Source organism: Nostoc sp., from assembly GCF_036917675.1.
Lineage (GTDB): Bacteria > Cyanobacteriota > Cyanobacteriia > Cyanobacteriales > Nostocaceae > Nostoc.
The window spans coordinates 1-57671 of record NZ_JBALCT010000058.1 but is presented as its reverse complement, the minus strand read 5'-3'; the positions used below and the strand labels follow the sequence as shown (position 1 = coordinate 57671).

The 57671-nt window shown below is 42.1% G+C and carries 49 protein-coding genes and 3 pseudogenes (1 of these 52 running past the window's edge); 20 read left to right on the top strand and 32 right to left on the bottom strand.

Annotated elements, in window-relative coordinates; translation table 11 throughout:
• Nucleotides 1–317: the 5' portion of a Dethiobiotin synthetase gene (locus V7K31_RS22060; RefSeq protein WP_334827551.1), read on the bottom strand. The gene continues 52 nt to the left of window position 1, outside the view; the window shows 317 of its 369 coding nt (coding positions 1–317); its start codon is at nt 315–317; its stop codon lies beyond the left edge, outside the window.
• Between the two features lie 209 nt (nt 318–526).
• Here V7K31_RS22060 and V7K31_RS22055 point away from each other — a divergent pair, with 209 nt between their 5' ends.
• From V7K31_RS22055 to V7K31_RS22035, 5 genes are all read left to right on the top strand, one after another.
• A complete protein-coding gene (locus tag V7K31_RS22055; RefSeq protein WP_335096842.1) occupies nt 527–766 on the top strand; it encodes a hypothetical protein in 240 nt (79 codons plus the stop codon).
• 12 nt (nt 767–778) lie between these two features.
• Nucleotides 779–979 (top strand): hypothetical protein, encoded by a 201-nt coding sequence (locus V7K31_RS22050; RefSeq protein ID WP_335096841.1) that lies wholly within the window; start codon nt 779–781, stop codon nt 977–979.
• 318 nt (nt 980–1297) lie between these two features.
• Entirely contained in the window at nt 1298–1543 is a 246-nt protein-coding gene (gene psaC, locus V7K31_RS22045; RefSeq protein ID WP_334827542.1) for a photosystem I iron-sulfur center protein PsaC, read from the top strand.
• 435 nt (nt 1544–1978) lie between these two features.
• Nucleotides 1979–3862 (top strand): glutamine--fructose-6-phosphate transaminase (isomerizing), encoded by a 1884-nt coding sequence (gene glmS / locus V7K31_RS22040; protein WP_335096840.1) that lies wholly within the window; start codon nt 1979–1981, stop codon nt 3860–3862.
• 101 nt (nt 3863–3963) lie between these two features.
• On the top strand, nt 3964–4539 hold the full coding sequence (locus tag V7K31_RS22035) for a Uma2 family endonuclease (protein ID WP_335096839.1): 576 nt from the start codon (nt 3964–3966) through the stop codon (nt 4537–4539).
• 67 nt (nt 4540–4606) lie between these two features.
• Here V7K31_RS22035 and V7K31_RS22030 read toward each other — a convergent pair whose 3' ends face one another.
• The 3 genes from V7K31_RS22030 to murG all read right to left on the bottom strand — a co-directional run bounded on the left by V7K31_RS22030 (nt 4607) and on the right by murG (nt 8602).
• Nucleotides 4607–5776, bottom strand: coding sequence for a PD-(D/E)XK nuclease family protein (locus V7K31_RS22030; protein WP_335096838.1), 1170 nt, complete (start codon nt 5774–5776; stop codon nt 4607–4609).
• A gap of 383 nt (nt 5777–6159) precedes the next feature.
• Nucleotides 6160–7476, bottom strand: a complete 1317-nt coding sequence (locus tag V7K31_RS22025) for a hypothetical protein (RefSeq protein WP_335096837.1) — start codon at nt 7474–7476, stop codon at nt 6160–6162.
• 52 nt (nt 7477–7528) lie between these two features.
• Nucleotides 7529–8602 (bottom strand): undecaprenyldiphospho-muramoylpentapeptide beta-N-acetylglucosaminyltransferase, encoded by a 1074-nt coding sequence (murG, locus tag V7K31_RS22020; RefSeq protein ID WP_335096836.1) that lies wholly within the window; start codon nt 8600–8602, stop codon nt 7529–7531.
• Nucleotides 8603–8686: 84 nt separating this feature from the next.
• Between murG and V7K31_RS22015 the strand changes: the two genes are divergently transcribed.
• From V7K31_RS22015 to V7K31_RS22000, 4 genes are all read left to right on the top strand, one after another.
• Nucleotides 8687–9526 carry a nuclear transport factor 2 family protein gene (locus V7K31_RS22015; protein WP_335096835.1) on the top strand — a complete coding sequence of 280 codons (840 nt, stop codon included), beginning with the start codon at nt 8687–8689 and terminating at the stop codon, nt 9524–9526.
• 245 nt (nt 9527–9771) lie between these two features.
• Nucleotides 9772–10725, top strand: coding sequence for a DUF1822 family protein (locus V7K31_RS22010; protein WP_335096834.1), 954 nt, complete (start codon nt 9772–9774; stop codon nt 10723–10725).
• A gap of 180 nt (nt 10726–10905) precedes the next feature.
• Nucleotides 10906–13242 carry a CHASE2 domain-containing protein gene (locus V7K31_RS22005; RefSeq protein WP_335096833.1) on the top strand — a complete coding sequence of 779 codons (2337 nt, stop codon included), beginning with the start codon at nt 10906–10908 and terminating at the stop codon, nt 13240–13242.
• 123 nt (nt 13243–13365) lie between these two features.
• The gene (locus V7K31_RS22000; RefSeq protein WP_335096832.1) at nt 13366–14199 is read left to right on the top strand and encodes a DUF928 domain-containing protein; all 834 of its coding nucleotides are present in this window, start codon (nt 13366–13368) and stop codon (nt 14197–14199) included.
• A gap of 463 nt (nt 14200–14662) precedes the next feature.
• Here the strand turns inward: V7K31_RS22000 and V7K31_RS21995 are convergent, their stop codons facing one another.
• The 8 genes from V7K31_RS21995 to V7K31_RS21960 all read right to left on the bottom strand — a co-directional run bounded on the left by V7K31_RS21995 (nt 14663) and on the right by V7K31_RS21960 (nt 22857).
• The gene (locus V7K31_RS21995; protein WP_335096849.1) at nt 14663–15811 is read right to left on the bottom strand and encodes an AI-2E family transporter; all 1149 of its coding nucleotides are present in this window, start codon (nt 15809–15811) and stop codon (nt 14663–14665) included.
• Nucleotides 15812–15900: 89 nt separating this feature from the next.
• A complete protein-coding gene (locus tag V7K31_RS21990) occupies nt 15901–16092 on the bottom strand; it encodes a hypothetical protein (protein WP_334829452.1) in 192 nt (63 codons plus the stop codon).
• 106 nt (nt 16093–16198) lie between these two features.
• Complete coding sequence (locus tag V7K31_RS21985; protein ID WP_442941349.1) at nt 16199–16717, bottom strand: RNA-guided endonuclease InsQ/TnpB family protein; 519 nt, start codon at nt 16715–16717, stop codon at nt 16199–16201.
• 22 nt (nt 16718–16739) lie between these two features.
• A complete protein-coding gene (locus tag V7K31_RS21980; RefSeq protein ID WP_335096831.1) occupies nt 16740–17732 on the bottom strand; it encodes a hypothetical protein in 993 nt (330 codons plus the stop codon).
• A gap of 472 nt (nt 17733–18204) precedes the next feature.
• On the bottom strand, nt 18205–18426 hold the full coding sequence (locus tag V7K31_RS21975) for a hypothetical protein (protein ID WP_335096830.1): 222 nt from the start codon (nt 18424–18426) through the stop codon (nt 18205–18207).
• A 479-nt stretch (nt 18427–18905) separates the two neighbouring features.
• Nucleotides 18906–19334 carry a hypothetical protein gene (locus tag V7K31_RS21970; RefSeq protein WP_335096829.1) on the bottom strand — a complete coding sequence of 143 codons (429 nt, stop codon included), beginning with the start codon at nt 19332–19334 and terminating at the stop codon, nt 18906–18908.
• 933 nt (nt 19335–20267) lie between these two features.
• On the bottom strand, nt 20268–22058 hold the full coding sequence (locus V7K31_RS21965; RefSeq protein ID WP_335096828.1) for a WD40 repeat domain-containing protein: 1791 nt from the start codon (nt 22056–22058) through the stop codon (nt 20268–20270).
• 403 nt (nt 22059–22461) lie between these two features.
• A complete protein-coding gene (locus V7K31_RS21960; RefSeq protein WP_335096827.1) occupies nt 22462–22857 on the bottom strand; it encodes a hypothetical protein in 396 nt (131 codons plus the stop codon).
• 313 nt (nt 22858–23170) lie between these two features.
• Between V7K31_RS21960 and V7K31_RS21955 the strand changes: the two genes are divergently transcribed.
• Both V7K31_RS21955 and V7K31_RS21950 read left to right on the top strand, forming a co-directional pair.
• A complete protein-coding gene (locus V7K31_RS21955) occupies nt 23171–24157 on the top strand; it encodes an alpha/beta hydrolase family protein (protein ID WP_335096826.1) in 987 nt (328 codons plus the stop codon).
• 11 nt (nt 24158–24168) lie between these two features.
• Nucleotides 24169–24846 (top strand): SDR family oxidoreductase, encoded by a 678-nt coding sequence (locus tag V7K31_RS21950; RefSeq protein ID WP_335096825.1) that lies wholly within the window; start codon nt 24169–24171, stop codon nt 24844–24846.
• Nucleotide 24847: 1 nt separating this feature from the next.
• On the opposite strand, the gene V7K31_RS21945 is transcribed toward V7K31_RS21950, so the two are convergent.
• The 8 genes and pseudogenes from V7K31_RS21945 to V7K31_RS21910 all read right to left on the bottom strand — a co-directional run bounded on the left by V7K31_RS21945 (nt 24848) and on the right by V7K31_RS21910 (nt 31901).
• A complete protein-coding gene (locus V7K31_RS21945) occupies nt 24848–25921 on the bottom strand; it encodes an aromatic ring-hydroxylating dioxygenase subunit alpha (protein ID WP_335096824.1) in 1074 nt (357 codons plus the stop codon).
• Between the two features lie 183 nt (nt 25922–26104).
• Entirely contained in the window at nt 26105–26542 is a 438-nt protein-coding gene (locus tag V7K31_RS21940; protein ID WP_335096823.1) for a secondary thiamine-phosphate synthase enzyme YjbQ, read from the bottom strand.
• A gap of 101 nt (nt 26543–26643) precedes the next feature.
• Nucleotides 26644–27813: a pyridoxal phosphate-dependent aminotransferase gene (locus tag V7K31_RS21935; protein WP_335096822.1), complete on the bottom strand. Its 1170-nt coding sequence runs from the start codon at nt 27811–27813 to the stop codon at nt 26644–26646.
• 117 nt (nt 27814–27930) lie between these two features.
• Entirely contained in the window at nt 27931–28149 is a 219-nt protein-coding gene (locus V7K31_RS21930; RefSeq protein WP_335096821.1) for a hypothetical protein, read from the bottom strand.
• A gap of 179 nt (nt 28150–28328) precedes the next feature.
• Nucleotides 28329–29006 (bottom strand): annotated as a pseudogene (locus V7K31_RS21925) (tetratricopeptide repeat protein); the annotation flags it as partial.
• 398 nt (nt 29007–29404) lie between these two features.
• A pseudogene (locus V7K31_RS21920) lies at nt 29405–29746 on the bottom strand (tetratricopeptide repeat protein); the annotation flags it as partial.
• A gap of 546 nt (nt 29747–30292) precedes the next feature.
• Nucleotides 30293–30823: pseudogene (locus tag V7K31_RS21915) on the bottom strand (GNAT family N-acetyltransferase).
• A 64-nt stretch (nt 30824–30887) separates the two neighbouring features.
• Nucleotides 30888–31901, bottom strand: a complete 1014-nt coding sequence (locus V7K31_RS21910; protein ID WP_335096820.1) for an Npun_R2821/Npun_R2822 family protein — start codon at nt 31899–31901, stop codon at nt 30888–30890.
• A gap of 613 nt (nt 31902–32514) precedes the next feature.
• Here V7K31_RS21910 and V7K31_RS21905 point away from each other — a divergent pair.
• Both V7K31_RS21905 and V7K31_RS21900 read left to right on the top strand, forming a co-directional pair.
• On the top strand, nt 32515–34398 hold the full coding sequence (locus V7K31_RS21905; protein WP_335096819.1) for an ABC transporter ATP-binding protein: 1884 nt from the start codon (nt 32515–32517) through the stop codon (nt 34396–34398).
• Nucleotides 34399–34565: 167 nt separating this feature from the next.
• Nucleotides 34566–35207, top strand: coding sequence for a Uma2 family endonuclease (locus V7K31_RS21900; protein WP_335096818.1), 642 nt, complete (start codon nt 34566–34568; stop codon nt 35205–35207).
• Between the two features lie 280 nt (nt 35208–35487).
• Here V7K31_RS21900 and dnaK read toward each other — a convergent pair whose 3' ends face one another.
• On the bottom strand, nt 35488–37392 hold the full coding sequence (dnaK, locus tag V7K31_RS21895; RefSeq protein ID WP_335096817.1) for a molecular chaperone DnaK: 1905 nt from the start codon (nt 37390–37392) through the stop codon (nt 35488–35490).
• A gap of 335 nt (nt 37393–37727) precedes the next feature.
• Between dnaK and V7K31_RS21890 the strand changes: the two genes are divergently transcribed.
• Nucleotides 37728–37916: a hypothetical protein gene (locus V7K31_RS21890; protein WP_335096816.1), complete on the top strand. Its 189-nt coding sequence runs from the start codon at nt 37728–37730 to the stop codon at nt 37914–37916.
• Between the two features lie 237 nt (nt 37917–38153).
• Here V7K31_RS21890 and V7K31_RS21885 read toward each other — a convergent pair whose 3' ends face one another.
• Complete coding sequence (locus V7K31_RS21885) at nt 38154–39389, bottom strand: FIST signal transduction protein (RefSeq protein WP_335096815.1); 1236 nt, start codon at nt 39387–39389, stop codon at nt 38154–38156.
• A gap of 372 nt (nt 39390–39761) precedes the next feature.
• Between V7K31_RS21885 and V7K31_RS21880 the strand changes: the two genes are divergently transcribed.
• From V7K31_RS21880 to V7K31_RS21870, 3 genes are all read left to right on the top strand, one after another.
• The gene (locus V7K31_RS21880) at nt 39762–40007 is read left to right on the top strand and encodes a Calvin cycle protein CP12 (protein WP_292769998.1); all 246 of its coding nucleotides are present in this window, start codon (nt 39762–39764) and stop codon (nt 40005–40007) included.
• A 612-nt stretch (nt 40008–40619) separates the two neighbouring features.
• Nucleotides 40620–41216: a DUF3177 family protein gene (locus V7K31_RS21875; RefSeq protein WP_335096814.1), complete on the top strand. Its 597-nt coding sequence runs from the start codon at nt 40620–40622 to the stop codon at nt 41214–41216.
• Nucleotides 41217–41253: 37 nt separating this feature from the next.
• Nucleotides 41254–41550: a DUF7734 family protein gene (locus V7K31_RS21870; protein ID WP_335096813.1), complete on the top strand. Its 297-nt coding sequence runs from the start codon at nt 41254–41256 to the stop codon at nt 41548–41550.
• A gap of 84 nt (nt 41551–41634) precedes the next feature.
• Here V7K31_RS21870 and V7K31_RS21865 read toward each other — a convergent pair whose 3' ends face one another.
• The 4 genes from V7K31_RS21865 to V7K31_RS21850 form a co-directional block, all read right to left on the bottom strand.
• Nucleotides 41635–41931 (bottom strand): chaperone modulator CbpM, encoded by a 297-nt coding sequence (locus V7K31_RS21865; protein WP_335096812.1) that lies wholly within the window; start codon nt 41929–41931, stop codon nt 41635–41637.
• On the bottom strand, nt 41928–42947 hold the full coding sequence (locus V7K31_RS21860) for a DnaJ C-terminal domain-containing protein (protein ID WP_335096811.1): 1020 nt from the start codon (nt 42945–42947) through the stop codon (nt 41928–41930). The genes V7K31_RS21865 and V7K31_RS21860 overlap by 4 nt, the downstream gene beginning before the upstream one ends.
• Nucleotides 42948–43529: 582 nt before the next feature.
• Nucleotides 43530–43979 carry a pyridoxamine 5'-phosphate oxidase family protein gene (locus tag V7K31_RS21855; RefSeq protein ID WP_335096810.1) on the bottom strand — a complete coding sequence of 150 codons (450 nt, stop codon included), beginning with the start codon at nt 43977–43979 and terminating at the stop codon, nt 43530–43532.
• A gap of 851 nt (nt 43980–44830) precedes the next feature.
• Nucleotides 44831–47041 (bottom strand): EAL domain-containing protein, encoded by a 2211-nt coding sequence (locus tag V7K31_RS21850; RefSeq protein ID WP_335096809.1) that lies wholly within the window; start codon nt 47039–47041, stop codon nt 44831–44833.
• A 779-nt stretch (nt 47042–47820) separates the two neighbouring features.
• Here V7K31_RS21850 and V7K31_RS21845 point away from each other — a divergent pair.
• A complete protein-coding gene (locus tag V7K31_RS21845) occupies nt 47821–48180 on the top strand; it encodes a hypothetical protein (protein ID WP_335096808.1) in 360 nt (119 codons plus the stop codon).
• Between the two features lie 180 nt (nt 48181–48360).
• On the opposite strand, the gene V7K31_RS21840 is transcribed toward V7K31_RS21845, so the two are convergent.
• The 3 genes from V7K31_RS21840 to V7K31_RS21830 all read right to left on the bottom strand — a co-directional run bounded on the left by V7K31_RS21840 (nt 48361) and on the right by V7K31_RS21830 (nt 52618).
• A complete protein-coding gene (locus tag V7K31_RS21840; RefSeq protein WP_335096807.1) occupies nt 48361–49287 on the bottom strand; it encodes a phosphodiester glycosidase family protein in 927 nt (308 codons plus the stop codon).
• An 85-nt stretch (nt 49288–49372) separates the two neighbouring features.
• On the bottom strand, nt 49373–50626 hold the full coding sequence (locus V7K31_RS21835; protein ID WP_335096806.1) for a DUF4912 domain-containing protein: 1254 nt from the start codon (nt 50624–50626) through the stop codon (nt 49373–49375).
• 951 nt (nt 50627–51577) lie between these two features.
• Nucleotides 51578–52618: a threonine aldolase family protein gene (locus tag V7K31_RS21830; protein WP_335096847.1), complete on the bottom strand. Its 1041-nt coding sequence runs from the start codon at nt 52616–52618 to the stop codon at nt 51578–51580.
• A gap of 528 nt (nt 52619–53146) precedes the next feature.
• Between V7K31_RS21830 and V7K31_RS21825 the strand changes: the two genes are divergently transcribed.
• Entirely contained in the window at nt 53147–53929 is a 783-nt protein-coding gene (locus V7K31_RS21825; RefSeq protein WP_335096804.1) for an ABC transporter ATP-binding protein, read from the top strand.
• 154 nt (nt 53930–54083) lie between these two features.
• A complete protein-coding gene (locus V7K31_RS21820; protein WP_335096803.1) occupies nt 54084–55523 on the top strand; it encodes an MlaD family protein in 1440 nt (479 codons plus the stop codon).
• Between the two features lie 183 nt (nt 55524–55706).
• On the opposite strand, the gene V7K31_RS21815 is transcribed toward V7K31_RS21820, so the two are convergent.
• The 3 genes from V7K31_RS21815 to V7K31_RS21805 all read right to left on the bottom strand — a co-directional run bounded on the left by V7K31_RS21815 (nt 55707) and on the right by V7K31_RS21805 (nt 57541).
• A complete protein-coding gene (locus V7K31_RS21815) occupies nt 55707–55964 on the bottom strand; it encodes a hypothetical protein (protein ID WP_335096802.1) in 258 nt (85 codons plus the stop codon).
• A 183-nt stretch (nt 55965–56147) separates the two neighbouring features.
• Nucleotides 56148–57242, bottom strand: a complete 1095-nt coding sequence (locus tag V7K31_RS21810; protein WP_335096800.1) for an alkaline phosphatase family protein — start codon at nt 57240–57242, stop codon at nt 56148–56150.
• A 122-nt stretch (nt 57243–57364) separates the two neighbouring features.
• Nucleotides 57365–57541: a hypothetical protein gene (locus tag V7K31_RS21805; RefSeq protein ID WP_335096799.1), complete on the bottom strand. Its 177-nt coding sequence runs from the start codon at nt 57539–57541 to the stop codon at nt 57365–57367.
• Nucleotides 57542–57671: the final 130 nt, after the last annotated feature.

The following is a 57671-nucleotide window of genomic DNA, read 5'->3' as shown; positions in this document are numbered from 1 at the left end:
ATACTTTCAGATGCTAAGGAAATTCGTAGCAAATCTTCTTGCAGTAGTGGCGGCCAATCAACCCCGGCTTTACGCCCTGCCGCAAATAGCTGTTGCGCCTTAATGCTTAACTGATAAAGGGTTAAAGCCAGTTCTCGGTCTAGGTTATTTGCATCTTTGAGGGCTTCAAACACCACTTTCAATGCCAACAAAATCGAGGTGATCTGACCGGGTACCGGCGGTTTCCCCTGTTTCATACGCGTTAACAGCGCATCTGGGTTTTCCTCGGTTATGATTGTCTGATCTATGAGGAGTTTGCGAGCTGTTTCGTAATTCATGTAGTCAGTTTAGCGTAGATTTTGCTTCAGCACGAATACCTAATTAAAAACTCATCAAACTGGCTTTTGATTATTTATAGCAATCTCATTTGATTTATAAAAAGATAGGTGTGGGGAAAATGATGGGGAATTTGCGATGCTCTAGGTTAACCAGATAGACTGAAATATAATATCTTTGAAAATATACCTTCCTGGGAATCAGAAGCAAAATGATATCACCAAATTTACTAGAAATTGAGCGCTCCGTCCGTGCCTTGTCTGTGGAAGAACAACTTTGGCTGCTAGAAAGTATTGCTCGACAAATCCGAGAAAGTGAGTATACAAAAGATAAATTGGCTGATGCCAAAAATCCCGAAGAACAACTGGAAGTGATGGTTAGTGAGCCAAAGATTGCTACAGAAATTGCTGCTATAAGAAATGATGAATTTGCGATTTCTGAAATCCTCTGAAATGTAAAAATTATGAGATTGCCAGACTTAAAAAGTCAAATATACAAGTTATTGGTGAGCGATCGCTTAAAATTGCTGACTGCGATCGCCCATTCATTACAAAATGATCTCAGATCCCGCCCACCAGTACCAGAAGATATAGTAGATCGGATGACCGGGCTACTGAAAACAGACACAACACCACCAACAGAATTACTGAAGAGTCGCTCTTAAAAATAGGCATTAGGGATTAGGGGCTGGGAACTAGGGAATAGATAACTTTCCCATCTAATCTTTTGGATTGACTTTTGTTTCATTTATCTTTACGATTTAACCTCATTATGGTATATCAGTGGGGTAAATACGCTCCAATGATGTTGCTAATTAATAAGTCAATCGGGACAATCTCGCAAAAATAAATATCAAGGGTGTTCATTACATTGTTTGAAGTTATGTAGCCTTTTGATTACGGCCTATCAACCACTGCGGTAAACTGTGCGTTGATTATGATTCTTTCGCAGAGAAGAACACTCGGAAGGAGCGGCTTTTTCAATGTCTCATAACGTAAAAATCTACGATACCTGCATTGGCTGCACCCAATGCGTCCGCGCTTGCCCTACTGATGTACTGGAGATGGTTCCTTGGGATGGCTGCAAAGCTGCTCAAATTGCCTCTTCACCCCGTACAGAAGACTGCGTGGGCTGTAAGCGCTGCGAAACCGCTTGTCCCACCGACTTTTTGAGCATCCGGGTTTACCTGGGCGCTGAAACAACTCGCAGTATGGGTCTGGCTTACTAAAAAGCTCAGTGCTGAGTCACTGAACTTCTGATCGCGATGCGGGTCTACTGCTCAACCGTTCCTTCTAGAACGGTTGCCTTGTCTCCTTTGGGTATAAGGGAGAGGCGCAAGCCTTTGCGCCTCTCGGCACTGATATAGACCATCAAAAAAAGCCTCCGATCAGAGTTCTCGCTGAGTCCTGAGTTCTAAGGCAAAAGAAGTAAATCAAAAAAACAATTTCTTGATTCTTCACTCAGCACGGGCTAAACCCTAGCTATCCGCTAACGGAACTCAGAACTCAGCGCTCAAGAATTTTAAAGTTTCTTAATAGAAAGCATTTTTAGTAATACTTAGTGGCAGAGGGAGTAATTTACTCCCTTTTTTCTTTGCAAAATGTCGAATTTGTGCTAGGAACTATACTGGATTTAATCATCCTGAAAAAAAGCGGTGTGAACAATGTGCGGAATCGTTGGATATATAGGCACTCAAGCGGCGACAGACATCTTATTGGCTGGGCTGGAAAAACTAGAGTACAGGGGCTACGATTCTGCTGGAATCGCCACTATTTGGGAAGGTGAGGTTAATTGTGTGCGGGCAAAGGGCAAACTGCTTAACCTGCGTTCTAAACTGGAACAAATACAAACCCCTAGCCAAATTGGTATTGGTCACACACGTTGGGCAACTCATGGTAAACCAGAAGAGTACAACGCCCATCCCCACATGGATACGGCAAAGCGAGTGGCGGTGGTGCAAAATGGCATTATCGAAAACTACCGCGAGTTACGCGAGGAACTCAAAGGAAAAGGACACCAGTTTCTTTCTGAAACCGATACAGAAGTAATTCCCCATCTCATAGCCGAATTTTTAAAGAATCTTCCCCCCTCATCTACCTCATCTCCCTTCCTAGAGGCAATTCGCCAAGCTGTTAACCACTTACATGGGGCATTTGCGATCGCAGTTATTTCTGCTGACTACCCCGACGAATTGATTGTTGTCCGCCAACAAGCACCGTTGGTAATTGGTTTTGGGCAAGGGGAATTCTTTTGTGCGTCTGACACGCTAGCGATCGCTTCCTACACCCGTGCAGTGCTACCTTTGGAAAATGGCGAAATTGCCCGCCTCACACCTTTGGGCGTTGAGATTTACAATTTTGCTGGCGACAGGTTGAAAAAACAACCCCGGCTGCTCAACTTCAATCCTGGAATGGTAGAAAAGCAGGGATTTAAACACTTCATGCTCAAAGAAATCCATGAGCAACCAGGGGTAGTAAGAGCTAGTTTAGAAGCATACTTTAATAATCTTGGAGAATCTAGCGAATCGCCAATCAATCTTGGTTTACCTGCGGATTTATACAACGATTTAGAACAAATTCAGATCGTCGCCTGTGGTACCAGTTGGCACGCAGCATTAATCGGAAAATATTTACTTGAACAACTAGCAGGAATTTCAACTCAGGTACATTATGCTTCTGAGTATCGTTATGCACCGTCACCCGTGACGGCTAACACGTTGATTATTGGCGTTACCCAATCGGGTGAAACCGCCGATACCCTAGCAGCTTTGGCGATGGAAAAAGAACGTCGCCAGGGGAAAGAACCCAAATATCAAGCGCGACTACTAGGTATTACCAATCGCCCTGAAAGCAGCCTTGGTCATCTAGTATCGCATATCATCAGTACTCTAGCGGGAATTGAAATTGGGGTAGCGGCGACGAAAACTTTTACTGCCCAACTGATGGCGTTTTATGCTTTGGCATTGGATTTAGCAGCTCGTCGTCAGACAGTTTCAAAAGATATTTTAGAGAAAATTATTAACGGGTTACGGCAGATTCCCAAAGAAATTGAGGCAACTTTGGAAACTCAGGAACGTTTAACTGAACAGTTAGCCCACGAATTCGCCGAAACCCAAGATTTTATTTTTTTAGGAAGGGGAATTAACTTTCCAATTGCTTTAGAAGGGGCGTTGAAATTAAAAGAAATCAGCTATATTCACGCCGAAGGCTATCCGGCTGGAGAGATGAAACATGGACCGATCGCTCTATTAGATGCGAAAGTACCAGTAGTTGCGATCGCAATCCCTGGTAGTGTTTACGAAAAAGTTATTTCTAATGCCCAAGAAGCCAAAGCCAGAGATTCTCGATTAATTGGCGTGACTCCCGTCAACGATGGCGAAGTTGCGGAAATCTTTAACGATTTACTTCCTATCTCCCATGTAGACGAGTTACTTTCTCCCCTCCTCACAGTAGTTCCTTTACAATTGTTCGCTTATCATATTGCCGCCCGTCGCGGTTTGGATGTCGATCAGCCCCGGAATTTGGCCAAATCTGTAACGGTGGAATAGTCTATTGATAGAGGTAGTAGCGTCTGGGCGCTACTACAAGCCAATGGTTCATGATTTTTTGAGGACTACCTCAAAAAAACCCTTTATTTAAAAGTAGCGCGATGACACAGACAACTACAGAGCGTTTATACTCTTTTGAAGAATATCTTACTTATGACGATGGTACTGATAGCCGCTATGAACTGGTGGATGGGAAACTAGAACTCATGAATCCACCAACTTTTAGACATTTACTAATTTCTGACTTTATTCAGGATAACTTTAAGGCAGAAATCAATCGCTTGAGTTTACCTTGGCTATGCTTTAGAGAGGCTGGGGTAAGAACGGGATGGCGAAAGTCAAGATTGCCTGATGTTTATGTTGTCAGGGCTGAACAGGTGATAGAATTCCTTGATGAGTCTGCTGTTTCTCAGTCTGCGCCGATATTAGTAGTGGAAGTTGTCAGTCCTGATTCAGTGAAACGCGATTATCGGTATAAACGTTCTGAATATGCAGCGTTAGAGATTCCTGAATATTGGATTGTAGATCCAATAGAGTCAAAAATTACGATTTTATTGTTGTCAGAAGGATTATACGAGGAAAAAGAGTTTAGCGGGAGTCAGCAAATTGTGTCTGCAACTTTCCCGGAAATTGCGCTTACAGTTGAACAAGTTTTAGCTGCGGGTAATGTTGGTTAGAAAATAGCGGTGCTTAGGTTGGGCTGCGCCTACGCAGTTCCTGGTAGTGTATATGAAAAGGTGCTTTCTAATGCTCAAGAAGCCTAAGCCAGAGATTTTTGCTTAATTGCAAACTACGCTTCACAAATATCAGTATTGGATTAAATCTAACTAACTTAGAATAAACAGGAATAAAAGACAGCTTTTGCTTGTTAAATCTAACTGCTAATGTCCTTGCTGAAGTAAAAATTTCGGCTTCATACGCTTCTAGTGTTTCTTGGCTGGGTTGTTTATTAGAAAGCTTTTTGCCCTTGGTTACAGAGTAATAATAAGCTTCATGTACTGTTTCCCCAGGAAACAAAGTTGTACTAGCAAAGTGAATATATAGAGGGAGTTGAATATCTATATTAGCTTTACCAGATGCATCTTTGATACCCGGTGGTACTTGGGAACTAGTTTTGTAATCTAATAAAACTAAAACTTGAGGAGTGCGGTCTATTCTATCAATTATACCTTTAATATTTAAGCCATACCATTCTCCAGTAAACTTTTGCTCTACATGGAAAAACTCTGCCTCTGGTTGACGAAAATCAGGTTGCACACAGGCACGTTCTAAAACTGGTAAAACATCATCGTCTGGTAAAGTCTCACGTCGGAGATAAATTTGTCGTGCCTCTTCCAAACTAGCAATCGGTAAAGGTAGCGGTTGCACAACTTCCAGTTTTAATCGTGACAGGTAAGGACTGGGTAAAGTGACTTCTTTGCCAATCATCTGCGGGTAAGAAAAAGTCAAGCTTAGGGTAGGAGTTTGTAGTAAAGCGTAGAATGAAATTACCTCTCTTCGCGCTGCTTGTGCCGCATCCTCAAACTCTCTCAGCAAACTTATGTATGTTTGAGTTAAAAGAGCTAGTTGTTGAGTACGATTACTGCTAGCAGCAGCCAGTGATTCTAGATTGATTCCGGCACGCAATATAGCTTTGACAGCAGAGGATTGAGCGCGTGTAGTTCCTTCAACATCAGATGTTTGGATAACTGTACTTACTGCTGTATGCAGCAAGCGTAATGCGATTAGTATTGGTGCAACTCGAATACCTGCTTCTACTAGACTTCGTTTCGCCAGAGTTTCTAAGCTTTGGTGTGGTAATTTTAATGCTCGTGCTGCTTGTAGTGTTGGGGTAATTACCTTAAGAGAGGGATACTTAACTAACTGCTGGATTAAGTACTTATGAGGTAGGTTGAAGTAAACAAGTCGCTTCATTTAATTGTGGTTGCCAATTTTTGAGGTTTAGTTTTGGCTTCCCTATGATGAAAGTCCATCTTCCTTGAGTTATAACCTCAGTACTCATAACTGTCTATACATCTCATACTGGATGCTGAAGATAGATTTTGACTCTACCGATTTGAAAAAAGAATGCGACAAATACATTAGGTAGAGGCACAAAGCTTTGTTTGCGTCCCTATAATTGATGTGTTACAAAGATTTTTTGAAGTGGTATAACCTATACAAGATTAGCGGGTATAGTCATGAGTTTCAGCCAACGTTTCCAACTTTATCAAACAGAATTCAGGAGTCAGGAGTCAGAATTCAGCTATTCTGAATTCTTCTTCAATTCCAACTTTATTATTCGTCTACAGAAAGCATTACTTCTTTACTAAAAAATATGCTGTAGCATAGTCTGGCAATTGCGTGATATTCTGCCCAAATTCTTTTTTATTCTGAAAAATACCTGCCAAAAAATCGAGTTGATAAAGATTGGGTAAAAATGCTCCGCCTGTATCGGCGATGACTCCCATTTGCAGATGTTTGCGACCTCCTTGAGTATGCTCAATCACAATCACTTTACCTAAACCGACATTCAAAACATCTCCAGCAAAAGTGACTCCGGGTTTGATAGAAATTTTTGCATCTATTTTGTATCCATAGCCTTTAATAGCATCAACTTCTCTAAAATACCAATAACGCTTTTGTGCTGTTGCCTTCAATCCGCGAATATAAGACATTCCATTATTTCTATCTACATTAAAAAATGCCTTATAACCATCTTTAAAATTAATCAGTATTGTTCCTTCCATAATTGCTTCTTCTAAGCCATTTCTGGTTAGATAAGCCAGAGTTGTAACTTTTCCAAATTCTCTACCACCTGGTTCATAAATACCCGATAAAACATCCTGCTTTGTATATCTGGTGTAGAATTTATCGTTATTAGAGTTTTCTTTTAAGCTATAAATTGGTGTGTTAAAAGTAGAGGTTTTCTGGCGAGAACCGGGGTGAGTAAAAACAGCATATTCGGTAATTCGTAATTGTTTTTGCTCTTTATTATTTGGGTTGTAGGCAGACCATTTAATGACTCGAAAATTGGTATTGATAAATTTAGGGTCTTCTAAACGAGTAGCTCGATTATTAGCAATATCCTCTTTTAAGACAGCAATCATGAAATCCAAAGTTTTGAGAACATCTGGTAGAGTAACCCCTTGAGTGGCAAGTATTCCTGTACGCAGAATATCTGGGTCTTCTGAAGAGTAATCTTGGAAATATTTTCTAGTATTAATCAGAACGGTTAATAAATCTCCTTGATTGAAATTAACCTTACTAGTTGGCAGTTTTACTGGGGTAAGAACCTGGCTGCCATTAAGACTAAATTTATATTTTTTGAACTCATCGACAACTGGATAGGGTGCAGATGCTGCTAACAAATCCTGCCGAGATGAAAAGGCGTTTTGCTTTTCGATAATCTGATCAGATATTTTTTGAGCAACAAAAGGATTTTGAAATGTTGAGGTAAGGGAAATCTGTGATTGAAGTGGGGAAAAATTTTCTTGCTGAGTAAAGGACTGATCTTTTTGAGCTAACTGTTTAGTTTTTGACTGACTATATAGATGGCTACTAGCTAAACTGACAAGTAATAAACCACCACAACTTACTGTAATGCGAAATTTTTGGTTAAACAAGATATTCATAACTTGGAAAATAAATTCCTGTTGTCTTTTACTATTTTGAGTTTTGAATTGTTTAAGTTTCGATCACCTCACGTACTAATTGCGCCAACTTTTCGGCGCTATCGGGAACTGCGATCGCATGAGCTTTTTCTCCCATCTTTACTAACTCTGCCGGTGACTGCAATAAATTCAACACAATACTTTGCAATCTTTCAGTCGTCAACTCTGATTGCTTTAAGGTTAACGCCGCACCAGATGAAGTAAATACGTCTGCATTATAAGATTGATGGTCTTCGGCGGCAAAGGGGTAAGGAATCAAAATTGCTGGTGTTCCACACACTGCCAATTCTGTCAAGCTACCTGCGCCAGAACGACTAATAGCAAGAGTTGCCCGTTTCAACAACGCCGCCATATTGTTGTAAAAAGGTAAGGCTATGTACTGTGGATGTTTGAGACTATCTGCCTCTGAATCGCGATCGCCAGTTAAATGTACTATATAAGCACCAGCATCAAACCAAGCGTTTGCAGATTGGCGCACCAATTTATTGATGGCAATTGCACCTTGGCTACCACCAAAGACAACAATTAAAGGAACACCATCAGGAATCGCTAAATCTAGTGGTGTATTAATTGCCCCATCCAGAAATTGCGCTCTGACAGGAGTGCCAACGTAGACATTTTGGGCACTAGATAAATACTTAGCAGCGACTTCAAATCCCAAGGCAATCGCACTACACCAAGGGCCAAAAAAGCGAGTTACTTTACCAGGTATTGCGTTAGATTCATGGAAAACCACGGGTAAACCGAGGGAACGCGCCGCAATGACGGCTGGGCCGGCAATGTAACCCCCTGTAGTAAACACCCCTTGAAAATTTCCCTGTTTGAGAATTCGTCTAACTTCCAGAATCGAAAGGGCGAGTTTACCCAAGATGCGAATCGAGGAGATTCCAAACCCTTGCTGAAACCCTTCAACTGCAATAGTATTCAAGGGATACTGTTTGGGAACAAGTTGAGTTTCTAGCCGATTGGGTACTCCCAGCCATTCTATTTGATAATCTGGAAGTTTCTCTGCCAGTGCGATCGCTGGAAATAAGTGTCCACCAGTCCCACTGGCAGCGATTAATAATCGTATCGGTGCGTTTGCCATCAAACCTTTACCGTTTAGCGCCTAGCTTAACTAAGATAAAACAATTTCCTTACTTTCTCTAATCAAATCAGTAAATTATTACCAATGACTAAGATTATTACCGCCTTAGTGAGACGCCAACTCAGATTTCCAGCAAGTATCGGGTTGATTGCCTTCCTGCTGACACTTGGTTTAACAAGTGGTTGGCAACGCACTCAAGCGACGATACCACAGCAATTAGTCCAAACTGGTACACCCCAAAATGCACCAGCACAACTGACAAATCTGTTGACGCAAGTTGATGCTGCCGCCAGTCGCGGGGATGTCAAAGGGGTGTTGCAATTCTATAGCCCCAATTTCACTCATGGAGATGGATTAAATCTCCAAACTATGGAAAAGTCTTTGATTTCACTTTGGCAACGATATCCCAAGTTGCAATATAGTACAAAAATACTGTCTTCAAAACCTGAAGGCAATGGGATTATTGCCGAAACAGAAACGCAGATAACTGGCTTACCCTCTGGTGGCGCTAATAATTTGACTCTCAATGCCACGATTAAATCGCGTCAGCACATTGAAAGCGGCAAAATCGTCCGCCAAGACATTTTGTCAGAACGTACCCTACTTACCTCTGGCAGCAAGCCGCCCCAAGTTGAGATTAAATTACCACAGCAGGTACAAGTTGGTCAGAAGTATAATTTTGATGCGATCGTCAAAGAGCCACTTGGTGATGATTTTCTACTAGGAACCGCGCTAGAGGAATCTATCCAACCAGATAAATTTCTCAATCCCACATCTGTGGATTTGGAATTACTGACATCTGGCGGACTGTTTAAAGTCGGACAAGCACCATCTACCCCTGGTAGTCAATGGGTTTCTGCTGTCATTCTGCGCGGTAATGGGATGACGATGATAACTCAGCGCCTGCAAGTGGTGAAGAAGTAGAGACGCGATTAATCGGCGTCTGTACAAGAGGTAGAGACGCGATTAATCGCGTCTGTGCGCTACGCTACCGCTAGCGTACTAAAAATCTGGATAGTGCGTTACCTTGTTGGGAGTACTGGAAGTGGTAGTCCCCAATCCCCAATCCCTAATTCTGTTTTTCCAATAATCATTCTCTATTTTGTGGCATAAATTTAGTGAATGCGGGTGATATGTATATACCAGCATTGATCACTAGGGATTGATTTATGAATAACTCCACCTATCTGCTAGACGATTTTGCTTTAAAATTGCCAATTTCCCAATCGGCTCGCATAACTGCCCAGCAATTTGCTAACCAACAGCCAAATCCTGAAAAAGCAGAGCAAGTCCGGCTGAATACGCTAGCTGTATGGGTGGTGAATGACTACTTGAAAATGATGGATATTCCTACTGACCTCCAAGCTAGTGACAGCTGGAACCCCATCATGCGCCTTTGTGGGAATGTAGCTGACTTAAAGATACCCTCAGTTGGTCGTCTGGAGTGTCGCCCCGTCCATCTGCATCAGCAGATATGTTCCATTCCTCCAGAAACTTGGGAAGAACGCGTGGGTTATTTAGTAGTTCAATTTGATCAATCGCTCCAAGAAGCTCGGCTGCTTGGTTTTATCCCTACTATCGCAACCGAAACACTGCCTTTAGAACAACTGCAACCATTGGAAGCGTTTATCGACCACCTGTGGCAACTGCGCCAATTGGTGAATTTGAGTCAGTGGTTTGCTGGTATATTTGAGAAAGGTTGGCAGACTATTGAATCCCTGTGGAACGTGCCCGAACTCAGACCAGCTTATGCCTTTCGCAGTGCTGAAACTTTGCAATTAAATGCCCTGAACCAATCAGAATCAATCACTAAACGTGCAAAACTGATTGATTTGGGTATCCAAATTCTCAACCAACCAGTCATGTTGATTGTGCAAATCAGCCCCGAAAAGGATCAACAAACCAGTATTCATCTGCAATTGCACGCCACTGGGAATCATATCTACTTGCCGCCCGGAGTTCATCTTACGGTTCTAGATAGTTCGGGAACAGTGTTTCTAGACGCTCAATCTAGAAAATCAGACAACTACATTCAGTTGCAGTTTCGCGGGGAACCTACAGAGCAATTTAGCGTTAGAGTCGCCATAAATGATACTAGCATTACCGAACATTTTAGAATTTGAAACATCTAGCTATCTTCCCTCTTTGTCAGTAATTTATAACTGGTAATTGGTTAATTAAAAATTCATAATTAAAAATTAAAGCTGGCTTTTAGGGATTTGCAAAGAAGTCTATAAACGCTTCTGGAGCTTGGGAGCAGACATTAAAATCGGGCATGATTTTGCACAGGGAGATAGCGACAGATGGGTAAGTTAGTGGTTCTGAAATTCGGAGAGGGGAGTTTTGAGCAGGGGTTTGCTATCACCCTCCAAATTGGTGAAGAACGCGAACATGCTACAACCGAAATCACGGGGAAGCTACCTTCATTCCCTGAAATGCCGCTCTATTATAGTCATTGGCAGTCTAGTTATCGGCAGATCGGCAATCGTTTTCGCCTCCATGCTGACCAAATGCAGGTGACGAATGTATCGATGATTCAAGACTGCGAAAACACTTCCCATATTTTACGGGCACGTTTTAATACCTGGCTGCGAGCAGAGGAGTTTCGCCCTTTGAGGGAAAAATGGTTACAAAGATTGTCGTCCACGGAAGAACTGCGGGTGATTCTGCAAACAGAAAATAGCCAATTGCAACTATTACCCTGGCATCTGTGGGACTTGTTAGAACACTACCCCAAGGCTGAAATCGCCCTTTGTTCACCATCCTACGATCGCATTCACAAGCCACGCACAAAAAATCCATTAGTCAACATTTTAGCAATTGTGGGCAATAGTCAGGGGATTGACACCCAAGCTGATCAAGCTTTACTGCAACAGTGTCGTAATGCAGATGTTAGCTTTTTGGTAGAACCACAACGTAAGGAATTGACTGACCATCTTTGGGGAAAAAACTGGGATATTCTTTTCTTTGCTGGCCACAGTTCCAGTAATGGAAATGGAGAAAGCGGACGAATTTACCTGAATAAAACTGATAGCCTCAGCATTGGCGAGTTAAAGTACGCTCTGAAGAAAGCGATTGAAAACGGCTTGCAACTAGCTATATTCAACTCCTGTGATGGATTGGGATTGGCGCGAGAACTGGCTGATTTGCAAATCCCTCAAATAATTGTGATGCGCGAACCAGTCCCAGACCAGGTTGCCAAGGAGTTCTTAAAGTATTTTCTCCAAGGTTTTGCCGGTGGCAAGTCTTTATATGAGTCGGTACGCCAAGCGCGAGAACGGTTGCAAGGACTTGAGGATCGATTTCCCTGTGCGACTTGGCTACCAGTGATTTGCCAAAATCCAGCACAAATACCACCCACTTGGGATGAATTAAGCTCTATAAAAACTGAAGAGCCACCGAATTTAGGTTTGTCTACTAGAGGCAAATTTCAGAGAACCTTGTTATCCAGTTTGGCAATTACAGCCTTAGTTTGTGGGGTAAGATTGCTGGGATTTGTGGAAAATCCAGAGATTCAAGCCTTTGACCTGATGATGCGATCGCGCTCTGCGGAGAGACTTGATCCCCGACTGCTAGTAATTACAATTGACGATGATGATTTGGCAATTCAAAGACAAAATGGCGAGTCTTTGATCGGAGCTTCAATTTCCGAAAAATCTCTCAACAAACTACTGGCAAAACTGAATCAATACCAACCCCGCGCCATCGGCTTGGATATCTACCGTGATTTTAAAGCCACACAACCAGATTTAATTACTCGTTTTCAACAAACTCAGAATTTGGTTGGTATATGTAAGGGGAGTGATAGCACAGCAAATATCAAAGGCATTAAACCGCCACCAGAAATCCCCACAACAAAGCTGGGATTCAGTGACTTTATTCATGATCGTGATGGAGTTATCCGTCGGCATCTCCTGTTCATGAACCAGGAGGCGACATCGTTGTGTCCTGCTCCCTTTGCATTCAGTCTACAACTGGCCTCTCTCTATCTTCGCCCTTCAGGAATTCAACCAAAGTTCACCCCTGAAGGAAATTTGCAGCTGGGTAAAACTATTTTTCCAAATCTGAAATCTCATAGTAGCGGCTATCACAATATTGATGCCAATGGCGGTCAAATCTTACTTAACTACCGTTCTTCAAAACAAATAGCCGAACAGGTGAAGCTAACTCAATTTTTATCTAGTCAGGTTAACCCCAATGCCATCAAAGACAAGATTGTTTTAATTGGTGTGGTGGCAAAGGGGGATTCTCCAGATACCTGGCCTACACCTTATGGCGCTGCTTTAGATGATCAAATGCCAGGAGTGTTAGTACAAGCGCAGATGATCAGCCAGATCCTCAGTGCTGTCCAGGATGGGCGGCCATTGCTGCGGGTTTGGTCACTGTGGGTTGAGGTGGTCTGGATTTGGGGCTGGTCTTTGGTAGGGGGAATCTTGGCTTGGCGAAAGCTTTCGTTCCCCTGGTTAGCATTGGCAGTCAGTATTACCTCTAGTGTTCTCTATATAGTTTGCTTTGGTCTGTTAATTTGGGGTGCTTGGGTGCCCTTTGTACCATCAGCTTTGTCGTTGATAGTCACGGTTAGCTTGATGTCAATTTATAATAATTCAAAAACAAAACTTCGGGTGGCGAGTGGGGAATAGGGGACTTCCAATTCAAAATTGTTCGCGTAGCGTTTTGTAGAGAAGATAGTTACAACATAATGGGATTTAAACCCTTGAATTTACGATAAATTTAGAAGGTTTACATACTAAGTGAAGGTTTTTATGAAGTCAAATTCACAACCGATAAAACTGTTTTTAGTAGTAGCTTTTAGCTGCACCAGTTTACTAGTTAGCCTGATTCCAGTACTGGCGAAATCGACTGATGATTCTTCAGTTAGCGATGCCTACGGCGGGCTACGCCTACGCTCTGCTCCGAAAACGGCGCTTGCTCAAGCTACAACCTTTAATCAACCTTCACTTCCGCCTGGTCCCCCTCCTGGAGGTCGCGTTCGTGGTGGAGCAAAGCGCGGTCCTGCATGTAAACTTACTAAACCTGATCTGACTGCTTTAGTACCTTTTACTGAGGAAGCTAACTCAGTAATTAATGTCTGGGGACAGACAACGGAAGAACGCCCAAGTTGGTTTTTCTATGTGCCATATACCAAAGATTTGCCCTATGCAGTTGAATTTGTGCTGCAAGATCAGAACTCTAACGAGATTTACCAAAAAGCGATCGCTCTACCAGATAAACCAGGAGTCATCCGCGTTTCTCTGCCTACCACTGTTCCTGCTTTGGCACTGAACAAACAATATAACTGGTTTTTGACGATTAACTGTGACCAGCAAAAGAATTCTCCCCCGACTTTCGTCCAAGGGGTAATAAAACGAGTCGAACTGAATCCAGCCACAGTCAAAGAGCTACAAACCACAGAACCTCTAAAGCGCTATGCTATCTATGCCCAAAACGGGATATGGTACGAGGCACTGACGATACTGGCTCAACTACGTCAGAAAAATCCTCAAGATGCAGCACTGCAAGGACAGTGGCGGAATTTGTTAAGCAGTATCCACTTAGATGATATTGCCGCAGAACCGATTCTCTCGGACAAACCTTAGGAATGTGGATTAAATAAAATGCAAAACTTCATCCTGTCTCTGGCTTCCCTCTCCAATATATCGGAGGGGGATTGAGGGTGAGGTAAGGCAGGGACATAAATTGTATGTTATTTAATTCTTATTCCTTAGATAAAAAAACACTAGACCTCTTGCAAAAGTCCCTAACACCCCACCCCTAACCCCTAAGAGCTTGCGGGGCTACGGTGTACACACAAGTCTTTGGTGACGCAATTTATGGTTAAGTCTTATAGCCTCTGAGAAACCTCACCCTGGTTTTCCTATGTAAAACCTGTCCCTCTCCTTAGTAAGGAGAGGGATTAAAGATAGGACTCTTTGAGGTTTTAGAGAACTTTTAGGTAATCGAATAACTTGTGTGTATACCATAGGCTTGTGGGAAGGGGAGCGTTTGCTTTACTCAAATGCGGGGTGGGGTTCTTAATTTATGATTTATGCAAGAAGTCTACTAATCTTTTTTTGGCAAGGTATCATCAATCGGTCGTTCATGCTTAATATCAGGACTTTCTGCTGTCCAATTATCATCTGCTTCAGGAGATTCAGAAAGGATCACAAACTCAGTCTCTTGTGTATGATTATTTCCCCATTGATCCAAAACATCTTTAATTAACACCTCTTGCAACCAAATCTTAGCGACAACGGTCAAGGGTAGCGCCAGAAATAATCCTAAAAAGCCAAAGAAAGTAACGAAAAATAGTTGGGCAATTAAGGTTAGAGCTGGCAGCAATGAGACTTGATGCGCCATCACAACGGGCGTGATAAAATTACTTTCAGTCTGCTGAATGATAAAGTAGAGAATCAAGACAGCGACAGCTTTCCAAGGTTCATCCAAGAAGGCGATCGCCATTGCTGGTATTACGCTCATCGTTGGCCCCAGGTTGGGAATTAAGTTAAAAAATCCTGCCAAAACCGCTAAAGCTAGTGCTGCCTTTACACCCAAAATTGATAAGCCAATCAGACTCATCAGCCCGACTACACAGATGGCAATGAAAGCACCTGTAATCCATCCCTCCAAAGAGACTTCACATTTATCTAAAATCCCATCTACCCGCCGCCGATAAAATGAGGGGAAAAGCTGCACAAATACTTGGCGGTAAGCCACGGGGTTGGCTAATATCATTCCTGTTAAAACCAACACTAGCAAAATCTTGAGGACGACTTCCAAAGAGCCAGATACAAAGGCGAAGGAGTTTCCCAGTAGCCGATTGACAAAGGGCTGTACTTGTTGGATGAGGCTATTGATATCTGGGATGTAGGGAATCAACTGGGAAGGAATACGAGTTCTCAGGGCATCAAGCCAACTATTAAAGCGCCCAAACCCTTTAGGAACCTGATAGGTTAGTTCTTGAAACTGCTGTGCAAATGGTGGCACAATCAGCCAGAAAAAACCCGCGATACCTGCAAAAAAGATAGCTACTGTGAGGAGGACGGCGAATCCACGCTTCATCCCAAGGCTTTGGAAGCGTTTTGCTAGCCGATTTAAGGTGGTGGCTAACACAACTGCGGCAAACATTAGCAAAAGCACTTCCCGAATTTGCCACAGGATGTATAAAGAAAGAACTATGGCGATTAAGCCGATCGATTGACCGAGGTTCACAGGCTGACTCCCAACAGTTGGGGAGATGCAATTTTCTGGTAATTCAGCTAGGTTAGCCGATTTTGGGAAGTTGTGCGTAATACTTTGAGTTAATTTTGCTTCTGTGCTTGGAATCGCCACAGTAGTGCGATCGCTATAATCACAATCGGCAACAAGATTATAATCAACGCGTTGGTTGCTGTCGCCGGAATTGATAGATTTGGCGCTGCATACTTAATTAATAGCGATAACAAGGCCGAGAGTAAAAGCAGTTTCAGAACCAATCCTAGTTGATTTTCCATAAAAGTACGGCAATACAAATTTTTCTGGTACACACGATTTTGCGCTGTACCGCCCAGTTTCTACAGTGACATTACCCCGACCACTAGGATACGGGGCTTCCAAGAATTACTTCAAAGATTTCCTAGTTGCTCCCTTACGGGTTTTCGACTTTGACTGAGATATCTCAACCCCTGGCAAACCGTCTGCATAGGCGTTTTGGATTCCCGACTGTCCATCGGTACTAATTAGTTCTATTCCTCTATTTCTAATTACTTGTCCACTAGCAACATCGCGGTCTGTTAAGTATCCACAGTTCTCACAATGATGCACTCTAACACTCAAGTCTTTTTTAACGGTTGCACCATACTCAGGACACTCTTGAGAAGTCCCCCTAGCACTGACTTCGCCAAAGAACTTACCACGCTGACAACACACATACTTGGTGATAGTTCGGAATTGCCCAAAACCAGCATCAAGCATCTCTTTACCAAGCATCGCCTTGGCAAGAGTCCGGTAATCCAGGTCTTCCATGAAGACCATATCACCAGCGTCACAAAGGGCATGAGCTTGCTTGAAATGGAAATCCTTGCGAGTATTGTCAATTGTGTGGTGGATTCTGGCAACTTTAATTCGTTGTTTCTGGATGCAGAGTTTTAGCCAATTTTATTTATTTGCTACGAATTAACTCAATTCTATATTTACTTTTAATCAACTCAGGCAATTGCATCAAAAGTTTTTTCACTCTAGCTTGAATATATTTAGGGTTTTTAGGTACACGTTTAGCTATATACCTTAATAAAGCAATCTGATAGCCAAACCTATATTCAATTGCGGAAGATATATTAGACTTTTTCTGTTTAGCTGAACCTTTGTCTAGGTTTTTTAACTTTGATATTTCACGATGATATATGGGATGCTCTCCCCAAACGCAGGCAAAGTGTACAAGAGCAGGAGATACCACCTGATTGTATTTTTGAAAAGTAGATTCACCTGTAATAGCATCTATATTAAAAGAACCACGAAGACCGATAGGTGTTCGCATCATCTGACCATTATCTTCAAACATAGTTTGATTGTGTAGCATCATAGCTAGACCAAAAATACGTTCATCATTAGGTCCATCACCACGAAATTCACTAATGCCTAGCTTTTTCCAGTCCCTCGAAAATTCTAGTGCTGTTTCAAAAAATGCCTTAGTAGTATCGTTTTTCTCAAAATAATAGAGACCTCCATTAAATTTAGGTAATTTTGTCAGATTAAATCGTTTAAGTGTGTCATCTACATCAATGAATGTATCTTTATCACCTGCTTGAAGATATACATTACCTGCCGCACTAAAATTTCTACCTTTAAAAGCATCAAAAATAAAGTTAATATCCCTCACTGCTATGCAATCACTATCAATACAAAGTGTATATTCAAATGGAGAATAATCATAGATATGAAGCTTTTGTTTCACGTTAGAACCGTATTCATCTCTAAGATTTATAACGTAATCAAAAAGTTCTCGTAACTCTTGATCATTGGGAGCGTCAGTAATAATAGCACGCGGAACTTTTGGTGAATGAAGACGCAAAGAACGCGCCAATGACTTTGCCATTTCGAGATAGTAAGATGCTCCATAAGCATAGGAGATAATACCAGATTGTGAAATAACCATTGTTTTTTCTTAATTAACAGTATGCGAACTTTGGTTTTCTACTCGCAGTATAACTTACACACAGAATGAAATCTAATGATATACAGTCAAACTTAAATTCTATGTCAAATGTTCCGTAGGCTGAGGTATAAATTTTATTTTATTATCTTTAAATATACCTGATTTGTTGCCTTTAGAAGGTTGTTTGAAAAGTAGTTGAGTGTGATTTTAGACACTTATTAATCCCCACTCCTAAAAAAGGAAGAACCGGAATCAAAGTTCCCCTTTTTCAGTAACGCCACTGCGTTGGGCATCTCTGCCAACTTAAAACAAGTGTGTGGATTTACGGGAATATGGAACGTTATGCTACTGAAAATAGGGCTTTTCAAACATCCTCTTAGAGAATGTTTGAAAAGTATTATTGCTAACATCAAAACCTCAGAAACCTAACCCCCTTAGCTCCCCTTCCCGACAAGGGAATGGCAGGGTATTTTTATACGAAGAAATAAAAATACATAAGTCTTAATTCTCGTTTTTTGACATGGCTTTTTACCCCACTTCCAAACCTCTCCGCTTCGGGGAGAGATGCTTTGAAACTCAGTTTTGTTTTTTCTCTGCTTGTATGAAACCACCCTGCTTCCCGACAAGGGAATGGCAGGGTATTTTTATACGAAGAAATAAAAATACATAAGTCTTGATTCTCGTTTTTTGACATGGCTTTTTACGCTGCTTCCATTCCTTTCGACCCTTGCCTAACGGCAGGCTAACGCCAACGAGGAGAGGAATGGAAGCGGGCTTTTTGGTATACTCTACGACTTTTAAAACATCCTCTAAGAGCAGCAATGTAATCATCACCAGTTTTGATTATCAATTCACAAGTTTTCTTGGATATTATATGGCATCAAAAGCCAAGAATACCTCTTAAAGAGCTAATTTTTGAATAAAAATCAGTAGAGCTTTGATTTTATTTGTTTTAGCTTAATCCGCTATTCATCTCACATCCTAGCCGGAGGGAGGTGTGGGATGAATAGCGGCACAAAAACAAGGTACACCCCCAACCTATGTTAAACGTCGTTTAATGCGGGAAAGGGGTAGGGGTGCACATCTGTGCGCCCCTATGAAAAACCTAACTTAGATTCTGACTTGGGAAGGCTCGGCTATTGCTGCTTTCGCTTTAAGTTACGATCCTCTTGATCAAAAAACACGGTAATACACATCATATGTAGAGCCACTTCCAGATACACGCGCTATTGCCGTACCATTTGTTGGTCCATTGACAGTAAAACCACCTAGATAATCGTCATCGCCGTTAAAACCGCCGTCTTCATCGAAAAGAGCGATGCTTGCAGGGAAATCAACGCCTAAACCTCTGTTAACTCCAGATGTCTGTCCGGTAGAAAAACCACCAGGTCCCCAAAGCTTACTGCCATTGACTGTGATATAGGTATCATCATCGCCGAATGTATCTGCACCAGCATTGATAGCCTGAAGTTGATCTATAAAAAGAATCCCTCCGCCTCCTTCTATAACAGCCCCTTCTTCAAAAGTTAATTGAGTGAATAGTTGTTCGTCATCGATACCAGAAAGGTCAGAATTAAGAGTCTTTTTGTTGATGCCTAGCATGGGTTTTCTCCTTTTTTAATTAAGTGCGTACAGAGATAATTAGGTAAGTTTTAATTCACTCAATTTGCATTACATATTTGCGAGATGAATCGGCAACTGTAATCATCAAAACTTCCTTCCCTATTGGAAAAATCATTTTATGATTCACCAACACCCCGAATTTGCACCTTTTTTGTGATACTTACTAGGTGAACCTCTGTACTATGATTTTTTACGATGGCTTTTAGTTTTTATGCAGTGAGAGCAGAAAATTGGTTCAAAATCTGTAGAATGCTTATAAAGCAAGGAGTTGACCTTCTGCTAGTGGCTGTATGGCTTTATACAACAGATTGCAACTAGTGAAGTGAAGTACAGAGCTTAGGGAGCAAAGCCAGATATCAAGCCTGTTTTACTTCTGTATTCAGACTCCTAAATTATACTAGAGTAATGCGATCGCCCTTAGTGGGCAAGCGATCGCTCGTTTGTATGCAATAGACTTTGACCTCACTTCCATTCCTCTCTCTTTTTAGGAGAGAGGCTTTGAAATTTACTCCCCAACCCTAGTAGGGAAGGGGCTGGGGGTTAGGTCTATATTGGACTCAACTGAGAACCGCTATATTACTTAACTCATAGTCCTATAGCTAAAAACTTGTTTAACTGTCAGTTTTAACTCGGTATCATTGAGTATAAGTAACTGATAACCTATTGTATATAATTTCACTCCCTACTTGGAAACGCTGTTAGTAGGGTGTTAAGTTTCACGCAAAGGCACAGAGGCGCAGAGAGTAGTATCAAAGACTCATTAATGAGTATAAAAGGTGGATGAACGAGTATCAAAGGTGGATGAATCCAGTTCAAAGACTCATTAACGAGTATCAAAGGTGGATGAACGGAGCTTTTTAACTCCTAACTCCTAACTCCTAACTCCTAACTCCTAACTCCTAACTCCTAACTTCAACTCCGTTGCCAAATTTTAATTGTCTTATCCAAGCTCCCGCTAACCAACATCTCACCGGAAGCTGTAAAAGCTAATGCTGTGACTATATTCCCATGACCTGTAAAAGTACCCAGCAATTCCCCGGTTTCTAGATGCCATAATTTGATGGTTTTATCAGCACTACCACTAGCGATAATTTGTCCATCGGGACTTAAAGCGATCGCATATACTCTATCTCTATGTCCTTTAAGAGTATGAAGTAATTTCCCAGTCTCCAATTGCCAAATTTTAATCGTTTGATCCCAGCTACCACTCACCAGCAGTTTACCATCTGCACTGATTGCTAAGGAACCAACGATGTGAGAATGACCCATAAGGGTATGCAGTGGTTGTGTGTCCTTTAAACTTTTGACTCCCATCAAAAGTGAGGTATGCCAAACTTTGATTTTGCGGTAGCTACCTGTCACCAGAGTTTCCCCGTCTTGGCTCAAAACCAGGGAATGAGCTGCTGTATCATCTAAAGAGAGTGCGATCGCAACCTGACGTTGCATCAAATCCCAAAACAGAATTTTTCTATCATCTCCCCCAGTCGCTAACATTCTACCATCTGGGGTGAAGGCAGCGCACCGCACTACCCCATTATGTTTGTGCAAAATATCTATCAAGTCTAGTGCGCCCACGTGCCAAAGCTTGATTGTGGAATCTGCACCGCAACTCACTAAAGTCTGTCCATCTGAACTAAAGGCGAGGGAATTCACTTCATCCACCAGCCCAGATATCACCCAAGGATACTCTGATAATGTATCTATTAATTCACCCTTACTTAAATCCCAGAGCTTTGTTTCTCCACGACTACCACTTGCCAATATGGGTAAGGCTTTGCCATTCTTACACCCGGAGTTGAAAGCTAGGCAATTAATGCCTCTGTTATGCCCTTTTAACGTCTGCCAGCATTCCCAGTCACCTACTATATCCTTAAGGCAATGCTCTGATGGTAGAGTTTGTATTGTATCTGCGATCGCGCTCTCATTAATTACTGGCGACGCGTCTTTTTTGCCAATAAGTGATTCTAAATACCAACTCAATCCCCCCGCATACAATAATTTACTTGGAGTGATGTAGAGTTTTGGCTCAGGAAATTCAATTTGATTTGCAGGTAAAAAACCTGTAATTATGCTTTGTTTTTCGTATCCTAAATTACCTGTAGATGGATAAAACAAACACAGAAAAATTAATACTTGGTGATTTTTTAAATCTTCTTGAGTAACTGACCACCTAATTTTGTCTTTCTTAATACCATTAAAACTTTCTCCATCAGCAACGTAAACTTGAACACTTAGCTGAGGATTATCTTTGAGTACATAAGAGAATTTGCTTTCGCCACACAAATTTCCCTCATCATCTAAAATCATGTTTTCCAAGGTATCTTGTGATATCTTTTTTACCAACTTACCTAAGCGTTCAGTTATCACCCAGTCAACAATATGCTCCCGAAAAAGATAATCTTGGGCTTGCTGTTGGAAGTATTTAGGAAAAGGTATCGTCCAGTCGGGAGGCTCAGGATATTCAGGCGGCGTCGGCGGTGGATTTTTGGCGAGAACTTCTGCTTGTTGGCGAGAAAGCTCTTGGAGTTTTGCCAAAGGCTCGCCCCAAAATCCCATAATTTCAGTGTGGCAACCTTTGACTTGACTTTCCAGCAAAGATAAGTCATAAGTTTTAGGTTTTTTCACACGTTGAAGGAAGTCAGTTTGTTGAGCTTTGAGTAAGCTAATCCAATCCATCTGCATTCCTGCGGCAAACTGTTGCATACCTAAGGTAAGCTATACCAACGCAATTACTCAAGTTTATAACCTTAGTTAATTAAAAATTCCGTAATGTTAGCAGTCTAATAAAATACAGCCATTGGCATACATTTGCGGGAAAGATATAGATGGATAGCACTTAGATATTTCATTAACTGATGCAGATGAAGTATAGAGAATTCAATCATGTCAGTCAATTCTAACGGACATGGAGAACGAGATACTGTTTCCGTAGAAACAGTTCTAGCTGTAAAGGAAAGTTTATCTTAGAGGGATTTTAAATGTTGCAGGAACGTTAAGTCAATAAGTACCTACACAAAAATAACCTAGTACAGCATGGCGGAAGTAAACCACCCATTCCAAACCAATGAAACTCTTGCAGTATAGGAATTACGAATTAGGAATTATTTTAACCTTTGCGTTTTGGTTGTCTAGGTGTAGTACTTACATCAGAGGAGTCGCCAAAAGTATCTCTGGACTCGATCTGTTTAATTTTCATTTGCAAGTTCAAGTCATCACTGCTAACAATTGTTTCTAAATTCGCTAATCTTTGCTCTAACAGTTCTATTTGCTGCTGTTGCAAATAGTTGGTTTTTGATTTTTGCTCATCAGAACGCCAAATAGCAACTGTACCAACAGCTGCGCCACCAATAGCAACTAAAGGAAGAATAGCACCGCTTCTCGTAACGACTGAAAGTGGAACGCAAACTCCGAGAATGGCTACTGTAATTACCCAGATTCTTGTGGTGGCAGATAATCTGACATCTTGGTATTGTTCTACATTTGCTTGAGATTTTTTAGCCATAAGTAAATCCATTGAAAAGTTATTTGCTAGATTGGCACAATTGTCTACTAAAATACTTCCTGCAATTGGGTTAAGTATAATTCTTGTACTAATATTTTTTAATTACCAGTAGGTAAACATAATTCAACTTGACATCCTAATCAGCGAAATGATTTTCCTGACTCCTATACAGACGCGACTAATCGCGTCTTTACTGCTGCTTTCTGCTTTCTACTTGGTTACTTCGTTATTTTAGATCATTGGATTTTACTTGCGAGGAACAGTTGTACACTGAGAGGAAGATTTTCTTTAAGTCATAGTCAGGAAGGTACAGATGACAGTTCGTGCTTTTTTTGAAGCTGCCAAAGTTGAGGGTGTCCAGTCACCTTACGATACTATTCACCTGAAAATTCTCTATCCAGCACAGATAACGGGGAGTCAGATAGAAAAAAGTACCGGAATTGAGCCAGCTAATCCAGAAAACGCACCTTTTCCAGTAGTGATTTTATTCAACGGCTTTAACTGTGATGCTCAACAATACCAATGGCTGGCGGTTAAACTCGCTGAACGTGGATTGGTAGTGGTTCTCTTTAATTGGATTGCCAAAAATCTACCAGGTGTAATTAGCCTCACACCTGGGATTGATTTGGAAAAGATGAAACCCACAATTTATCGTACTGCTCCCACAGCTTCGGCTTTGCCAGCACTCCTAGCTAAACTCGAACAGTTACAAAATCAGGGAATTTTAGCAGGAATGCTGGATTTACAACGGATCATTCTCGGTGGACACTCTGCGGGTGGTAGGCTATCTATGGAAAATGCTGACCCTCGGTTTTTCCCTGAAGTTGCTGCATCTTTTTCTTATGGCGCAAGTACCAGAGGAGTTTTAATGATGGGGTATGAACCAGGAACTATCTTGCCTTTACCAGATTCCCTACCACTGCTACTGATGGGAGGAACCCGTGATGGATTCATGGTTAACAACAGTACTGAACTCTATGGTTTAAGTCGTGGGGATGCTAGCACCCCGGTGATACGTACATTCCAAGAAGCAATTGCTGGGGGACGAAATGACACCTATCTGGTAATTTTAGAGGGAGCAAATCACTTTTCGATAGTTGATGAGTCAGACTCCACTATAGTTAGACCCTCTCTCGACTTAGAAGCTACTCAACCCCAAGAAAACTTGCGTTTGCTGATGGGTGAAATCATTAGTTTGTTTATTGACACTCATGTTCGCCACCAACCAGAAGCATCTCAGTTGCTCGAACAATTATTAAATACTGCCAATCCTCTGATAAAATCCTTTGAGCGTAAGTAGTTAAGCTTATTATGACAAGTGGATCTGACATTTTTCTGGCTGGAGCAAGTCGCGGTGTTGGTCGAGAAATTGCCCAATACCTGAGATCGCAACAGCTAAAGGTTAAAGCACTCCTGAGAACAACAGCAGTTGCTGCTGAACTAGAAAGAATCGGTATTGAGGTAGTTCTGGGAGATGCCTTGAATGTTGAGGATGTAGAACGCGCAATGCTGACAGATGAACCTATTCACACTGTTATCAGTACAATTGGCGGTTTACCATCAGATGTAGAAAGACCCGATTACCCTGGTAATAAAAATCTGATCGATGCAGCAGTTAAAGCTGGTGTGCAAAAGTTTATTCTTGTTTCTTCGATTGGTGCTGGCAATAGTGTTGTTGCTGCGTCACCCCAAGTTTTAGCGGTACTAGGAAAAGTTTTAGCTGAGAAAGAGAAAGCTGAACAACACTTAATTGCCAGTGGACTCACCTATACAATCATCCGTCCTGGTGGACTAAAGTCAGAACCAGGAACGGGTAATGGCGTTTTGACTGAAGATCCGCACATTATTGGTAGCATCAATCGTGCAGATGTCGCGCAGTTAGTTGGTCGCTGTTTAAATAGCCAACGCACCAATAATAAAATTTTCTCAGCCGTAGACCGAAATATGCTGTTTGGGCGCATTGAATTTACAGAATTTAGCTTGGATTAATTTAGGCACGCCATCGGAGTATTTGACCCTTGACAGGGTTCACAAATTCTCGTCCTTCAGTGACAGACCGAGCATACTCCCGCTTTAACTGGTAGTACCACTGCGCCTGCATATCTGAGTCCTTAATCAGTCGCAGCACGGGGTTATATTTCAGGCCAATCTGCTGCTTTTCCACAACCGTCCGGTCTTGGCCAATGAAAGTCCGCGCCAGCACATGCAGCAGTGGCTTGAAAAATCCTACCCAAGGGAGTGTCCAGTAAAGAGCAAAAGTTACCTCAGTTTCTGTGTCTGAAATAGGTGTAACTGCCGTTAAATTAACGACTCGATGGTTGCCAATTGTGGTTTCTTCTATTCTGACTCCAGGTAAACGAAAAGAAATCTCCGTTTCCGGGACACCACCGCCAATCAGCCAGTATAATCGACCCCCATTCGGTGGTAATCGGTGTCGTCGCATCGTGAAGCCGTAGGGCGAAGCATCGAATTGCTTCACTTCTTCATGCAGTTGCTCATTTCGCCACCACCAAGCACGATGCACATAGGGTGAATGGGCAGGGTCCATCAGACCTACCACTGCATGATCTATAAAACAGGGGAATCTCATTATCTCTATAAATTGGGGCGTTGGCGAAGCCCCCCGTAGCGATCGCTCATCAAATCCTGGAATTACCGGAATCTCCATCTCAGAAGCAGGTTGAGGGTTATCAACATCAACCATATATATCCAGATATTCCCTTGGGCTTCTCGAATTGTGTATGATTGGACGTCGAAGCGACTCAAATCTATCTGCTGTTCTTCCACAAGAGACGGGATCGCAGTACAGCGCCCAGCCGAGTTAAAGCGCCAACCGTGGTAACAGCATTCCACTTCCTGCCCATCGAAGCTACCACAACTCAAGGGGACACCACGATGAGGACAAATGTCTGTGATCGCAGACACTTTGCCATCCTGGTCACGAATTAGTAACACCGGTTCTCCCAAGAAAATGCGGCTGATCATCATACCTGGCTTGATCTGATTACTAGGCAGAGCATAGTACCAAGTATTACGTAATACAAAGTTATCGTTATTTTTCATCACTAATAGCGTCTGCCTTTGACACAATGAAAGTCCTGGTTTGTGAAAAGGAAGGTTATTCTTGAAAACATTCTTTCAGGTTTTTAATTGTTGTAAGTAAATTCAACTCATACACTTGTTCGTCGTGTTCGTAATTATCTCAGATTTAGGTTGTTCTGGAAATCTTGCAGGTTTGAAGTTGCATTATTCCCCAGAGATTTGGATAAATATCGTTCTTTTGCGCGGGCCATCCAACTCAAAAAACAATACAGATTGCCAGGTTCCCAAAGCTAATTTACCATCCACAATGGGAATTATCTCACTAGTGGTCAGCATCATTGCCATTAAGTGAGAGTGAGCATTAATCGGTTCATTTTCCGGGACATCTCTTAAATGCAAGTCATTATGCAAATAACAGCCTGACTCCGGTGCTAATTTTTGCAAAAACATTTTTATATCTTCTAACAATCTAACTTCATTTTCGTTAATAGCTAACGCTGTTGTGGTGTGTCGAGAAAATACTAAAACTTGTCCATTTTTAATTGATGTTGAAGCCAACAAATCTTGGATTTGTGGCGTGATATGATGAATATTAATTTTTGGTTCAGTTTCAATTTCAATTAGCTTATTAATAATTGGCATATGTTCAATTTTATATTGGGGATTGCGGACGAGGTACGCTAATATAGCCTAAGTCCCTGATAAATTTAAGGAAAAATGTAAAATCTAAAATTGAATGACTCTTAACTCCTAACTATAGTTTCCAAACCTTGCACTAATCTCTCTATACCTTCTTTTGCCGTCTCTTTTTGCAGCGCTCCATAAGCAACGCGTAGGTAGCATCCATCATCCATGCCGAAAGTTGTACCTGGAATGACTGCTACTTTATGTTCCTGGATTAGTCTTTTAACTAACTCAAAAGCATCCATCTGGGTATTAACTTTGAGGAAAAAATAGAAAGCGCCATTAGCAGGTGTAATGCTACATAAACCTTGTAGACGGTTAAGGGAATCGAGTACTACTTGCCGCACTTGGGTTAACGCACCTATATTACTCTTCAAATACTCCTCTTTTGCTTGCAATGCCCCTAAAGCTGCATATTGGGAAATGACTGGCGGACAAATCAAAATTGTATCCTGAACTTTTTTAACGGCGACAAATAAGTGTTTGGGAATCACCATGTAGCCAATGCGCCAACTGGCAAAACCGTAGGCTTTGGAAAGGCTAAAGAGAGAAATAGTGTACTCGCTGCTACTCCCAAAGGCACCAGGAGAAACGTGTTTTACCCCGTTATAGGTAAAGTATTCATAGGCTTCATCGCTGATGTGGTAAATGCCCCGATTGCTACAAATTTGATTTACTTGGCGCAATGCTGCTTCAGAATAAACAACTCCAGTCGGATTATTTGGTGAAATTGTCACTACAGCTCGTGTTTTCGGAGTAATTGCTTGAGCGATCGCTTCTTTTTGCAGTTGGTAATTTTCATCCGTCGCCACTAACACCAGACGACAACCAGCCATTGCGATCGCCATTTCGTGGTTGAAATAGTAGGGCGTATTCAGAATAATTTCATCGCCTGGGTTAGTGATCGCAAGAATGGCATTCATAAATCCCATATTGCTCCCTGCTGTCACAACAATACAGTTTTCCCCATTGATTTCAATGCCGTTGAAGGCTGACAGTTTTCCTGCAAGTGCAGTCAGCAAGGGGGGAATTCCCTCAACTGATTTGTATAAATTATTAGCGGGTTCGGCGAAGAATTTGGCTAAAAATTCTCTGGCTGACCGTGGTGGGTTGTAAGAAACAACACCTTGTCCTAGAGAAATTGTTCCAGGAGAGTTTTTAATCAGTTCCCCAACCACAGGAATAATTGGCGACTGTACCCCCTGCATCCGAGAGGTTAGAGATTCCATATTTCCTTAAGTAACGCTGTAAGCCTACACTGACCTTTCCTGCGGAACGCTACCGCGAACGGTACAGTGTAGGTACTTCACCAAAATGATTAACCGGATTTGCGATCGCGCCAAAATTTAGTCAATCGAAATCTGTTGAGGCCCAATGCCTTTGCCATTATGTGCGTCTGTTGTGGTGCTGGTGTAACTATTTGAGCGGCTCTGTTGATCCAGCCAGGTTTTAACTGGATCATCTGCAAGATTAAGCCGAAGCACACCAGAGAATAACCCACCCACAAATAATACTGGATGCTGGATAAATTCTCTGAATATAGGTGACAATTCATCAATGAACATAAAGAGACTCCTGGCGGTGCCGTAAAAAATTATTACATCTTAATTGATCGTAACCTGTTGAGCAATATCTGGCTGACGGTAACAGAAAATACAATTAACTGGGATTAGAAGCGCGAATTATATTCGCCCTGGTTCTAAGTTGATACCAATGAGCAATGCTCTGCCCCTACTGCATCTAACTACAGAGAATCTCTAAACTGCTGTACTTTTTCCAGGAGTAAGTGATGTTCGATTTGTTCTGCTAATTCTTGGGCATTTTGATAGGACGATCGCGCCAATTTTTTGCGTTTTGTTGTGGCGTAAATGTTTCCCATATTCAGCAGAGTTGAAATTTCTCCGAGACAATCGTCTAGTTGTCGATAAATCGTAATGGCTTGTTTGTAGAACTTCATTGCCTGCCGATTCTCTGCCAGAGTGCTGTAGGTAAAACCAATGTTATGAAGGGTTGTTGCCTGGCCAGAGCGATCGCTGATTTCTCGACGTGTCAAAAGAACTTGATAGTAGAGCAATAGCGCCTGTTTCGGCTTTCCTAAATTACTATAGACTGAGGCAATATTATTCAAAGTGGTTGCTTCACCAGCCAAATTCTTGACAGCTCGTTGAATTGGAAGTGCTGCTTGAAAAAATTCTAGAGCTTGCTCAAACTTGCCTAAGACATTGTAAGCAAACCCAATGCCATTTAGCGTTGTTGCTTCACCAGAAAAGTCACCTAGCAATCGCCGCATCTTCAAAATTTCGTGTTGTAATAATAGTGCCCGTTTCGGTTTTCCGAAGCGGGTATAAATTAACGCTACATCATTGAGAGAAGAAACTTCACTTTCAGTATCTTGCGATCGCCTAAAGATTGGCAGTGCTTTTTGACACTCCCCAGCCATTAATGGCGGGGATTCTCCAAGCCGAACTTGGAAGGGATAGGCAAATATCCCCCTAGACGCTCAAAACAACTACCAGTACGAGAGGTATTGCAATTGCGCAAAATTTTTAATTGTTTTTGTTTTCCGAGTCCATGATTAAAAAAGTTGTTACGCTCCACATCCAGAAGATTACTTGTTACCAAAAAGATAAACATTTAGGCTTATTAATGCCGCGATTTATCTGAGATAACGGGAATTTCGCCCTCACTAGGATGCTTCAACACGCTCACGGTTATTCCTACTCACAGAGATGATTTTACCATACGATTAGGTGGTTTTAACCACCTAATCGACTCGACCCCATAGATAAATCTAGGGGCTTGCGTCTCGCTTTGCGGTCTAAAATATTCCAAGGCTTGCGAAAAGCGTCCAAGACGGCTGTATGTAGAACCCAGATTGCTAAGTGCAGTTGCTTGTGCTGGCACGTTGCCAATTTCAACAGCAACCGAAAGCGCCTGATGAAAGCGCTCTAATGCTCTTTGAGGTTGCCAGCAACTGAGGTGAGCTAAACCAAGGTCGTTTAATGTGTAACCTTCTCTGGTTCGGTCTGGAATGGCTCTAGCCAAGTGTAAATTCTTGGTTGCAAGATCGAGAGATTCTTGAAATTTCCCCCGGCGGTAGTAGCGGCTCGCTTCATCACGACGTTCTTCCCACTCCTTGACTCGATTTAAAGGTTGCGTCATCTTACCTCAGTTGCATTCTTGCGATAAATAGGTATGAAGTTTTTTGGAAATGAACCCTTCTTAGGTTAGGTTTTCCAAAAATGAGTTAACTTTTATCTTCTACCTTTAGATATAAGACGTAAAGAGAGAAGTATGATGTCGTTTCATTTTTACAAAAATCTTTATTACAAATAACCTAGAGGAGCGCACAGCTATACGCCCCTACCAAAGACCTAAACTATAGACCTCTTGCAAAAGTCCCTAACACCACACCCTCAGCCTAGCCTCAGCCCCTCCTCGCTTGCGGGGAGGGGAGACAAAGCGTAGCTTTGGCGGGGGTGGGGTTCTTATTTTTGATTTATGCAAGAGGTCTTATTTACAGCAGTTTTCTTTTGCATAAAGAAGTATAAAGCTATGGATTTTGAGGTAGGAGGCAAGAGGTAGAAACTGTTTATATCTGATTTCACCCCTGCATTGTGTACCTCACTTACTTGCAAACTGCTGTATTCTCTACAGTTCGATTGACGTTTGCAGTGGTTTTGATGTTTGGCGGTTGGTTCGATAGTTTTAAGATTGCAAAATGTAAAGGGAATCATCCGCCTGCCATTCTGTGTGTGAGATAGCGTAATACACAACATCATGGCCGTAATAGCTAGCATTCTTTTGGTACTTCATCCCTACCTTTTGAATCACACGCACTGAAGCGATGTTTTCTGGATGAGCCACCGCCACTATCCGATCTAGCTTCACTTCCCCAAATCCAAACTTTAAAGTTGCAACAGAGGCTTCAGTTGCCAATCCCATGTTCCAATAGGACTTGTCAAACACATAGCCAAGCTCAATTTCCGGTGTATTTTCCAGAAAACCAAGTCCACAACGGCCAATCATTGTACCAGTTTATTTGTGTATTACTGCCCACATCCCAAAGTTATTTTGTTGCCACTCTTGGATATGTTTGCTTAAAATTGCCTGGGTTTGTTCCCTTGTTCTTGGCGACAGATACCTCATGATTTCTGCATCACTGTAGAAGCGAAATAGGTAATCAAAGTCGTTTAGAGAAAAGTGCCTTAATTGCAGCCGAGCAGTTTCTATCTCCATAATTACTTGTTTAGCATTAACCAGAATTTTTTGAAATCTTCAGTTTTTGTCCAAAGCCTAAAACTTAAGAAAGAGTTATTTGAAGTTTCTTCACTACTTTTTGAATTAATCGATTACTTTTGGTCGGAATACTAGGCTGTTTTAGCTGTTGCGGCCTTTTCTCTGGTTCCTTAAGAAAACGATAGTATAAAAACTCCTCTCTGTAACAAATATTGACATCTTCGCCTTGACATAAACGGGCGAAATCAATAGAAGAATAGTTCATGTAGTGAATGCGATGAATTGGTTTTAATTCATCTTGGTTGTACAGGATATTATCAATATTTACAAAAGGGTCTGAGTTAGCACAGTTACCTGTTCTGTCTTGACCATTAGGACTGAGGGTAAAATTAAATAAGGCCAGATTTGATTTCCATGTCAAATAATTAAATAAATGTGCATCATCCCACCATGTAGTTAGCCATTCAACTTCTCTATCTTCAATTAATAATTTTTTAGATAAATCTAAATCTTTTTCTGGAAATAACCCTGATTTAGAACCGAAAAAATCAGAGCAATGAAGTTTAGGACGGATGTCTTTTTCGTAAGCAATCTTAGATGTTTCTAAAAGCGGAATATTTAATGGTACTTTTGTGCGTTCTTTAGTGTGTATCCAGTCATCAAACACAAAATCGTATGCGTTTAATTTTTCAAAAATATCATCAACTGGCTTCATCAGAAGGCTGTCAGCATCACAAAATATAAACCTATCAAAATGCCCGTTAAAAACACACATTTTTCTTTGTAAGTGACCTGATGACCACCAATTACGTGAGATTTTGGAAGTTCTAGTATCTGGATGAACTGCCCAAACTTGGTGAGTAAAGTCTTCCCAGAACTGTATTGCCTCCCAATTATCAAAAATGCTGACGTTTTTTCTAGACTTGACTTCTTTTTGAACTAAGTCTAATCTCTCATCATAGGGAATAATACAAACAGGAATATCTGGGCTAACATTAACCTCAATACTATTCAAAAATGCCACTAATTGATCGTAAACGGCATCATTTGCAAGTGTATAAATCCCGAAAGATTCCATAAGATAGTATCCTAATTTTGACATTTAGTTTATTTGCGACGCTTCTTGTGCGATCGCCCAAGGAAGTTGAGAGATACCTCCTCGCCATAACCCTTATAAATATAAATAGCGCTTTTGGGCAAGTCAATGAATTCCGTGTCTTACGAAATTTTATTAAAAGCGCCCAATTCCATAATTAATTGCATAATTATTACTTGATGGGTATTGATTAAAATTTATGTCAGGCGTTCGCCTCGAAAAAGCTTTAATAATAATTCGTAATTCGTAATGACCCTCTCTACGAGACGCTGTACTTCGACCCTTCTCTACGAGACGCTGTACTTCCACAAGGCTCTGTTACCACACCAAGGACAAAGCTCAGGGCAACGCACGCTCAGTGACGACGCGATCGCGGAATCGTTAACGTAATTAAGTTTTGTAACGGGGATGATTTAAAATGGCTCATAACTGCTGAGTTGCTCAAAATGGAAGCAAGTTCATCCAGGTATTGAGGAGTATACGGTCTTAATTGCAGTCTTGCGGTTTCTATCTTAAGCATGGTATCAGAGTAGCAGTCCAAATGCTACTTTAAACAAGCGTATTTTTTTACAAACATTAATATAATGCTCTTACTATGAGCATCTACCAATTTCTCAAAAAATCTTATACGCAAGAACATCGTCGGAATGAAAATGACTGGCGGTTGTTTTTGCGTTTAGTGCCTTATGCCCGTCGTAGCAGAGGACTGTTAACGCTCTCGTTGTGCCTACTCATACCGATCGCGCTAGCTAATGCGGTACAACCGTTGTTGATTGGCCAAGTTATCTCCCTGATTCGCAATGAACCAAGCGCTTACGAATTTCTCAGGAATCGCCCCTTGTCAGAAGGGCTAAATATCCTGGAGGGATTATTGGTAATTGCGATCGCTATCCGATTGATTTTCACAGGCTACCAGGGTTATGTAGTACAGAAGCTAGGGCAACAAATCACCGCCGCAATTCGCCAAGATTTATTCCAGCATGTGACATCTCTAGCAGTACGCTTTTTTGACCGCACGCCCGTAGGTAAGTTAATTACCAGAATCACCAGCGATGTGGAAGTGTTAGGCGATGTCTTCTCTACTGGGGCAATTGGCATTGTATCCAATTTGTTTACCATGCTGGTGATTTTGGGTTTAATGTTTTCCATCCAATGGCAACTAACTTGCTTGCTGCTATTGATGTTGTTACCAATTACCTGGTTAACTGTTTATATTCAGCAACAGTACCGCAAAGCCAATTACAAAGGGCGGGAAGAACTCTCTACCCTGAACTCACAGCTACAAGAAAATGTGGTTGGCATTAACGTAGTGCAGTTGTTCCGCAGGGAAAAATTTAATGCCGAATTGTTTCGCGCCACGAACACTCGCTACACTCAGCAAATGGATCAAACCATCTTTTATGATTCATTTATTTCCGCAACCTTAGAATGGATTGGTCTGATTGCGATCGCAGCTGTTTTGTGTATGGGTGGTTGGTTACTGTTAGAAAAAAGCTTGACTTTTGGAACTTTATCTGCATTTATATTGTATGCCCAGCGATTATTTGACCCTTTACGGGATTTTGCCGAAAAATTTACAGTAATTCAAGCTGGTTTCACTGCCATTGAACGCGTAGGGGATATATTAGATGAACCGATAGAAATCCGCGATCGCGCCGATGTCCGCTTCTCAATATTTGATGCTAAATTCGGCTACATAGACGAGATAGTTGCAAATCTAGAATCCCTAGATGTGACTTCCCCGGCAGAACTGGGAGAAATTCGCTTTGATCACGTCTGGTTTGCTTACAAAAATGATGATTACGTAATTAAAGATTTAGATTTTACCATTCATCCTGGTGAAAAAGTGGCATTAGTCGGTCCCACAGGTGCGGGTAAAACTTCGATCATCCGTCTTTTGTGCCGCCTCTACGAACCCACCCAAGGACGTATTCTCATAGATGGTGTCGATATTCGGGAGGTACCACAGGCAGAACTGCGGCGCTACATGGCAGTAATTTTACAAGAAGGCTTTTTGTTTGCTGGCGATGTAAAAAGCAACATTTCTTTAGGAGATGGCTATACTATTGAACAGATTCAACAAGCAGCAGAGCAAACCAACATTGCCCAGTTTATAGAAGAACTACCCCAAGGGTATGATACTCAACTTCGAGAACGGGGTACAAATATTTCTAGTGGTCAAAAGCAACTTTTAGCCTTTGCGCGGGCTGCGATTCGCAATCCCCAAATTTTGGTACTAGATGAAGCTACCGCTAGTTTAGATGTTGGCACAGAAGCTTTAGTTCAAGAGGCATTAAACCAGCTTTTGCTCAGACGTACCGCGATTATTATCGCTCACCGCCTGTCTACGATTCGGAATGTAGACCGAATTTTTGTTCTGAAGCGGGGCGAATTAATCGAACAGGGAAGTCACGATCAACTATTGCAGCAGAGAGGGCTTTACGCTACTTTGCATAACTTGCAGATGTTAGGAAGTTAGAATATTTTCATTTCAGGCGCTTCGCATAATCCTAATTTATTCGCATATTTGCGACGCCGAATAGCCCGTCGTAGACATCGCTAGGTACTAAAGATCGCTGAAATACCGAAATGGCGTGTAGTACTTATGTACGATGAACTGAATATATATAGCTAAAGGAGAAAACTATGACTACTGCGATCGCTTCGCCTCCAAATATAACCATACTTCCAGCCATTCAATGGGATACATATCAGAATTTGGTGCGAGATTTGGAATCCCAACCAGGAATGCGACTCACTTATGACGATGGAATTTTGGAGATTATGATGCCGTTACCACCTCACGAACGTTATAAACGATTATTGGGTCGTTTTGTGGAAGTGACGACGGAAGAGTTAGGAATTGAAATTTGTAGTTTAGGTTCTACAACTTGGACACGAGAAGATTTACGCAAGGGTTTAGAACCAGATGAGTGTTATTACATTCAAAATGAGTTAGCTGTGCGCGGTAAAGACGTGATTGATTTAACAATTGATCCGCCTCCAGATTTAGCGATCGAGGTTGATAGTACAAGTAGTTCGATGAATCGGATGGGGATTTATGCGGCGTTGGGTGTACCAGAGGTATGGCGTTTTGATCGAGAGATTTTGACTATTTGCAGTTTGGTTAATAATGACTATCAACTCCGTGAGATATCGTTAGTGTTACCGATGTTTGATCATATTGTGCTGAGGTCGTTTTTGGAGTTAAGTTTAACGATGGGCGAAACAAGTTTAATTCGTCATGTGCGGCAATGGGTAAGGGAACAGTTGGCAAAATCACACTAACCCAAGAAGCGTATTGGGTTAGCGTCAAAAATCTTAAACTGCGTAGGTTGGGGAGCCACTGCGCCCTTGCGGTTTCCCCACCCCGCCAAAGCAGCAAGCGTAGCTTTGTCTCCCCTCCCCGTCTGCGGGGAGAGGGGTTGGGGGTGGGGTTCTTTTATTATGGGTAATTTGGCGGACATCATATAACCCCAAACTCCTAAAAAAAATCCCCACTCAGGCATTTGCCTGAGTGGGTAATATGATGTGGGACAAAAGAATCTTCCCAAAAGAAGTCGGGGAATTATTTGCTCTCTGTAAAATCAGCGTCAATCACATCGTCCGCGCTACCAGAGTTAGATGTCGAACCACCATCTTGAGGTTCAGCATCTGGTGTTCCACCGCTACCAGCTTGTTGATAGATATTACTACCAACGGCGAATAGCGCTTGTTGCAATTCTGGGGTCAGCTTCTTAATTTGCTCATCGTCTTCTTTAGCAACTGCTTCCCGCACTTCTTTTACCAAACCTTCGACTTTGGTCTTGTCAGCAGCCGGAACTTTATCACCCAATTCTTGTAGCTGCTTTTCAGCTTGGTATGCCAAAGAATCAGCTTGGTTCTTGCGTTCAATCTTCTCACGCCGCTCTTTGTCAGATGAAGCGTTTTGTTCAGCTTCTCTCACCATCCGGTCAACGTCATTTTTATCCAGAGTGGAAGCGCCGGTGATGCTGATAGACTGTTCTTTACCAGTGCCTTTATCCTTAGCGGTGACGTTAAGGATACCGTTAGCATCAATGTCGAACACCACTTCAATTTGAGGGACACCGCGTGGTGCAGGAGGAATACCATCGAGGCGGAAGGTTCCCAAGCTCTTATTATCGTTAGAGAATTCGCGTTCACCTTGGAGGACGTGAATTTCGACGTTGGTTTGTCCATCCACAGCAGTGGAGAAAACTTCGGATTTTTTGGTGGGAATTGTCGTGTTGCGGGGGATAATTTTGGTCATCACGCCGCCCAATGTTTCCACACCCAAAGATAGCGGTGTCACATCTAACAGCAAGATGCCAGTTACATCACCAGCCAGTACCCCGGCTTGAATGGCTGCACCAACTGCGACGACTTCATCAGGGTTGACGCTTTGGTTAGGGTCTTTACCCAATACCTGCTTCACAATCTGTTGGACTGCGGGAATGCGGGTAGAACCACCAACTAACACCACTTCATCAATATCGCCTTTGTTTAACTTGGCATCCCGAAGGGCGTTTTCCACAGGAACACGACAACGGTCGATTAAGTCAGAGCAAAGTTCTTCAAACTGGGCGCGAGTCAGGGTTGTATCTAGGTGCTTGGGGCCATCCTGCGTAGCAGTGATAAATGGCAGGTTAATTTCTGCTTGAGTGACGCTAGAAAGCTCAATTTTGGCTTTTTCTGCGGCTTCAGTCAGACGTTGTAAGGCTTGTTTGTCTTTCCGCAGGTCAATACCTTCGGCTTTCTTGAACTTCTCAGCTAAGAAGTCAACTATTTTTTTATCGAAGTCATCACCACCGAGGTGGGTATCACCAGATGTGGCTAGTACTTCAAAAACTCCATCTCCTACTTCCAGTACGGATACATCGAAGGTACCACCACCCAAGTCAAACACCAGAATGGTTTCGTTACTCTTCTTGTCAAACCCATAAGCCAGAGAAGCAGCAGTCGGCTCGTTGATAATCCGTAGAACTTCAATACCTGCAATTTTACCAGCGTCTTTTGTCGCTTGCCGTTGTGAGTCGTTGAAGTATGCCGGAACGGTGATTACAGCTTGGGTTACGGTTTCGCCCAAGTATTTGCTGGCATCTTCAACTAGTTTGCGAAGAACTTTTGCAGAAATTTCTTCAGGAGCAAATGCTTTACCAGCGATTGGACAATCTACTTTGACATTGCCGTTATTGCTGAGGACTTTGTAAGAAACTTCCGTAGCTTCATTACTAACTTCATCGTAGCGGCGTCCGATGAAGCGTTTGACTGAGTAAAACGTATTTTCTGTGTTCATCACCGCTTGGCGTTTGGCGATTTGACCAACCAAGTTATCGCCATTTTTGGCAAATGCTACTACTGAGGGCGTTGTCCGAAAACCTTCAGCATTAGCAATTACTGTGGGTTTACCACCTTCCATCACTGCCACACAGGAGTTCGTTGTTCCTAAGTCAATTCCAACTACTTTTGCCATTTTAGGTGCTGGCTCCGTATAACTACAAATGAATGAATGAGAATATAAAGGACTAAATTTTGAACCAACTTTCAGGGTCAATAAATCAGCCAGTTCAGCATGAATACCTTTGGTTTGGCTTTCCTGGAGTTAAAACTCCAGATTATGCTGATATATATACTGAAGCTTAGTGGTAGCCAGTCCATGAAGGGTGGTTTCCCGAACCTTGCTTGGGACGGTTAAATTAACTAAATTGTGTTTTTAGTTGGTTCATGGATTGATTGCCTTCACTCTGTCTAATGTATAAGAATTAATACTTTCAGCAATTAGGGTGAACCGTAACGTTAGAGTGGTGTTTGCCGTCTTTAGAGGCAACAAACTACAGAAACACTGAGAATACAACTAGTTCAAAAGACGCGATCGCTCCTCAAATTGTGGTAGAAAAATATGGTGGAGCGATGCCTACGGCTGCAAGCTACGCAGTTAACTCAACATCAGTCCAGAGGACTGAGTTTGTAATTACCCTGCCAGTCAAAGTTAATTAGCGAATAACCTGTTATTTCCTTGTTTCCACCTACAGCACTTATTGCCTACTTTGTCAATGTGTAAATCTTAGCAGTGTCAGTTTGATTGGCTGCGGTTTTGGCAGCATTTTGAAGATATCGGCACAAGTTCAGTGAACTTTTTCTGCTTAAGTTCAGCTAAAAACTTTTTTGTAACATCAAATTTCTCATTTAGAGAACTCCACAGAATGATTGATCCTATAATCAGAGAAAGATAATTTATAACTGATTTTGGCGGCAAATTCCAAATGCTGAAGTGTAGGCGTGTAAGAAGGTTCTGCCACCAACAGGACCGATTTCACCGCCACAGAAAAAGCCGCCTACAGGAATATCGTTGAGGTAGCGCTGAAATAGTTCAGAATCGAAATTCGGTTTACCATACAGTCTTTCACCTCGCCCCAGACAGGCAAACATCAAGGCAGCTACGGCAGAGGGTTCAGATTCTCGTTGATGTTGATAACTTTGGAGGAGTAATTCTAGGTCTTGGGCAGAGGCTTGGGCATCGCGGAGGTGGAATTGCAGCCTTTGACCAGGACGGACGCGATCGCCAATTGCGATCGCCCCAGCTGTTGGATCGACCCCAAGAATACCACGAATTAAAAAGTCTCCTTGCTGCAAAGCTAGCTTAAATTCATCCATTGCCACACCAACAAACAGAGAATGCTGTGCTAAATTCCGTTCTTCTTCGCCCAGACTAGCAATCAAATCTCGCAACACCATCAGAGGTACTTTCTCATCTAACTCCAGAATAATATTGCGATCGGCTTTTGTGACTTGCAATGTTTTGCCAATCGGCCGGCATCCTTGGGCAACAATCGTTTCCAAAACAATATTGCCAGTCAAAGCTATACCAATAGTGCCCTCACGATACAGGCTTTGGCCTTCCTCACCGTCAGTATCGTTACAAAAAAGGGCAACACGACCACCCATACCCCCACCACTAGCCTGTCCCCCCACGATCACCGATCCTGGATAAGCAAAATCTAGCCCCTGCAACAAATCATTGATTCCAGAGGCAAAAGAACTAGACAGCAAGATAAACTGGGGTGTCGGTGATGGTGGCACACCGATCAAATCCAGCCAAGCATCTGGTGAACTGTCTAAGTCAGGTAATTCTTCAGCAAGAATATGAAACACTTGAATCTTCACTCCTGGAAGGTGTGCTAAAGTCAAGCTGATAGCTGGTTCAGCTTCTAGTTCTTGGGTTTCTCCACTAACTGTCGTCCCAATCACACCTCCACCACTACAGCCAATTAGCACTGGCACAGAAAGTTTCTCAGCTAACAAAGGTAACAGTCGGGAATACTCACTCGTAAAAGCAGACGAAATGAATACCAGTCCTAGATCCGCAGGTGCTGTTAACGATGAGACAGCTCGTTCCACCACATCTGTAACGGCGGCTTCCAAAGAATGACGGGTTGATAGGGCGTTTGCCCACTGCATTTGGTCTGCCATGAGTTTTCAGCTTCTTTCTCTTTTTAGGCTAGTAGGGTTTGATTTTTTTTTGGGGAAGAATTACATCTTACAAGAATTGACACCAGCCCTTCATCTCCTGCATCCCAAGAAGCTGGGGTTGTCATTCCCTAATATATGCATCTCAATATATTGTATGATTATTTATCTGTAGCACTGATTCCACAAAATCTTAAAAAATAAAGGTAAAGGCATCATAGATGCAGCAGTTTGCTGTGTTGGTTATAAATCAATAGGCTAAAACACTAACTTATGATCAGCTAAATGGTTAGAATGGTTAGTAATAAAGCCAAAAACTACCATTTGTGAAGTTTTTCTATACTAGTATTAACAACACACAACGAGACTAAAGCAATGACCAACATCCAAGAAACAGCAAAGAGCGACATCCAAGAAAAAATCCACGAAGAAGTGGAGCAAGCGCGTACTGTCTGTGATATTAACGGTAGCAACTCACCAGAGTGTGCTGCTGCTTGGGATGCAGTAGAGGAATTGCAAGCTGAAGCTTCCCACAAGCGCCAAAGCAAGCCAAAAAACTCTCTAGAACAGTATTGTGATGACAACCCAGATGCAATTGAATGCCGGGTTTACGACGACTAGAAATTGAGGCAAGTAAAAATTCTGTTCCTTTGGTCAACAAGCAACCAGGATTTACTTACTGAGATTTCGCACTTTTACGCCACTCCCGGCTAAAATAGTACTCTCCTATTTGATCATTTTCTTCAACGGGTGGAAAATTGGTGAAATATCTGGAGTTAGGAATGTCTAAAGGTTAAAATTTAATGAATTGGCTGTAGGGGCGTACATATGTACGTCCCTATAAACTTGTTTGTAGTATAAATTTCGTGAAATCGGATGATCTGGAGAGCCACTTGCTTACAGAAAGAAGTTAGAGCGCAGTCTTGAGGCTAACCACTGAGCTTTATGTTTTGATTGAACTATTATCAAGAAGAATTCAGCATGAATTGGAGTCCGACTGACTCCTGACTAAAAGGTAGGACTTACGCAAAACTACACGCAAGTAGGGGCAATTCATGAATTGCCCCTACGTGAATAAAGCGCAGCCTTATATAGAATTGGTATAAGTTCTGAAAGGGTTTAATACCCCTGCCTTATTAAGCGGTCTACAATCAGGTAGTGGATAAAACCCGACTTGATTTATTCTGACTCCTGACTTCTAAATTCTTTTTTATTTATTGTTTGAGAAAAACTATGGACTATGATATTTGGTTTCGCCCTTTCGTCTGGATTGATTACCGACTGGCAGTATTATTCCTGGTAATTATTCCGCTAATCCTTCTGATTTGGGCATTTGTGCAAAAAGCAGAAAGCATACAACGCTTATTGACTATATACTGGCGAATATCAAGCCTGGTGGCAATCACGATTTACTTAATGATTGCCCAGTATCCAGTTAGCTTTATCTCTGGGTTGATCGCTCGGATTTTGATCCCGATTTCGCTGTGGTTCTGGGTGGATCTCAACGATGAAATTGAGTATCAAACCAGTGGCTTTTTGAAATTTATTTTTAGCTCTTGGCGCTGGGCTACAACTGTTTATTGTATTTTGGGTACACTAGCTTTTATCCCTTTTTTGGGTTGTGCTTTTTCTGGTAATGCGCTAAAAACTCCCTATTGTCGCGTCTGGTTCGAGGCTCCATTGCTATTCAAAGAATATTTCCATGCTAATAGCAAGGCTGAGTTCTTAGGTTTTCTTGGCATAACTAGCTTAGTAATTTATGTGCTTTACTTAAGCTATTTTGTTGTGATTAAACTGGGCAAGCAGGGACGCTCGGCCACACCACAGTAACCGTCGCTGCCCCACCCTACCCCTACTCTTAAAAAAAATGAATTCCATTGGCAAGCGACTGGAAGAATACACCGCTAAACGCCACCAAGAAGTCCTAATTGTAACGGTGCAAATTGCCGATGAGCAAGATATAATTGCTGTTTTCAAAGGCTTTTCCAGTTCTTTGATGCGCCCTACGGCATTTGATGCAGATATACCAGTTATACCAGATGGGGCAAACATCCTCAATATTGACCGAGTAGCCAGTCCTTACAATCCTGAAGCACCCCGTTATATTCAACAAGGACTTTCTTGGTCAGCTCTGGAAGTTCTATTATCAGAAGTAGGAGTCTAACTAATTCGTAATTCTTAATTCTTAATTCGTAACATAGGGCAGTATGGCGATCGCAGTTAAAAAAGACTAGTTACACTGTTAGCTTTAATGAGACTGATACACCTTTAGCTGTGCCCGTAATTGGGCAATTTCAGCCGCCATATCTAACACCATTGCGGCTCCCACTAAATTCAGCCGCAAATCTTGACGCAATCGTTGAATCTGAGCAATTCGAGCAATCTCGCGGGAATGCAGCAGATCGCCGATCGGTTCGATTACACCTAACTCAACATAAAACTTCACAAGCGTAATCGAAGTCTCAGTGATCAATGCGGCATATTCAAAGGTGTAGAGTTGCTCGCCTTCGAGTGAAACCACAGTTTTTGAAAGGCTGAAAGTCATAACTTAATCTCCTCTAATTGGGCACGCGGGTTAAAGCTGGTATTTGCCTGGATTTTTTCGTAGTATTCTTGCTCGATCGCACTGAGGTCTTTCGGCGTGACAATCTGAAGTTGGGCAAATAAGTCACCTCGTCCCCCTTTTGGCAATGTCCAGCCTTTGCCGCGCAGTCTTAGCGATTGCCCCGATCGCACCCCTTTAGGAACTTTCACCGTCACGCTCCCATCGGGGGTCGGCACGCTGATTTCTGCCCCTAAAACCGCTTCATCGGGGCGAATTGGAATCTCACAAACGAGGTTATCGCCCTCAAATCGAAAGAAGGGATGGGGCAACACCTCGATGGTGAGATACAAATCGCCGCGCTGTGCAGAAAACGGGCTAGGACGACCTTTACCCTTGATCCGAATTCGACTACCTGGTTTTGCGCCTGCGGGAATGCGGACGTTGATCGTTTCCTCGTCGAGTTGCGGTGCAGTGCGGTCTTGGCGGTTTCCGTTGAGAGCAACTGCACCAAGAAGCAGCCGCTTCTGGACACCGTGAAACGCTTCGGAAAATGTGAGTGCGATCGCAGCTTCGGTATCTGGTGCGGGAGCTTGAGAACGAAATCCGTCACCAAAATCATCAAAGCCACCGGTCGCCGTCGTCTGGGTTCTACGTCTGGATTGACCTCTCATTCCACCCAGCAGATCGTTGATAAACGAATCAAAGTCACCATACCGATCAAAATCTTCAGTCGAGACAGTAGAACCCCTTCCAGGTGGCGGAGATCCGCCCTGACTAGCCTGATTCCAGTGCTGACCAAAGCGATCGTACTTTTGCCGATTCTCTGAATCAGATAGTACCTCATTTGCTTCGTTCAGGTCTTTGAACTTTGCCTCTGCGTCTTTATCTCCAGGATTAAGGTCAGGATGATACTTACGGGCAAGCTTGCGGTAAGTCCGTTTGATTTCTTCAGGAGTTGCCGTTTTGCTCACTCCCAATATGGCATAGTAGTCTTTAAAGTCCGTTGCAGTTGGCATCATTGACCTCTCGATTGCGGGTTATTCTGGGGTGGGTATTCAAGAGTGCTAAGTGCGATTATTGCTTTTTTGACTCAGCACTGTTTCGGTAAGCTACTCCCGATTCTTAAATTCTTTTAACCAGTCGCGGAAGTCCCCACCTTCAATGTACTCATCTCTGTGGGGATTGTGAGCGGGGGATGAGAATTGCATCCAGAAGAGATTTTTTACACAGTAAAAAATCTCTTCTGGATGTATGACGAATCCCCACGATTTTCTGATAATCTAGTTAAGTCTTGACCATCAATGCCATAAGCGAAAACCAAGCTAACAGGTATATGTTGCAAGAGAAAGATTTGGGTCTTGGGAACCAGGACTCCTGCCCTTGGAGGGAATGTCAGACTTTCTAGAACTACGGAGTTCTGAAGGCTATTCCCAATGAATTGGGAAGCCCCGTCCGTCTTACGGCGGCGTAGTTCACTGTCCAGTTCCTCAGCCTGTTGGTGGAGTTTTTGCCGTTAGTCTGCAATGTCGTTAGTGAAGTCTCGACCCATGAGAATCGTGTTTCTGCCAACAATTTCAACGGTTGAGGTATCTCGGTTCTTACCGACTGCTAACTCCATCAGTCGTGCGTCCGCTCATCTCGCCTGAATAGACCCGATAGATAGCAATTACCTCTGCACGTCCCGATGAGTCGATCCAGGTTCGATTGATCGCCGGAGAAAGTAGTGGATTGCCCTCTTTGATAAAGTGCATAGCACGATCAATATCTTGCTGCTCCGTGAGGCGCTCGGCTCGACCATTAACAATCACGCTGCGCCAATGAAGCGGATCGTGAATTTCTTCAACCTGTAGGCAGATTTCTGGATTCGCATCTATGTCATGAGTCTTCATGCCAACCGTTGTAAACAGGTAGATGTCCGAATCTTCGAGATAATAATACATTGGCATCACATAGGGTTTGCCTTTGTGTATGCAGCCAAGATGACCGTATCCTACTTGGTGTAGGAAGCCTTGTATTTCTTTTTGTCCCATTTCATCAATATCTAACATTACCATTCTCCTTCTCAAGATTCAGTCAATTGATATTGTTTCAGATGTGTTGACGGTGATAGCTAGACCTAGCTCATAACAGATAATTTCAGAACTGAAGCAAGACTTTTGGAACAGTCCCGCTTTGTATCCGTTTGACAATCTTTTATAAGGGGTTCTTTGGGCTGGCTTATTTACTTAGCTATTAATTCATTACCTTTCACAGTATTTGCAGACTTAGCTTTTGCTCTCCGCCTTTAGAGGCATCTATGAACTATCTTGTTAAATTTAGCTTTTAGACTGTTGCCTTGCGCTCTATCTACCTGTACTCAGGTCAGAGTGTGGAGTGTGTCACCAATCAAATCTTGCATATCCGATGACAATGTACCCAGTTCACGCTGAATGAGCGATTTACGAACTGTCATCAAATGATCCAGCCTAATAGGGGAGCATCTCAATGAGTGCAAATATACCAGATGAGAAATAAGATTCTTGCTCCCTCTCCAAAGCATCCCAGAGGGTTGGGGTGAGGTTTTACAAGGCTTTTTACACTTATTGAGATACTCCCCCTAATAACCCTCTTCTGTCACTCTCCGAAAATAAAAATCAAAGGCAAATTTTAAAACTCTGACTAGGATTAGGTTTGTGGCTTTATTTTCTAATATGTTGGAGACAATGATTATTTTAGACTAAAACTCTTATCTGGTAAGGGTTATATCTTTTTATCTAGGGAAAGTGACAGAAGAGGGATAAATAGGTAGGCACGATAAAACCGATATATATTTAGTTTTGTAAAAATGGTAAAATAACGAATTTCTAAGCTACGTGCTGATTTTACATTTCGTTACATACTTGGCAATTTTCTCGCCTACTTACTTAGATAAGTAAGCATCCTCACAGTCCATCTGCACCACACAATTTCTTCCTTGTGCTTTTGCCTGGTAGAGTCCCTGGTCAGCAGCAGCAATTAAGGTTGCAGGAGATAATTGGCTATGAGGAATGATGGTTGCCACACCAAGACTGAGCGTGATGAATTCACTGACATGAGAATGCGGATGAGGTATTTGTAATGCATTAAGATTGGTCTGAATATCTCTTGCAACTGCGATCGCCCTTTCCATATCAGTATTCGGCAAAATGACTGCAAACTCTTCTCCACCATAACGAGCAACTAAATCAGTGGCGTGTTTAACTGTCCGAGAGATTGCCTTGGCAACCTGTCTGAGTGCATCATCTCCTGCCAGATGTCCATGCGTATCGTTATAAAGCTTAAAGTAATCGACATCACACAAAATCAAAGATAGCGAGTCTTGCTCTCGTGCCAACCGTTGCCACTCTACGGTGAACGTGTCATCAAAGCAGCGTCGATTTGCCACTTGGGTTAGACCATCCGAAGAGGCAAGACGCTGTAATTCCTGGTTTGCTTGTTGTAATTGGTGGTAAAGTTCTGATTGTTGTATAGCGATCGCAGCTTGACCTGCTAACTGATTAAACAAGTTAATCTCTGATTGCTGCCATTGTCTGGGGTGACGGCATTGGTGAGCGATCAATAATCCCCACAAACGCTCTTGCTGCAAAATCGGTACGACAAGGTTTGCCCGGATTTGCAAACTCCGCAGGAGGTCAAGATGACACGGCGATAGTCCTGCCGTTTGAGTGTCTTTAATCGCTTTAGTATTGCCTTGTTGGTAGTAAGCTGCACGCGTAGATTTAAAGCACGTATCCATGACGTGAAATCCCAGAATGGATATGCACCCTTCTGCTAAGGATTCTACAGCAACTAACCCACTCCAGTCTGACTTAAACTGATAGATTACCACTCGGTCTACCTCAAACAGTTGTCGCACTTCATCTACCGTGGTTTGCAAAATCTCGTCTAACTCCAACGATTGTCGAATGCGCTGCGTCACAGCCGCGACAATTCGCTCGGACTCGCTTTGGTGTTGAACCAGCTGAGAATTTGCCGATGCTACAGTTAACGCGATCGGATCAAACTGAGGAGTTGTCGTGACAGGCACTGCACCCGGTTTAGCAATCAAATAGCCTTGAGCAAAAGTTGCACCTCGTTCTCGTAGCCAATTCAGTTCCTCAATGCATTCAATTCCTTCAGCAACAGTCTGGATGTTTAACTTTTGAGTAATCTCTAGAAGCTTCTCGGTAATCGAGGCTTTGTAAAGGTCTTGATGCACATTTGTAATTAACCCGATGTCCAACTTAATAAAGTCTGGACGTAACTGATGCAGCAAGTTCAAGCTGGAATAGCCAGAACCAAAGTCATCAAGAGCTACTAAAAACCCAGTATCCCGGTAGTATTGCAGCACCGTCTTGAGATGGTCTAAATCTTGAAGATTGTCTGACTCGACAACTTCAAAAACAATCCGCTCATGGGAGATGCCTGCTTGATCAATTGCCTCTACTGTACTACGTAGGCAAAAAGCTGGGTCATAAAGCGCCGTCGGTGTAAAATTGATGAAGATGTGTCCGCTCACTTGATGGCGGCTAAATTGAGCGATCGCGCTCAGGCGAGCAACTCGGTCAAGTTGTGGTAGGAGTCCGGCTTCAGTTGCTAACTCCAGAATTGGCCCCGGTAGCAGTAAATTGCCTTCTTCATCCAGCCCTCGCAAGAGCGATTCATATCCATAAATCTGGGATGTATCCTTAATTGAGACAATTGGTTGGAAGTAACTGGTGAATCGTTCCGTTGCCAGCATTTCAACCAGCCAGTCGGATTGGTTTAACTTAATGAAGCGTTGTAATGAGGCTATATCACTAAAATCGTGGAGTTGAGGTTCGATAGAGCCTTGAATGAAAAGGACTTGTGTCTCTTTTAATTCTCTCGGTGCAAGTAGTTGGGCCACGTTACGGGCAATTTCTAGGGACTGTCCGGGTCTACAGTGGAAACTCATACCTGGTCGCTCGTGCATCAGTTCATACTCAACGGTAAACTCCTGTAAGTAGGAGGTGACTTTTTTCAGGGTATGTGGCATGGGGAACCAGAGAAAAAGCCTGCCTGCCTCCTTAGTCCGGCAGCGTGTAACATTGCGACAAGCACAGGTTTTGGAGATAGGACATATTTGGCTCATAGCTAACTAATTTACTCAATCTGATTTACCTATTATTCCCACTATTTTTCCTATAAAAGATAAACTAAACTTCAAATAGATGAAGATTTGATGAGTTCGGCAGACTAAATAATTTAGCTGATCAGGTGACTCACCAACACATCCCAAACTTGAGACTAAATGCTCAATTAATTGCCGATATATTTTGTAGGTTAACGCAAATTAACGAGTAGTTAGATCAACAATTTAACTTACAAAATAAAGGCAAAAATTAGCTAGATTATGAAGCATTTTTAGCTATAACTCAAAGTTCATAAAGCACTATATATCATAATTCTTTACGACAGAGTATTCTTTTGTGTCTATTACTCCTGAGATAGAGATAGTGATCTCAAATCAGAGCATCACAACTTTTAGAATATATAATAAATTCAATTTATCGTTTTAACAAGTAAGACTATTTGATTTTATTCTCGAAGTCGCTTTATCCTGAAATCAGTAGAGATTTAAACTTTCAGGACTTACGCAAACAATGGCCGAAACCCTTATTTTCAGGTAGGGGTAATTCATGAATTGCCCCTGAGCGCGTGTAGTTTTGCGTAAGTCCTAACTTTGAACAAATACAAACTTGGCTTAGGATTAATACAGCTAAAGGCTAAGTAATTAACTTCCCAAATCTCTATAGCTATCAAACTTAGGTGGAAAAGAGGCAAAGAGGTGCAACTGCAACATGAATCCGGTAAAATCGTCAACCATCAACCATCAACGTCAACTTTAATAAAGCAAAGGAGAACAGCTAAATGCTAGAGCAGCAGATTGATTACACCACCAGACCTAAGACAAGTGCAATGATCATGAAACTTTTCCAAATCACTCTAGTCGTCTTAGTACTTTTGATCAACTTAGCAATTGCTTTCCCCTCTTGGGCAGAAAAAGCGCCTTCTTTAACTAGCAATCCTAACTACTTTGAAGTCGGGCAAAAAGTCATTTGGCTTTACAAGCCTCGCACGGATTCTAGCGATGTCCAAAGAATTCCCGCCGAAGTAGTCAAGTTAAGTTCCAAGCAAGTGCAAATCAAGGTGTACAAACATAACAAGGAATTTGTTAATCGTTGGGTGAATTCAAACAAACTTGAGAATTCACAAAAAATTAAAGAGTAAGTCCTCTAAAATTTATCCAGATGAAACTAAATCTAGTCATAGCCAGCTACAAAACTAAAAAAAAGATGTTTATTCCAAAATGGGATGCTCCCAAGCTGCCCAGTCTAGAGTAGCGTGGTGATTGCACAAAAGGCGATGTCTACAACAGGCGTAGCTACAGCAGTCAACTCCTCAACTATTTTATTTTTTGTAAATTAAAAAAACTGAACCAATCGGTCCAAGATTTTCTACATAAGTTTTCTGGTTATAATATAATCCCGGAGACATACCTCCATCAAATAATATCCCTTCTTGAATCTTACCTAAACAGTTATTGCTAGCAATGCCTTCCAGGACATTATCAAACATATCTGGCAGTAACTCTTGATTAACTTGAGATAATTCGATATCGGAATTAGCTTTCAAATCATTAACTAATAGAATTACATAGCCTTGATTAGTGATAGCTGCCAGAGAGCGATTAGTTGCATTTTTACAGGCAAATTCTCCCAAATCTTGACAAATATCTTTAAATTTACCCTGACGATAGAATCTGCCATTACCGCCCACTAAATTGTAATTGAGAATATCGCTTTTTCTTCTGCCAGCTTGGATAGTAGCCTGTCGCTGGTTGGGTATACCTCCTGATATCCCAAAGGAAGAACGTTTATTTTTAAATACTCCTGAATACTCTACACCACGAGAAACATTTAAGCCTTGTGGTTGATTATCAGTATCTATATAGTCGGCATTAATTGCGGCAATGGGTAGCTCTCCATTTAATTTTGCATTCTGATCGCCGATGAGTTCATGAAACTGTTTTGCTACATATTCTTTACGCAGTTCCCCCCTAGCATCTTTGGCGTAGAGTTTATGAGAAATACCAACATTAACTTTGAAATCCAATTCTGCTGATTTGGGATTAAAAATAATCACATTGTTAATACCTCTTTGATTTTTTTTACCTTGATTATTGGTTTTAAAAAAATCAATACTGAACTTGGCATCTTTACCAGGGCAAGTTTTAGATGCTTTTGAGACTGAATTTGCTTCAATCTCTTGACAACCTGATAAAAAGCTTGCACCAATTATCAAGCTAAATAACAAAAATAATTTTTTTGTATACATAATAATGCAAAAAAAACCGCTACAGAATTACTATAGCGGGGAATAATTTAAAATTTCAGTCTGGAGTTAATCTCACAGCGAAAACTTAAGGGAACCATTCTAAAACAGCTTCTTCTTTGGTGTTAGTATTTCGGGATGGTGTCTCACGATTAAATTTCATCTGAATTGACCGAGTTTGCTCACCATCAGCAGCTACAGCCAAAATCGGATAGTCAATTAAACCATCCTGGAAGGACATCTGGAAACGGAATGTCCCATCTGGATTTAGCTTAATTGGACGATCGCCAATGGTTACGGTAGCATCGGGTTCGGTTGCACCGTAGACGATCAATTCAGCATCGGCAATTAACCAGAACTGGCGCGGACGCACTGGTACGGCGGAAGCCGAGAAGCCAACACCTGACATTCCGACACCGGAAGCGGTTAAACCAGACACAGTTGGAACTGCCCACATACCCACACCAGATGGGAAAATGTAGGAGCTAATGGCTTGTTCAGGACGCGCCGAAGCTTGCTGAGAACCGAAGATAGAACCAGCAACCCGTTGTGATTCGGCAGATTCCGCTAAACCAAATATTTGGTCGTAGATGGGGTTGCCGTTGTCATTCACAACAGCATTACCATTGGCGGTAACTGCAATCTTCTTGGCGGGGGGAACTAGTTCGTACTGAGTCTGGCCACGCAAATCTTCTTCAAAATCGACAGTGATGAAGACATCCTCTATCCAGTCAGAAGGATAAACCGGAGGAACGTGTACTCTAGCAGAACGAGCTAGTACCAACCAGCGACCATCAGCAGCACGATAGCCGATATCAATTGCATAATCGCGATCGCTAACTGGAACTGGTAGATACCATTCTCTGGCTAGTTCGTCAGCAGGATATTCTTGAATGCTGTGGGGGCTTTGGTATTCGATATTTATCTCGGTGACATCATAAATCCGTAGTGCTAGTTGTTGTCCCCCTTGTCGGCGCAGTTCCTGTTTGTGTTCATTCGCAACATCCCAGTAAGTGTAAGCCCACTGAGGATCGCGCGGTAAGAGTACAATCCGGCTGTCACCATAGCCAGATGGCAAATCTGCGAGTCCTTCATCAACATCAGCCAAAGATCCACCAGTACGATCTTCCTGACCTAATTCAAACTTTGCAGCTTCCACGGTTTCTTGCGCCTCCAATGAACGAGATGGACTAAGTAAAGTTTTGCTGCGCTGGACTTCTTGTATTGATGCCAGCAGTTGTGATTTACGCATTCGGCTATAGCGAGAGATGCTATATTCGCTAGCAACTTTGCGTAGTTGCCGTAAGGTCATCTCCTCTAGTGGCGGGCGTTCTTTTGCCATTAATTTGGCCTCCAGTAGTTTAAGTGGTAAATCATTTCCCCTGGTTAAAGAATGCTATATAAAATGTCATCCACTCCAGATGAATTTCTTATCCTGACTCCTGGTTTTGCCCAGTTTTTAAGTTTTTCAGTCTGTTTTTAAATTGAGGTAAAATCCTTTCAATTCCTGGTTATGCCAAAATCAGCATTTCTTTGGGATCGGAGGAATTTCTATTTCTTAAGTCAATATTATCCACTAAGTATATGTCGGGATCAAGGGGTAATAAGTAGGGTTTTTCCCTGTTTCACGAATTTATCAGCCTTTTGGGGATCAAAATGTCATGTTTTCATAACATTACTAGCTAGTTACATCTGGGGCGATCGCCCCAGATATCAAATTTTCATGACATTAAGTTGTGAGTTAGCCAAAAACGGCTATCCACTCAAAGGGATTGGGCATTAGGCAGCCCATTGATAGACCATCTGATAACAAAAAAAGTTTTATTCTGGAAAGAAAAGACAACACACTCAGGAGTAGCCATTTCAAAGTGAACGTTTGTACTATGAAATAAATAAATATTATAACCCAATTTTGGTATTTTGGGGAATGCGTAGGCGTAGCCCAACCTAGACATCGCTTAATTTACAGTCCAAAAATTTGGAGTTTAAAGCATAAATTCTTTGTTCTGTTCCAGCCGAAGTGAAGCTCCTCTCTTATAACTAAAGTCCGTTTTAACGGACTATACCTGCGAAGATTCAGCAGGTGGCGGGATAATCTCCAGACCAGATTTTGAAGGAGCAGCCAACGCTTTTTCCATGTCTGCGGGTTATATAGCAGTGCGTAAAGCCAACTCTTAGGGAGGCTGCGCCAACGGCATAGCTTCGCTTAGAGCGAGTCAGCGAGTCAGCGTACTTCTGCAAAGAAGCAAGCTAGCAAGAGCGTCTGGTAGAGAGCATCATTACGAATTACGAATTACGAATTACGAATTATTTTAATATCATCAATCAATTCATCAATCCTTAATTTTGTTGTGTTCCAAGAACACATAAAACGTACTCCTCCCACACCAATAAATGTATAAAACTGCCAATTTTTTGCTTTTAAGGCGCGAATGACTTGTTCTGGTAGTTTAACGAACACGGCGTTGGCTTCTCTAGGGAACATCAAGTCAACACCTTCTATGTTTAATAGTTGATTTTCTAAGTATTCAGCACATTGATTGGCATGTCGGGCATTTTTTAGCCAAGCACCAGTTTCCAATAAACCCAACCAGGGAGCAGAAATAAACCGCATTTTTGAGGCTAGTTGACCTGCTTGCTTGCATCGATAATCAAAATCCTCTGCTAGTTCTTTGTTAAAAAAAAGAATGGCTTCACCTAATGCCATTCCATTTTTTGTACCACAAAAGCACAACACATCTACTCCAGTTTTCCAAGTAATTTCAGCAGGGCTTTGATTCATCGCGGCAACTGCATTTGCAAAACGAGCGCCATCCATGTGAATCTTTAAGTTATACTTTTTCGCCACTTCTTTAATTTTCAGAAGTTCTTCAACAGAATATAAAGTCCCTAATTCAGTTGATTGGGTGATGCTAATAACTTTAGGTTTGGGATAATGAATGTCAGTACGTCTAGTGACAATTGCCTCTATCGCCTCTGATGTTAACTTGCCATTTTTACCTTGAGCAAGTAACAGTTTAGAGCCATTAGATGCAAATTCAGGTGCGCCACATTCATCTGTTTCTATGTGAGATGTTTCATGACAAATGACGCTATGATATGACTGACAAAGGGCAGCTAAAGATAAAGAATTTGCGGCTGTACCGTTAAAGGTAAAAAATACTTCACAATCAATTTCAAAGAGTTCCCGAAAATAATCTGCGGCTTTTTGAGTCCATTCATCATTTCCATAGGCTGGAACACTACCTTGATTTGCCCTAATTATATATTCCAGCGCTTCTGGACAAATACCAGATGAATTATCACTTGCAAACTGCTCTGGGTTATTATTCATCATCTCTATGTTGATTTTTCTTAGTAATTGTTACAATATTAGTGAAGAATTTTAGCACTTGCCAACTCTTGCTAATTACAATAATTTTGGATGGTAGTAAACTAAATGTTTCTATAGCAGGGCTATTTCATTATCATCTAGTCTGCCTCAGAATAAATTCACCTTTTCTTATAGCAAAAGTCGTCTCAAGACGACTGAGAAAAGGTTATAGTCCGTTTTAACGGACTTTAGCTAAAAGCCTGTGAACTTTAGTTCTGGGCGGTTTATGTCTAGTTAGATTATTAGGGTGTTTTCGTCAGCTTTGCGTTGAGGGGATTCTGGGACGTTAAACATCGCAAATAAATAAATATTATATTATGCTAAAAAAATAAAGTTTGCTAATCAGAATGCTAATCATATACTTATAATGTAACATACTAATGCCCTACCAATAGAATAACTATGACATCACTCTTGTAGGGGTAAAAATTGGGGAACCCGCCGAAGGCACTGGCTCACCAATGACTAATGACTAACAACTAATGACTAATGACTGAACCATTGATTGAACTGAAAGGTGTTTCTAAGTCCTTTGGTAGCCATAAAGTTCTAGATAATATAGACTTGACCATTTACCGGGGAGAAGCATTGGGGATTATTGGCCCATCAGGGACTGGTAAATCAACTATTTTACGGGTAATGGCGGGGTTACTTAATCCCGATGAAGGAGAAATTTATGTGCAAGGAGTGCGGCGAGAGGGTTTGATTGAGGATGGAGCGCAGCAGGTTGGCATTGGCATGGTGTTTCAGCAGGCGGCGCTATTTGATTCGCTGACTGTTGAGGAGAATGTGGGATTTTTACTTTATCAAAATTCCAAGCTACCGCGATCGCGCATTCGAGATTTGGTAAATGAAAAATTGAATATGGTAGGTTTACCAGGAATAGGCCACCTCTACCCAGCCGAACTTTCCGGGGGAATGCGAAAACGGGTAAGTTTTGCCCGTGCAATTATGTCTAACCCCGATAATCCCACAGAAGGGCCAGAAGTTTTACTATACGATGAACCAACAGCCGGACTTGATCCCATTGCCTCAACAGTAATCGAAGATTTAATCCGTTATTTGCAAACTTCACATGGAAATTGTGGTACTTATGCCGTTGTTACCCACCAAGCCAGCACTGGCCGCCGTACAGCTGATAGACTTATATTTCTCTATGAAGGTAAAGTGCAGTGGCAGGGTACAGTTAGTGAAATACACAATACAGAAAATCCGTTGATCAGACAATTTATCAGTGGAAGTGTGGAAGGACCGATTCAATTCGTCGGCTAATCAGTTTTGAGTGCTGAGTCACCAAAGATTTGATCGGCGAAAGCCGCCGCTCAAACTTATCGCTGAGTGCTGAGTTAAAAGAACTATACTCATAACTCATAACTCATAACTCATAACTCATAACTCATAATTGCTTGTTGGTGGAGGTAAAAAAATGCGAGGTTTTATGACAAGCAGCTTCGCGTCTGGGCGAACATTTAGAGAAGGCTCTGTGGGATTATTACTTCTGCTAGGACTAGGGGTATTTGGATTACTATTTCTGTGGTTAAATAGATTCACTGCTGCTGGGCGTTCATACAAAGTTATTGTAGAATTTGCTAACGCTGGCGGAATGCAAAAGGGAGCAGCAGTTCGCTATCGTGGCTTTAAGGTAGGAACTATTTCCCAGGTTCGACCAAAGCCAAATGCCATTGATGTAGAGATTGATATTGCCCAAGCTGACTTAATTATCCCCCGGAATGTCCTGGTGGAAGCTAATCAAAGCGGATTAATTAGCGAAAGTATTATCGACATCACACCAAAAGCAAACTTACCTGCTGGGGTTGTGCTTGCTAAACCCCTAGATAAAAGTTGTGATCCCAATCTCATAGTCTGTAATGGCTCTCGGTTAAAAGGTCAGGTTGGAATCAGTGTTGATGAACTAATTCGCAGTTCAACTGAGCTAGCCACTGCATATAATGACCCAAAATTTTATAGAAATTTGAATGGGGTTCTGGAAGCAACTACAGGCGCAGCATCCAGTTTTACTGAGCTAAGTCAGGATCTCCGAGGTTTGACCAAAAACTTGCGACAACAACTTAATACCTTTTCAGCCACAGCTAATTCAGTGCAACGAGCGACAAACCAACTTAGTGCATCCTCGACTCAAACTATAGATAAATTCGGTGCAACTGCAACTCAAGCAAATCGTTTGCTGAACAACCTGGATAATCTGTTGACAACAAATCGTTCGGCGCTGGTTGGTGCTTTGAATAATATCACCGAAACCAGCAACCAACTGCGTGTTACAGTCAGTAGCTTATCACCATCTGTCAATCGATTGACTCAAGGAAAATTACTTAACAATTTAGAAGCTCTTTCAGCAAATGCAGCCCAAGCCTCAGCTAATTTACGAGATGCTTCTAAAACCTTAAACGATCCCAAGAATGTGGTGGTGCTGCAACAAACTTTAGATTCAGCGCGAGTAACCTTTGAAAATAGCCAAAAAATTACATCTGATTTGGATGAATTGACAGGTGATCCGACTTTTCGCCAAAATTTGCGGCGATTGGTGAATGGTCTAAGTGGTTTAGTGTCTTCTACACAACAGATGCAGCAACAAGTGCAGGTTGCTACGACTCTAGACTCGGTAAAAGCTGCTGTGACTAAACCAAATAATCTAATTCCTACCCCAGCACCAACCCAAGAGGCGATGTCTAATGACAAGTCCCTACCCGTTTACGTAATTAATCCTGCACCTGCTAATTTTGTCAGTACCGACACCAACCTTCAACCAACCCCCAGTCCGTCTATCCCTAACTCATCCCAAGAAGACCTCTTGAAGCAGCTGCGGGAGTATGGCAAGCAACGGGAGCAACTGGAGACGGGGAAATAACAATTCAAAATTCAAAATTCAAAATTAAAGACATTAGGACTTACGCACTGTACAAAATAATCATGTCGTATATGAACGTAAATACGCCGTTTCAGGTTTTTATTAATCAATTCATTGATGGTAAATAGACCCGCGTCGTAGGGGCAATTCATGAATTGCCCCTACATTTCGTAGCCTATACAATCAACATTTAACCTTTTTGACTGATACTACCTTTTTCTTCATGAACCAGCCAATAGTAAGAAACATTAGAGTACCTCCCAAAGAGCTAGACTCAGGTACTTGTCTATAAGAAACTGTACCTTTATTGGAAGTAGTGGAGTCCACAGAAAATAATGTTCCAGTAATTCCGTAATTTATTGCCGGATTGGTTTTGTCAATAAAGTCATACAGTAATCCAATAGGTGCTGTATCTGTCAAGGAGACGGTAGGAAATGCCACAGGATAATCTGGATAGCCAATCCAGCCACTTCCAAAACATTTTGATCATTTTTCTATAATCCTCACACCATTTGTTATCAATTCAAAAACCAGGCAAATCACACGAAAATCAACCTATCCCAACCCTTAAAGAGACGTAGCAGTGCTACGCCTCTACATCCTTTTCACTCCTATGTCTAATACTTACTTCTTAGCTTCAGTAGAGTTATTCGTTTCACTCAATTGCCAATGCTTTAGCACTTGAGCGCGATTTTGCCGCAAGTCTTTACGATTACGTTCTTCAGGATAAGGAATTTGATTACCCTTAATTCCTGCCCAGAGAATTTCGTTAAATTCTTCTGCATTGAGGTTATCTTCACCGATAAAATTGAAGTCTTTGGTCATAGCAGCCCACCATTTTTTAGTATTTAGAATCGGCATAGCTGCTGTATTTTCAACATTCCGGTCTTGGCAAGCTGGTACTAGTTTTGGATCTACAGGTATAGTACACAAGTTACCCGGCACAATAGCTGTGTAAGGCTCAAAGTTCGGTTCTCTAGTAAATGCATCTGACATTGGTTCAGCATTCGCATCAGTAATTGCCAAATAGCCAATGTTTAACAAATCCTCCATTGTCCGCAATACACTAATGGTGTTGTAGTTAGTACTAACGAGCGAACCCCGTTTTGTGTAGGGCGAAATAACGTAGGCTAAAGAACGGTGGGAATCAACGTGATCTGGCCCATCCTGAGAATCATCTTCAATGATGAAAATTGCTGTTTCCTTCCACTCCGGCAGATGAGAAATTTTCTCTACCAATTTGCCAATAGCATAGTCATTATCTGCCATTTGCAGTTCAGGAGTATTTAGTCCGGCCAAAGCAGTACCAAAGGAACCAAAATGGTCGTGAGCCAAGCGCACAAGCATTAAGTTAGGCAATCCATTCTGCTCAATATCTCTTGCCCATTCGTTGTACAGATAAATATCTGGATTATTTTGATCGAATGATCGGAAGTAAAGATCGGTTTTATCCAACAATACAGTTTTAGTAACGGGAGCTTGAGGAATCTTGTCAGCGTAGGGGGTTGGGGAGATGGGGATATAAGCCGGGTTTTTCGGATCGGGTTTAGTAGGATCAGTTTGGCTAGTGGTGTAGGGAACTGCATTATCAACGAAGAAACCGTAATTACGTACAGTCTTGCCAGCACGTAGCGCCGTATCCCAAAGATAGCCACCAATGACATTAGTTCCTAAGTCACCGTCTCCTTCGGGAGCATTGACATCTCTATCTCCGGGCAATATTGAAGACCGACCAGAGGGATCTACAATTCCCGTCAGGCGCGTATTAACTGGAGAGGCATTAGAAGAAGTTTGCGGTAGAGCAAGGCTGATGTTGCGATTAGTACCTTCGTAATCGTAGGTTAAACCATTAAATCCAGCGTTACCGTAGAGAACTGATTGAGTTTTTTCGGTGTAATCTGTTGTTCGTCCAAAAGTAGACCAACTCCAACCAACTCCACTGGATTCGCCACTGTCGTAGAAGTTATCAAAAGTTGCAAAATTCTGTTATAGCGGTTCTCGGTTGAGTGAGAATACAAGAACCCCACCCCCAACCCCCTCCCCGCAAGCGAAGAGCAGGGTGGATTAATTGTCGAGAGAGAAAAGTTTTTCTCTCTGGACCGTTGAACTCACAGGCATTGCACAAGATGAGTCGGAGTGGTGAAAGAG

Bases quoted from the DNA above. Each gene is read 5' to 3' on its own strand.
- V7K31_RS21880 (WP_292769998.1), top strand. From the start codon at position 39,762: ATGACCAACATCCAAGAAACAGCAAAGAGCGACATCCAAGAAAAAATC.
- V7K31_RS22025 (WP_335096837.1), bottom strand. From the start codon at position 7,476: ATGAATATCTTGTTTAACCAAAAATTTCGCATTACAGTAAGTTGTGGT.
- V7K31_RS21825 (WP_335096804.1), top strand. From the start codon at position 53,147: ATGACTGAACCATTGATTGAACTGAAAGGTGTTTCTAAGTCCTTTGGT.
- V7K31_RS22010 (WP_335096834.1), top strand. From the start codon at position 9,772: ATGAATAACTCCACCTATCTGCTAGACGATTTTGCTTTAAAATTGCCA.
- glmS (WP_335096840.1), top strand. From the start codon at position 1,979: ATGTGCGGAATCGTTGGATATATAGGCACTCAAGCGGCGACAGACATC.
- V7K31_RS21900 (WP_335096818.1), top strand. From the start codon at position 34,566: ATGACTACTGCGATCGCTTCGCCTCCAAATATAACCATACTTCCAGCC.
- V7K31_RS21975 (WP_335096830.1), bottom strand. From the start codon at position 18,426: ATGTCAAAAAACGAGAATCAAGACTTATGTATTTTTATTTCTTCGTAT.
- V7K31_RS21930 (WP_335096821.1), bottom strand. From the start codon at position 28,149: ATGTTCATTGATGAATTGTCACCTATATTCAGAGAATTTATCCAGCAT.
- dnaK (WP_335096817.1), bottom strand. From the start codon at position 37,392: ATGGCAAAAGTAGTTGGAATTGACTTAGGAACAACGAACTCCTGTGTG.
- V7K31_RS21940 (WP_335096823.1), bottom strand. From the start codon at position 26,542: ATGCCAATTATTAATAAGCTAATTGAAATTGAAACTGAACCAAAAATT.
- V7K31_RS21830 (WP_335096847.1), bottom strand. From the start codon at position 52,618: ATGAATAATAACCCAGAGCAGTTTGCAAGTGATAATTCATCTGGTATT.
- V7K31_RS21885 (WP_335096815.1), bottom strand. From the start codon at position 39,389: ATGGCAGACCAAATGCAGTGGGCAAACGCCCTATCAACCCGTCATTCT.
- V7K31_RS21850 (WP_335096809.1), bottom strand. From the start codon at position 47,041: ATGAGCCAAATATGTCCTATCTCCAAAACCTGTGCTTGTCGCAATGTT.
- V7K31_RS21990 (WP_334829452.1), bottom strand. From the start codon at position 16,092: ATGGAAAATCAACTAGGATTGGTTCTGAAACTGCTTTTACTCTCGGCC.
- V7K31_RS21980 (WP_335096831.1), bottom strand. From the start codon at position 17,732: ATGGTTATTTCACAATCTGGTATTATCTCCTATGCTTATGGAGCATCT.
- V7K31_RS21870 (WP_335096813.1), top strand. From the start codon at position 41,254: ATGAATTCCATTGGCAAGCGACTGGAAGAATACACCGCTAAACGCCAC.
- V7K31_RS21860 (WP_335096811.1), bottom strand. From the start codon at position 42,947: ATGCCAACTGCAACGGACTTTAAAGACTACTATGCCATATTGGGAGTG.
- V7K31_RS22015 (WP_335096835.1), top strand. From the start codon at position 8,687: ATGACTAAGATTATTACCGCCTTAGTGAGACGCCAACTCAGATTTCCA.
- murG (WP_335096836.1), bottom strand. From the start codon at position 8,602: ATGGCAAACGCACCGATACGATTATTAATCGCTGCCAGTGGGACTGGT.
- V7K31_RS21935 (WP_335096822.1), bottom strand. From the start codon at position 27,813: ATGGAATCTCTAACCTCTCGGATGCAGGGGGTACAGTCGCCAATTATT.
- V7K31_RS22000 (WP_335096832.1), top strand. From the start codon at position 13,366: ATGAAGTCAAATTCACAACCGATAAAACTGTTTTTAGTAGTAGCTTTT.
- V7K31_RS21875 (WP_335096814.1), top strand. From the start codon at position 40,620: ATGGACTATGATATTTGGTTTCGCCCTTTCGTCTGGATTGATTACCGA.
- V7K31_RS21865 (WP_335096812.1), bottom strand. From the start codon at position 41,931: ATGACTTTCAGCCTTTCAAAAACTGTGGTTTCACTCGAAGGCGAGCAA.
- V7K31_RS21965 (WP_335096828.1), bottom strand. From the start codon at position 22,058: ATGCAACAGTTTGCCGCAGGAATGCAGATGGATTGGATTAGCTTACTC.
- V7K31_RS21970 (WP_335096829.1), bottom strand. From the start codon at position 19,334: ATGCTAGGCATCAACAAAAAGACTCTTAATTCTGACCTTTCTGGTATC.
- V7K31_RS22050 (WP_335096841.1), top strand. From the start codon at position 779: ATGAGATTGCCAGACTTAAAAAGTCAAATATACAAGTTATTGGTGAGC.
- V7K31_RS21910 (WP_335096820.1), bottom strand. From the start codon at position 31,901: ATGGAATCTTTCGGGATTTATACACTTGCAAATGATGCCGTTTACGAT.
- V7K31_RS21845 (WP_335096808.1), top strand. From the start codon at position 47,821: ATGCTAGAGCAGCAGATTGATTACACCACCAGACCTAAGACAAGTGCA.
- V7K31_RS21960 (WP_335096827.1), bottom strand. From the start codon at position 22,857: ATGGCTAAAAAATCTCAAGCAAATGTAGAACAATACCAAGATGTCAGA.
- V7K31_RS21955 (WP_335096826.1), top strand. From the start codon at position 23,171: ATGACAGTTCGTGCTTTTTTTGAAGCTGCCAAAGTTGAGGGTGTCCAG.
- V7K31_RS21855 (WP_335096810.1), bottom strand. From the start codon at position 43,979: ATGTTAGATATTGATGAAATGGGACAAAAAGAAATACAAGGCTTCCTA.
- V7K31_RS21945 (WP_335096824.1), bottom strand. From the start codon at position 25,921: ATGAAAAATAACGATAACTTTGTATTACGTAATACTTGGTACTATGCT.
- V7K31_RS21820 (WP_335096803.1), top strand. From the start codon at position 54,084: ATGCGAGGTTTTATGACAAGCAGCTTCGCGTCTGGGCGAACATTTAGA.
- V7K31_RS22035 (WP_335096839.1), top strand. From the start codon at position 3,964: ATGACACAGACAACTACAGAGCGTTTATACTCTTTTGAAGAATATCTT.
- psaC (WP_334827542.1), top strand. From the start codon at position 1,298: ATGTCTCATAACGTAAAAATCTACGATACCTGCATTGGCTGCACCCAA.
- V7K31_RS21840 (WP_335096807.1), bottom strand. From the start codon at position 49,287: ATGTATACAAAAAAATTATTTTTGTTATTTAGCTTGATAATTGGTGCA.
- V7K31_RS21835 (WP_335096806.1), bottom strand. From the start codon at position 50,626: ATGGCAAAAGAACGCCCGCCACTAGAGGAGATGACCTTACGGCAACTA.
- V7K31_RS22055 (WP_335096842.1), top strand. From the start codon at position 527: ATGATATCACCAAATTTACTAGAAATTGAGCGCTCCGTCCGTGCCTTG.
- V7K31_RS22030 (WP_335096838.1), bottom strand. From the start codon at position 5,776: ATGAAGCGACTTGTTTACTTCAACCTACCTCATAAGTACTTAATCCAG.
- V7K31_RS21905 (WP_335096819.1), top strand. From the start codon at position 32,515: ATGAGCATCTACCAATTTCTCAAAAAATCTTATACGCAAGAACATCGT.
- V7K31_RS21950 (WP_335096825.1), top strand. From the start codon at position 24,169: ATGACAAGTGGATCTGACATTTTTCTGGCTGGAGCAAGTCGCGGTGTT.
- V7K31_RS22005 (WP_335096833.1), top strand. From the start codon at position 10,906: ATGGGTAAGTTAGTGGTTCTGAAATTCGGAGAGGGGAGTTTTGAGCAG.